A 57,671-nucleotide genomic window follows, 5' to 3' on the forward strand; every position below is an offset into this window, starting at 1 on the left:
CAGGCATCGTCAAGGCTGACGACCCGTGGGTTACCAGCGAGCAATTGATGCCAATGCTCCCCGTCGTAACGGTGAGCGATTTTGACAGTGCATTAACGTTGGCCCTGAAAGTTGAAGAGGGATTGCATCACACCGCCATTATGCATTCGCAAAATGTGTCACGTTTGAACCTTGCCGCACGCACGCTTCAGACCTCCATCTTTGTGAAAAATGGCCCCTCTTACGCCGGGATCGGCGTTGGTGGTGAAGGTTTTACAACCTTCACTATTGCGACGCCAACCGGTGAAGGAACAACATCTGCACGCACTTTCGCACGCTCTCGTCGTTGCGTGCTGACAAACGGTTTTTCTATTCGCTAATGGGGCCGTTATGAATAGCTTTTCACTGCAAACTCGATTGTACAGCGGCCAGGGAAGTCTGGATGTGCTCAAGCGTTTCACGAATAAGCATATCTGGATTATCTGCGATGGTTTTCTCGCGCGTTCTCCCCTGATTGAAAAGCTGCGCAACGCTCTGCCAGCGGATAACCGCATCAGCATTTTCAGCGATATCACCCCCGATCCCACCATCGGTACGGTAGTACAAGGGATTGCACAAATGCAGTCCCTGCGACCGGACGTCGTGATGGGTTTTGGTGGCGGCTCAGCACTGGACGCCGCAAAAGCCATCGTCTGGTTCAGCCGACAGTTCGGTATTGAAATTGAAACCTGTGTCGCAATTCCCACCACCAGCGGCACAGGCTCCGAGGTAACCAGTGCCTGCGTGATTAGCGATCCGGATAAAGGCATTAAATATCCATTGTTTAATAATGCACTTTACCCGGACATGGCCATCCTTGATCCAACGTTGGTTGTCAGCGTACCACCTGCCATCACCGCGAATACCGGCATGGACGTGTTAACGCATGCACTGGAGGCTTACGTGTCCACGAAGGCCAGCGACTTCACAGACGCACTGGCTGAAAAAGCGGCTCAAATTGTCTTCCAGTACCTGCCTGTCGCCGTCAGCAAAGGCGACTGTCTGGCAACCAGGGGGAAAATGCACAATGCATCAACGCTCGCGGGAATGGCATTTAGTCAGGCTGGACTGGGGATCAATCATGCGATTGCCCATCAATTGGGTGGTCAGTTTCATCTGCCGCATGGACTTGCCAATGCGCTGCTGCTGACCCATGTCATTTATTTTAATGCCCGCGATCCGCGAGCTGCGAAGCGCTATGCCCGTTTTGCTAAAGCCTGCCATTTATGCCCGGATAATGCGAACGATACGGCTGCGCTGAATGCGCTCATTCATCAAATTGAGCTTCTCAAAAAACAGTGTGCGTTACCTTCTTTCGTTGACGCGCTTAAAGACGGAAAGCAAGCCTGGTCACAACGTATCCCGTCGATGGTTCAGGCCGCGCTGGCTGACGTCACGCTGCAAACCAATCCTCGTGTTGCCGATGCCAGTGCCATGCAGGAACTGCTTGAGGAATTATTATGAAGACAGCCATGACGGCAGAGTCCACGCTTTATGATGCACAAACCATTCGCGAACGCGTTCGCGCAGCGGGTGTTGTCGGAGCCGGAGGCGCAGGCTTTCCTGCTCACGTAAAATTACAGGCGCAGGTCGATACCTTTCTGGTCAATGCGGCTGAATGTGAGCCAATGCTGAAAGTTGACCAGCAGTTGATGGCCGTCCAGGCTGAGCGACTTATCCGCGGCGTTCAATATGCCATGACGGCGACCGGAGCCAGTGCCGGAATTATTGCGCTCAAAGAGAAATACCAAAAGGCTATCAATGCATTAACGCCCCTTCTACCTGCCGGGATCCGCTTACATATTTTGCCTGATGTCTACCCGGCTGGTGACGAGGTTCTGACCATCTGGATGGCAACAGGTCGGAGAGTTCCGCCTGCCGCGCTGCCAGTCAGCGTCGGTGTAGTGGTCAATAACGTCCAGACCGTGCTCAACATCGCCAGAGCAGTTGAGCAGCAGTACCCCGTGACGCGTCGTACCCTGACTATTAACGGCGCAGTCGCCAGTCCCATCACACTCACTGTCCCTATCGGAATGTCTTTACGTGACGTTCTGGCGCTGGCCGGTGGTGCAACCGTTGACGATCCCGGTTTTATTAACGGTGGTCCGATGATGGGCGGCCTGATTACTTCACTGGATACCCCCGTAAGCAAGACCACCGGGGGCCTGCTGGTTTTGCCTAAGTCTCATGCGTTGATTCAGCGGCGGATGCAGGATGAACGCACCGTGCTTTCTGTAGCAAAAACCGTTTGCGAGCAGTGCCGTTTGTGTACGGATTTGTGCCCAAGGCATTTGATCGGCCATGAATTATCCCCGCACCTGTTGGTTCGTGCGGTTAATTATCAGCAGGCGGCCACACCGCAGCTGCTGCTCACGGCCCTGACCTGTTCAGAATGCAACGTGTGTGAAAGCGTAGCCTGCCCGGTTGGGATTTCACCGATGCGCATCAACCGTATGCTGAAACGCGAGCTGCGGGCGCTCAACCATCGTTATGAAGGGCCGCTAAATCCTGAGGATGAAATGGCGAAATACCGGTTGATCCCGGTTAAGCGCCTTATTACCAAACTGGGTCTTAGCGACTGGTATCACGATGCGCCACTGGCTGAGACTGATTATTCCACAGATAAAACGACGCTGTTGTTACGCCAGCATATTGGTGCCAGCGCCATCCCATGTGTAGAACAAGGCGAACGCGTTGTTCGCGGTCAATGCGTTGCCGATGTGCCGTCCGGTGCATTAGGCGCGCCTGTTCACGCCAGCATTGACGGTATTGTCAGCGAAATCACTGAGCAATCTATCACGGTAATTAGAGGTTAATCATGTCTCAGGCTATAGGGATTTTAGAACTCACCAGCATTGCCAAAGGGATGGAAGCTGGTGATGCCATGTTAAAAAGCGCGAATGTGAATTTACTGGTCAGCAAGACCATCTGCCCGGGAAAATTTCTACTCATGCTCGGTGGTGACGTAGGTGCCGTACAACAGGCGATTGCCACTGGAACATCTCTTGCTGGCGATATGCTCGTTGACAGTCTGGTACTCCCCAACATTCATGCCAGCGTACTCCCCGCAATCAGCGGACTAAACAGCGTGGATAAGCGTCAGGCTGTTGGTATTGTCGAAACATGGAGCGTTGCTGCCTGCATCTGCGCCGCCGACCGGGCGGTTAAAGCCTCCAACGTCACGCTGGTACGTGTCCATATGGCATTTGGTATTGGCGGCAAGTGCTACATGGTCGTTGCTGGCGATGTATCCGATGTGAATAACGCAGTGACGGTTGCCAGTGAAAGCGCGGGTGAAAAAGGCCTGCTGGTTTACCGCTCTGTCATACCCCGCCCGCATGAAAGCATGTGGCGACAAATGGTGGAGGGATAATGGAAAGACAACCCACCACGGATCGAATGATTCAGGAATATGTACCTGGCAAACAGGTCACGCTGGCGCATCTTATTGCTAATCCAGGTAAAGATTTGTTCAAGAAGCTGGGATTACCAGATGCGGTTTCCGCAATCGGTATTCTGACCATTACCCCCAGCGAAGCCTCAATCATCGCCTGTGATATCGCCACGAAATCAGGGGCGGTAGAGATTGGTTTTCTCGACCGGTTTACCGGTGCGGTGGTACTGACGGGTGATGTTTCCGCCGTTGAGTACGCGCTGAAACAGGTAACCCGAACGCTGGGCGAAATGATGCGTTTTACCGCGTGTCCCATCACCCGGACGTAATCTCATGAAACGTATCATGCTAATTGGCCCCAGCCAGTGCGGTAAAACATCGCTCACGCAGTGCATGCGGGGAGAAGCGCTTCACTATCAGAAGACCCAGGCCATAGTCTGGTCTCCTACGACAATAGACACACCGGGTGAATATCTTGAGAACCGCTGCCTGTACAGTGCGCTGCTGGCCAGCGCCTGTGAAGCAGACATTATTGCGCTGGTACTCAATGCTGACGCGCCGTGGTCACCATTTTCTCCCGGTTTTACCGGACCAATGAACCGACCCGTTATTGGCCTCGTTACCAAAGCCGATTTAGCCAATCCGCAGCGTATTTCTCTTGTGGAGAGTTGGTTAGTTCAGGCTGGTGCGCAAAAAGTATTTGTCACCAGCGCGCTGGAGAATACTGGGGTCGATGAGATGTTCATTTTTCTGAATGCAAAGGAACCTTCATGTCTCACAAAATAATGGCCATTAATGCAGGTAGTTCCTCGCTTAAATTTCAACTACTGGCGATGCCGCAGGGTGAAATGATCTGTCAGGGGTTGATTGAACGTATCGGTTTGTCTGATGCGCAGGTCACCCTAAAAACGCCAGCGCAGAAATGGCAGGAGGCTTTGCCCGTAGCCGATCATCGTGAAGCCGTAACGTTGCTCCTGGAAAAACTGCTCAACCACCACATTATCAACAGTCTGGAAGAGATCGACGGCGTGGGTCATCGCGTCGCGCACGGCGGAGAATCCTTTAAAGACTCCGCGCTGGTAACTGATGAAACGCTGGCAGAAATCGAGCGACTCGCGGAACTGGCCCCTCTGCATAACCCGGTAAATGCGTTGGGGATCGCGGTATTCCGCCAGCTATTGCCCAAAACACCAGCCGTTGCGGTGTTCGACACCGCCTTTCATCAAACGCTTGATGAGCCTTCTTTCATCTATCCCCTGCCCTGGCGTTACTATGCAGAGTTGGGTATTCGTCGCTATGGTTTTCATGGTACCAGCCACAAATACGTTAGCTCACAGCTTGCTGAAAAACTGGGTGTACCACTCAGCGCCCTGCGCGTTGTTTGTTGTCATCTGGGCAACGGCAGCAGCATCTGCGCCATCAAAGGCGGACAATCGGTGAATACGTCAATGGGCTTTACGCCGCAGTCTGGCGTGATGATGGGCACGCGAAGTGGCGATATCGATCCGTCCATTTTACCGTGGATTGCCCTGCGAGAAGGCAAAACACCGCAGCAGCTCAACCAATTGCTCAACAATGAGTCCGGATTGCTCGGTGTTTCTGGCATCTCACCTGACTACCGCGACGTTGAACATGCCGCAGATATGGGCAATCACCAGGCGGCGCTGGCGTTGACGCTTTTTGCTGAGCGCATTCGTGCCACCATTGGTAGCTATATTATGCAGATGGGCGGTCTGGATGCCCTGGTGTTTACCGGTGGTATTGGCGAAAACTCCGCACGGGCGCGCGCTGCGATTTGTCGTAATCTGAATTTCCTGGGGTTGGCCGTTGATGAGGAAAAAAATCAGCGTAATGCCACCTTCATTCAGACTGAAAATGCGATGGTCAAAGTGGCGGTGATTAATACCAATGAAGAGCTGATGATTGCGCAAGACGTTATGCGTTTAGCGATATCTGAAACTGTGACATTGGGCATTCCTGCATAATACTGCCGCACCGCAAATTGCGGCAAATCATGGTAATAGCGCGATCGCCATGACACTATGCGCCGAAGATTGCTGATCACATAGGTGAAGACGTGGCTGTTGCGCAATGTCCCGCATCGTGCGGAGAACTTATCCAGGGCTGGATTCTGGGCAGTGAGAAATTGGTCTCCTGCCCGGTTGAATGGTATAGCACCGTTGAGGTCACTTCAGGTTCACCGCTGACAGATGAACGTCCGCTTTCGCGGGCGATGGTTGAGAGGTTATTGCTGCACTGGCAATACCCGGCACAAATGAGTCAGGATATTCGAATTGATGTCCAATCAACCATTCCTGTCGCTAAAGGGATGGCCAGCAGCACAGCGGATATCGCCGCCACGGCAATCGCCACGGCGCAGTATCTGGGTCATCAGCTAGACGAATCTACTCTGGCGCAGCTTTGCGTTTCGCTGGAACCTACCGACAGCACCGTTTTCCGCCAGCTTACGCTGTTCGATCATAACGACGCCTCCACGCAAATTGCTTGTGAAGCCCAGCCTCAACTCGATCTGCTGGTTCTTGAAAGTCCGGAAACCTTGCTTACTGCTGATTATCACCGTACTCCACGCCAGTCAGGGTTACTGGCAGGCGCTCCAGCGCTGAAACGCGCATGGGAAAAGGTACAGGAAGCCTGTATCAGTCAAAATCCTTATCGGATGGGTGAAGCCGCCACGCTGAGCGCGATCGCCAGCCAGTTGCTGTTACCTAAACCAAATTTTGATTCACTTTTAGCGCTGGTAGAAGAATGTGATTTATACGGTGTCAACGTTGCGCACAGTGGCAGCGTAGTCGGTCTGATGCTCGACAGAAAGCGTCATGATGTGGACTACATTAAATGGATGCTGACGCAGAAAAAATTAACGGAACACTGGCCGGAACAGCATTTGTTGCGGATGGTAACTGGTGGAGTCGAACTGCAATAAGGGCCGCCGCTAAGCAGCGACCCAGACAAGCATAAAATCGTTACTCGGCTTTCGCTTCGCCGTTTTTCACTTCGCCCATCGCTTTCAGCTTTTTAGAGATGTCGCGGCGCTCTTTAGAGATCTCAGCGTTTTTGATGATGTAATCATCAACACGATCTTCATAATCGCTTTTCATGCTGGCGATAATGCCCTGAATCGCTTCCACGCTCATTCCAGGCTTGATGTAGTCGCTCAGGTTGTCCAGCAGCAGAACACGTTTCTGGTTGTCACGGATCTTTTTCTCAACGTCCTGGATTTCACGTTGCAGTTTGTTTTTACGACGGAACAGACGAACAAATTCCAGCACGTCCTGGAAAGAAGGCTTGGTAGTTTCCATTTTTACACCCCTGATAATGTGAGATTCGGATTCGTTAAAACAACGGCTAAAGTGGGTCAACATTACTTTCATGCCCGCCATACTTCAAGTTGCATCTACATCGACCATGCATGGTTGAAACCTGAATTATCGAGGGTAAAGCCATTGCAGTTACCAATGGTTTTAGCCTTTTTTAGTATCATACCTCTATTCGTTGCTGAATCGAAGCAGCAGTAGAACCAATCCCCTCATCTGCTCTTTATTTGCGCAGCGCGCGACAGATCAAATGAGAGAGCAACTCCAGCTGTCGCGCCATTTCCATATTTAGCCAAACGTAGCCGTGAATGGGCGTTTCAGCGACATTATCGCCCTTATGCTCAGCAATAAGCTGACGTAACTCCACCACGGTGTCATTGAGTTTTTCCGTATTGGCAAGCACCGGTTGTGGATTACCTTCATACAATGCGTGGGTTATCGTCAGTAGCGCCTGTTGTGTCCTGAGCTGTGTTTCACGCAAAGTATGCGCATTCAACATAACAAAGTGGCTTGTACGGCTGGCCCAGAGCGCATTGATTTGCAGCTCAAGCATGCAGACCAGGTTACGATTAACCGTCTGAATAGCTTCAAAGATTGATTTTTGAATGCGGGTTTCTTTGCTGGCAGGAACGATGAGCCCACGCATTTTGACAACATCACTTAAAAGCTGTTGTAAATGCTTCTCCAGTCGCGGTTGCTCCAGCAGGTTGGGAGATAGCGCAGCCTGATACACCCGATTGTACCCCGTTACGCAATGCGCCAACTGAATTCGCCAGTGTATAAATGCCCGCTGCGGCCAGATACCGGTAAACAGCATTGCCAGTAATGAACCCAGAATAACATCGCCGCCGCGCCATAACGCTGTGTTCATATCACCAGCGGGGGCGCCCACAACGACCGCAAGCGTTATACCAATCAGCAACGCCTGATACGGCTTTTTACCCAGTGCCAGCCAGCCGCAGAGAAACATCGCTACCGCGCACCATATCAGCATTAGCGGAAGTGAAAAGAGCTCCAGACGAAGAGCCACCAGCCCAAGTACCGAACCCAGAATTGTCCCGCCAATACGCTCAAACGCTCTGGGGACAACGTTCCCCCAAAAGGAAATAGGCCCCATAATTACCACCAACGTAATCAGAGGCCATGTACCTTCAGGAATGTTCAACAGGCGAACCAACAGAAAAGTAAAAAGAAACGCCAGCGCAATGCGAACACCATGCACCACACGATAATGACGATACAAACGAATTTCAAAAGGACTCAGTGACTTATCTGCACGCACTCATGCACTCCGTCAGGGAATTGCAAAGAACAGAATTGTACCTGTTTTTTGAGTGAAAACATCACCCTGATGACCAGGACATTCATCCTGATTTACACCAAAAACAGTTACTTCGACTGTACCGGCACGTACATTTCAATGTCCCAGTAGCCGTCCTCCATGCCATTGTTCATATAAACTTCAAAGCAAGGTTTAGCGGCTATCGCATACGTCGAATCCTGCAGCAGGCGCTCAAAGAACTGATACCACGGCGTCGCGAAGTCATGATTTTCAACGCGCGCAACGGCGATAGCATAGTCGCCCCCCGCCAGTTCGGTCTGGATCACCCCTTCGCTGTTTTCTGGGATCTCAAAACCTTCAGGCACAGACACCACGGTATCACAACGCAGTTTTTCCGCCGGAACAACGTCAGGATTGTCGTAATAAACGGCTATCCATTCCAGCGGTACGATCTGCTTACCGTCGACCCACATCATTAACTGCTCGAAACCCTGCTTTACCGTTTGTTCCCACGGTCCAACCATATGGAAACCGGCAATTATGCGTTTCTCAACCTGCTTTATCTCGTACTCCATATAACCTCCGTTATTACACTGTATTTATATACAGTGTAATTTTTAGGTATGACGGCCACAAGGAATCAGTGATTATTATGTGAGCAGATTCGCACTCTTGCCAGTCAGGCACATCAGGAAAAACTACGCTTTGTGGTGGAAGTAATCGCTCAAACGCGAGAAGACACCGCCTTCGTTGACAGACTCCAGCGTAACCAGAGGCCAGTGCGCCACCAGTTTATCCCGATCGTAGAGTTCAATTTCCCCCACACGTTGATGGGCAGCAATGGGGGCAACCAGTTCTTTCTTATCAAGAACATATTTTGCCTTGATATTAGCGACTTCGGCTTTAGGCAGGGCCATCCAGAAATCCTGCTCTGTGCCAAGGCTAATTTTTTCTTTATCGCCGTACCAGATCCGTTCAATACCAACCTGCTTACCGCTACGTAATACCTGCACGGTATCGAAGTTCTGTTGTCCCCATTGCAGCAGTTTTCGCGCCTGGTCTTCACGCCCTTTCGCACTCTCCGCCCCCATCACAACTGCAATCAGGCGGCGCTGCCCATCAACGGCAGAAGCAATCAGGTTGAATCCAGCGCCGGAGGTATGTCCTGTCTTCAGACCATCGACGTTCATAGTTTTATCCCACAACAAACCGTTACGGTTTTGCTGCGTGATTCCGTTCCAGGTAAGGCTTTTTTCACTGTACATATGGTAGAAATCCGGCTCTCCATGGATGATAGCTCTCGACAGCACGGCCAGATCGTAAGCTGAGCTATGCTGACCTGGCGCATCCAGACCATGTACCGTTTCAAAATGCGTGTCCCGCAGGTTCAGCTTTTGCACATAGTTGTTCATCATCGCGACAAACTGCGGCTGCCCTCCGGCGATGTAATCCGCCAGCGCCACGCAGGCATCATTACCGGAATCAACAATTAGCCCGCGACTCAGGTCACGCACAGAAACGCGATCCCCTTCTTTCAGGAACATTAAGGATGAACCGACGAATACCGGATTATCTTTCGCCCAGGCATCTCGTCCTACGGTGACAATATCTGTCGGACTAATACGCTTGCTGTCGATTGCGCGATCGACAACATAGCCGGTCATCAGCTTGGTCAGGCTGGCAGGGTTGCGCTGCTGGTGTTCATTTCCGGCTGTCAGGATTTGGCCCGTGGTGTAATCCATTAATACCCACGCACCGGCATTAATTGCCGGAGGCTGTGGAGCGAAACTGGCGACGTCGGTCGCGTACGCGGGCGAAAAACTCATCGCAAATAGTGAAGCGGCAATAAACAAACGGCGTTTCAACAGCATGTCCTCAGGAAATGGAGAAATAGCCGTTCTTTTTACGGAAGTTCTGGCGAACAAACATGGATAAATTGCAAGAAAATGTGACATAAGGCACATTTTCTTGCTGTAAGGAAAGGATTTCAGATATCGACCGCGTCTGGCGTTACCCTTTGCGCGGTGCCGTTTCTGCGTGATGGCTACGATGACGATGATAGCCATCTATCATACTGCGGAAAATTTGCCCCGGCGTGTCACCCAGCGTGCACAGGTAAATATGCGCACAGATGAACAGTAAGCCGACAATCGCCAACACCATATGCAGCACCAGCATCACAGGCCCAGCCCCTACCACCTGCGGGTAGAGGCATAACAACCCGGTGATGATTAGCAGCGGAATCAGCGCATACATGATGGCCAGATAAGCCAGCTGTTGTAGCGGGTTAAATTTACTCTCTGCCGTTGCGGCAAACGGGTGTGGTTCACCCTTCATGATGCCATACAGATAAAAGCGCGTTTGCAACAAGCAGCGTGATATCAACCCGTTAAACTTCACCCGGTAATGACAACCGTTGCCGCTGGTTGCGTTGATTAGCACAAAACCAACCCAGAAGGCCAACAAGGCGAAACCGCACCAGGTATGTACCTGCACCATCAATGCCACCGGTCCGACAGAGAAGTGACCAAACAGGCCACTCAGCAAAAGCAGGATAAAAAGCAGCGCATTACCCCAGTGCCAGCGGCGGACTGCCAGAGAATAAAGGTAATCCCGGTGCTCTTCTCCGGTTGCCGTCTTGGGTGCCAGCATCCGACGTAACAGCGCGTGCATAACCAGGCCCGCAATCATCAGCACAACAACAACTCCTGCATAAATGAGCCACAGCGGCCAGTAGTCCGGCGCATAGTTAAGCTCTGCTCCCCAGATAGAATTCATGCTTTACCCTCCTGATGGATCTCTTTACGCCGATAAACACTCACCGGACCGCTACGCGTATCCTGCTGGCGATAAACCTCTTTTTGATTTATCCAGTGCTGAATTTCCGGATCGTCACGACGACCAAATTTCAGCGCATCCGTCGGACAAACGGAAACGCAGGCGGGCGATTGACCGCTCTCGAGTCGGGTATCTGCGCAGAAGTTACATTTGTCGGCAATTCCCGTTTGCGGATTGAGATAACGGACATGGAACGGACAAGCGGCAACGCAGTAGTCACAGCCAATACAGCGAGACTTATCCACTTGCACAATGCCATTTTCGTCGCGAAATGATGCACCGGTCGGACAAACGCTGACACACGGCGCATCTTCACAATGCTGACAGGAAACGCGAACAAACTGGAAGTGGGACAGCACCTCGGGTTCATGTTCGGGTGAACGGATCTGCACCTGTAGACGGCTAAATCCCTCTGGCACATCATTCAGAACTTTGCAGGCAACCGTACATGCCTGACAGCCGATACAGCGTTTCTCGTCATGCAGCATGACATAAGGGTTCGTAGATTGATTCATGATGTTCTCCTTTCTCATGCCCGACGAAGCGTAACGCCAGCGGTGTGGACCACCGTACCGGAAACCGGACTGGTAACATGCGGAAGCAAATTACCGCAATGGATACCGTGCGTTGTCGCTGCGGTTTTGGCTCCCGCCTTGGCGCCAAATCCCATATAAACAAACAGCGTATCGGGCCGAATTCCGGCGGTGACCAGCGCTTTGCCTTTTTCCTTGCCGGTCGCATTTTCCAGCCAGATGTCATCACCGCTTTTGATGCCTTTTTCACGGGCCGTTTGCGGGTGGATCCACACCGCGTTATCCCACATCAACTCGCTAAGCAGTGGCACGTATTGCGTCGCACCGTTGGTATGAACCGCCACTTTTCCCTGGATAAAATAGAGTTCACTGTCGCCTTTAAGCGCAAAATTGCGCGCGCGCGGAATACCGTAGCCAGGCAGGAGCGTTTCCAGCTCTTCGGAATAGAGTTCGATTTTTCCTGACGGAGATTTAAAGCGCAGTTGCTCGCCATAGGTACCGTCGCTGTCAACCGCCACCGCGCCCGGATAGCGTTCCACAAACTGACGCACCGCTTCAGGTTCACGCAGCAGCAACGGAACACCCCACTCCCGATACCCTTTCTGACGCAATTCAGCAGATAGCGCATGATCGCCATTAAGCTGGTATAACTGACGCGTTTGCATATCCTGCCATGGGTAGAATTGGCCAAGGCCTAACTGCACGGCCAGCTCTTTCCAGATTTGCCAGCTCGGACGCGCATCACCAATAGGTTCTACTACCTGCTGACGCAGGGCATAGGCTGGATTCAGACCCGACATATCTGAAACTTCTTCATCGCGCTCAAGGTAAGTACATTCAGGCAAAAGGTAGTCGGCATACGCCGCGCTTTCGCTTAAATAGACATCACAACTGACCACAAGGTCGAGCTGTTCAACGGTTTTGACCAGATCAGGTCGACAGGTTACGGTTTGGAAAGGGTTGTGTCGGGACATAACCCATCCCTTCACCGGATAAGGCGTCTGATTTAACACAGCATCAATGATGCTTTGCACCACACCACCGCCCGCCGCGATGTACTTAAACTGCGGGGCTACCAGATCGATACGCTGCGCCGTTGGCTTGGGTAATTTGACATCGGGTTTTGCCAGCATCGGAGCGACCTTCTCTCCAGCCAGCTTATTGTAAGTTGCCGCCGCTTTTTTCTGATACAAACCGCCTTCACGCTCAATATTGCCAAGCAGCACATTGAGGGTAAAAATCATGCGCCGCATATCAATTTCTTCTTGCGAAAACGTCGCGCGATGGCCCGGACTGACGATGGCATGAGGCGCGCAGGCGGCCATTTCGCGGGTGACCCGAACAATGACATCAGCAGGCACATCCGCGAGCTGCTGCGCCCATTCCGGCGTGGTCTCTTGTACCGCTTCTGCCAGTTGCTCAAACCCCGTGGTGTAGCGCGCAACAAAGTCCGCGTCATACAGATTTTCATTGATCATGACGTGACACATGGCCATCAGCACCGGTAAATCGCCGCCCGGCTTGAGCGCATGCCATTCATCCGCCTTGCTGGAGAATACGGACAGACGGGGATCGAAGCTGACCATCTTCGCCCCCTTCTCCTGCGCGGTCATCAGCTCATGCGTATCAGCAACCTCGATCCCTTCATAGAGGTTATGGCCAAAAGAGACCATATAACGGGTATTGGCGATATCCATGGCTAAATCGCCACCCATCATAACTTTAGCGGCAATGGCTTTACCGGCAGGACACGTTGATGCGTGAGTAAAGGTATTCGGTGACCCGAAAGCCGTCGCGAGGTGAAATAAATGGCCAGACAGCGAGCCAGATTTAGACGAGAAGACGACTCCCTGGGGACCATATTGCGTTTTTATTGCCGTCATTTTTTCGGCGATTTCTTTATACGCCTGTTCCCAGCTAATAACCTGCCAGTCACCGCTCCCGCGAGGTCCTGTGCGTTTCATGGGTTTAACAATGCGATGAGGGTCGTTGACCAGGCTAACGCCGCTGCCGCCGCGAGCGCAGACACGTGTCCCCTGCTGTGGCGCATTAGGGTTTCCCTGAATAAAAACCGTTCTATTATTAATCACCTGAGCCTGAATTGGGCAGCGAAAAGAACACATCTCGCACAAACTTGGCGTCAGGGATGTTTTCCCTTTGATACTCTCTGGAGAATTTCGCGCCAGTGCCCCAGGCGGGAAACTGCCTATCGCACAGGCTGAACAGCCTATACCCACTCCTCGCAAAAAATTACGCCGACTAATGCTCATATAACCTCCTGTTATTAGATATATCCAATAATTATATGGCGTTTAGATTATTTATTTTTTACATCAATCACATTTCATTACAATGCATGACAGCGAATTGACATAAATAAAAAACCATTGTTTATAAAAGATTTTTAAAGTTTCCAGAACACAGTAAATAAAATGGAAATAACAATAATGGTTATCAGTTAGATAATTTACAAACCCGCAACCTCAAGATATTTTATTTCCGTAATTTATTTTAACAGTGCGGAATTTATTAATTAATTCCATTAATGTCCTGTTTATCTCAATTTTATTGCGTACACAATCCAGCTTCGATAATGCCATAGCTGATTATCTCGCTATTTTTTGGTATTCTTGAACCAGCGCTAAATTGATCCCGGACATAACTGAACAATGAATGACGGCAAGCAGCAACCTGGTTTTCTCTTCCACGATTACGAGACCTTTGGTACCCATCCGGCGCTGGACAGACCCGCGCAATTTGCGGCTATCCGCACAGATAATGATTTCAACATCATCGGTGAACCAGAAGTCTTTTATTGCAAACCCGCGGACGATTATCTGCCGCAGCCTGAGGCGGTGTTGATTACGGGTATCACACCGCAGGAAGCACGAGAAAAGGGAGAGAATGAAGCCGCATTTGCTGCACGCATCCACGCCCTGTTCACCGTGCCGAAAACCTGTATCCTGGGTTATAACAACGTGCGCTTCGATGATGAGGTGACGCGCAACATCCTGTATCGCAATTTCTACGATCCCTATGCCTGGAGCTGGCAGAACGATAATTCGCGCTGGGATCTGCTGGATGTGATGCGCGCCTGCTATGCCCTGCGCCCTGAAGGCATTAACTGGCCGGAAAACGACGACGGCTTACCCAGCTTCCGCCTGGAGCATTTGACCAAAGCCAACGGTATTGAGCATACCAATGCTCACGATGCTATGGCGGACGTATACGCCACAATCGCAATGGCGCAATTAGTGAAGTCGCGCCAGCCGCGTCTGTTTGATTATCTCTACAGCCATCGTAATAAGCACAAGCTGGCCGCGCTGATTGATGTCCCGCAAATGAAGCCGCTGGTCCATGTCTCTGGTATGTTCGGCGCATGGCGCGGAAACACCAGTTGGGTAGCGCCGTTGGCGTGGCATCCGGAGAATCGTAACGCGGTTATTATGGTCGACTTAGCCGGTGATATTTCGCCGCTGCTCGAACTCGACAGTGATGCCCTGCGCGAGCGGCTCTACACGTCTAAAGTGGATCTGGGTGATAACCCGGCCGTACCGGTTAAACTGGTGCACATCAACAAATGCCCGGTACTGGCACAGGCGAATACTCTGCGTCCGGAAGATGCCGACCGTCTTGGCATTAACCGCCAGCACTGTCTGGATAATCTCAAAGTTCTGCGCGAAAATCCGCAGATACGCGACAAAGTGGTCGCGATCTTTGCCGATGCGGAACCCTTTACACCGTCAGATAACGTGGATGCCCAACTTTATAACGGCTTTTTCAGCGATGCTGACCGTGCGGCGATGAAAATCGTTCTGGAAACCGAACCACGCAATTTACCGGCGCTGGATATCTCCTTTGTCGATAAGCGCATTGAAAAACTGTTGTTTAATTACCGTGCACGTAACTTCCCGGGAACGCTGGACGAAGCAGAACAGCAACGCTGGCTGGACCATCGCCGCCAGGTATTCACACCGGAGTTTTTGCAAAATTACGCCAATGAACTGCAGTTATTGAGCCAGCAGTATGCGGATAACAAAGAAAAGTTGATGCTGCTGAAATCACTCTGGCAGTATGCCGAAGAGATTGTATAAATCCCACACATAAAAAAACGGAGAACATGTCTCCGTTTTTTTTAGTTAAATGCTGTTATTACGCGACATCTTCGTCGTACTGCGGCACCGGGTTGCGGAAGCTTTTGGTCACACAAGCCAGGTAAATCAGACCGATACCGGCCCAGATCAGACCCAGAACCATTGAGCTCTCTTCCAGATTCACCCACAGCGCACCAACGGTCAGCGCACCGCACATCGGCAGGAACAGATACTGGAAGTGGTCTTTCAGCGTCTTGTTACGCTTCTCACGGATCCAGAACTGGGAGATCACCGACAGGTTAACGAAGGTAAACGCCACCAGCGCACCAAAGTTAATCAGCGCCGTCGCCATCACCAGGTCAAAGTTGATTGCCAGCAGAGCAATCGCACCAACCAGAATGATGTTCATAGACGGAGTACGCCATTTCGGGTGTACATAACCGAAGAAACTTTTCGGGAATACGCCGTCACGCCCCATCACGTACATCAGACGCGCTACGCCAGCATGCGCCGCCATACCGGACGCCAGTACGGTAATGGTAGAGAAAATCAGCGCGCCAACCTGGAAGAACTTACCGGCGACGTACAGCATGATTTCCGGCTGTGAAGCGTCTGGATCTTTGAAGCGCGAGATATCCGGGAAGTACAGCTGCAACAGATAGGTGGAGACGATAAAGATCAGGCCACCAATCAGCGCAGTCAGGAAAATTGCACGCGGGATCACGCGCTCAGCGTCTTTGGTTTCTTCTGACAGGTTGCTGATACCGTCAAAACCGGTGAACGAGAAGCACAGGATCGTAGCGCCCGTGATCATCGGGATCACGTGTGCATCACCTGACCAGAACGGACGGCTGCTCGCCAATGTACCAGCACCTTCCCCTTCGAACACGCCATAAACGACCATGCCGAGGATCACTGCAATCAGCACCACCTGCAACAACACGATTACGGTGTTGAAATTCGCAACGGATTTAAGGCTGCGCAGGTTGAAGGCGGTCATAAAGGCCACCAGCGCCACCACGAATATCCATGACGGTATCGACGGCACCAGGGCTTCAAAATAAATTTTTGCCAACAGAATGTTGATCATCGGAGCGAACAGGTAGTCCAGCAGTGATGACCAACCCACCATAAAGCCAACGGTCGGGCTAATGGATTTCTGGGCGTAAGTGTAGGCAGAGCCTGCAGACGGATAGCGACGCACCAGTTTACCGTAGCTCAGTGCGGTAAAGAGGATGGCGATCAGTGCAAAGGCGTAAGCTGTCGGGACGTGACCATCGGTCATTCCTGATACGATACCGAATGTATCGAACAGCGTCATCGGCTGCATATAGGCAAGGCCCATCATGACAACCGGAACCAGCGTAAGCGTTTTACGTAATTCCACGCGAGAGGTGTTTGGAGTAGCGTTATGCGACATGGTTATCCCCCATTACGGCGAAAACCGTCGCGTAAGCAAAAAATTGCCCCATTTTTTGTTAATCCTCAGCGACAACAACTGTCGATTTTTAAGTAAGTATCTATCCGGTACGAAGCCCGGCCTCTTTTATGAATGATTGGTTTGATGCAAAAAAATAACCGACGCGTATTAAAACGTCGGTTAATGTCATTTTTTGCAAGCGGCGTATTTTGCCCTAAATTGGGGAGAAATAACAAGAGATTGAAGCGACCACAAAAGAATATTTTTTCTTAACTGATTGATTTGTCAGCAGCCGTTTTAACATACACCCCCGCAATAGCACTATTTGCTAAAATTTCATCCCGCCACCAGGCACTGGCCAACCCGGCGGTCTGTTCATTCCAGCCTATCCACACGGGTTCAAAGACAATTTGCGCGACCACTTTTTTCTCAATCAGTGCGCCGCTCTCCAGAAATCGCTGCGCCAGGTAGCGCGGAATATAGCCACATCCCAGACCGCTGATTTGCAGTTCCAGCTTGGTTTTGAAGTCAAAAACGGTAATGGCTTCCTGATCGTCCAGCACCTGGGAACCTGAGACGTTGGCATGCTGCGCATTGTCGCCCACCACTATGGCGCGAAAACGGCGAATGGTACGACGATTTAACGGTTCCTGTTCCTGCGCCAGCGGGTGATGCGGCGCAACCACAAACACCTGTTCCAAAACCCCGAGCCGTGCAAAGCCAAATTCGCTCGCTGCAGGGGGTTCATGCATGGCGCCAACGATAATATCCGCCCGGCCCTGAGTGAGGGCATCCCAGGAGCCGCCCAGCACGCCATTGATAAATTTCAGGCGCGTCACGCTGTGGTGTTGATAGAAAGATTCGATGAGTGGGGCCAGCAGTGAAAAGGGAAACGTATCATCTACGCCAATAACCAGTTCATTCTCCCAGCCTTCGTGAAGTTTAATCGCCTGCTTTTCGAGTTCACGGACGGTGTGCAGCACCTCCCGCCCCTTTTCCAGCAGCATCTGCCCGGTGCGGGTGAACTTAGCCCGGTGTCCGCTGCGATCGAGTAGCTGAATATTAAGATCGCTTTCCAGCTTATGGACGGTGTAGCTAAGCGCAGACGGCGTCTTAAACAATTTTGCCGACGCCGCCGCGAAACTGCCCTCTTTTTCTAATGCATCGAGGATGATAAGAACGTCCAGCAGTGGTTTCATACTCGCCCCCTGGCGGTATACAGCGGCACTCTGCTGGATTGTCACTCCATCGGCATCACCAGCGGGTCAGGATACTGGTACTCAAACCCAAGCTCATTACAAATACGGTTGCCATCAATGACTTTACCTTTACCGTTATCCGTACCGCCGCGAAATTCCGGCGGCTCCATCCCCAACTGGCGGGCCATCTGCGGATAGAACACGTTACGCGCCGGATGCATAGGCGCACATATATTATAGATGTGTCCCCCTTTAGGCGCTTGCAGCAGTAACGTGATGGCAGAAACTACATCGTCCAGATGCACCAGATTGACGCCATGATGTCCGTCAGGTGCCGTCTTGCCAGCGAAGAAGCGACCAGGATGTCTTCCCGGACCGACCAACCCGGCCAGACGCAAAATATCCACCGATGTGCCTGGCAAATTGTGCAACCAGTCTTCAAGTTCTTTCAGGACACGACCGCTCGCCGTGACCGGATTACGCGCCGTCCCCTCTTTCACTGTGCCCTGAACGTCACCATAGACTGACGTCGAACTGGTAAAAATAATTCGTGGGATCCGATACGCCAGCGCGCTGTCGACCAGCTCCTGCATGGCCTGCAGGTAAAATGCTTCCCCAGGACCGCTACGACGCGCAGGTAGCGTAATAACCAGCGCATCGGCGTCCATCAGTGCATCGAGATCGTCAGCCTCACAGACCAGTTCAGGTTCCAGGCGCAGCGAATAACTCTCGATACCGCTCATGCGGGCCGCTTCCACCCCATCCAATGTGGTTTTGCTGCCGGTAACCTGCCAGCCTCTCGCCGCCAGCGACATGGCTAACGGCATGCCTAACCAACCTAACCCGACAATTGCGACCTTTTTCATGCCTTCTCTCCTGACTTTTGGCCTATAACGCAAGGCTACGCCAGCCCACGGTGGCTGACAATTCATAGTATCAATATGAAATGAATTAATGATCAAAAAAAGCCCTTGCTTTCCGTAGCTAAAGTGGTTTAGGTTAAAAGACATCAAATGAATAAACATTCATCGAGAAAATTTATGACACGCGCTCAATTCAAACACCATCATCACCATCATCCTGACTAGTCTTTCAGGCGATGTGTGCTGGGAGACGTTTAAATCTTCCAGCGGTGCATGAGCGTATGAGAAAGCCCCCGGAAGATTTCTTCCGGGGGCTTTTTTTTGTGCGTGACCCAAACTGATTCAGACAGGATAACGAGGAATAAAGAATGTTAGACAACACCCGTTTACGCATAGCTATGCAGAAATCAGGCCGCTTAAGCGATGATTCACGCGAATTACTGGCCCGTTGCGGCATTAAAATTAATCTTCACACCCAGCGCCTGATTGCGATGGCGGAGAACATGCCGATCGATATTCTGCGTGTGCGTGATGACGATATCCCGGGTCTGGTGATGGACGGTGTCGTTGACCTCGGCATCATCGGGGAAAACGTTCTGGAAGAGGAACTGCTCAACCGCCGGGCACAGGGTGAAGACCCTCGCTATTTTACTCTGCGCCGTCTGGACTTCGGCGGCTGCCGTCTCTCGCTGGCTACCCCGGTTGATGAAGCCTGGGATGGCCCGGCAGCGCTGAACGGTAAACGTATCGCGACCTCTTACCCACACCTGCTCAAACGTTATCTCGATCAGAAAGGAGTTTCGTTTAAATCTTGTCTGTTAAACGGCTCAGTAGAAGTCGCTCCCCGTGCGGGTCTGGCTGATGCGATTTGCGATCTGGTGTCCACCGGCGCAACGCTTGAAGCCAACGGTCTGCGCGAAGTAGAAGTGATCTACCGCTCTAAAGCCTGTCTGATTCAGCGCGACGGCGAAATGGCCGAAGCCAAGCAACAACTGATCGACAAACTGCTAACCCGTATCCAGGGGGTTATTCAGGCCCGTGAATCCAAATACATCATGATGCACGCGCCGAGCGAGCGTCTGGACGAGGTCATCGCCCTGCTGCCCGGCGCTGAGCGCCCTACCATTCTGCCTCTGGCGGGCGACCAGCAGCGTGTTGCCATGCACATGGTCAGCAGCGAAACCCTGTTCTGGGAAACAATGGAAAAACTGAAAGCGCTCGGTGCCAGCTCAATTCTGGTGTTGCCGATTGAGAAGATGATGGAGTGATCTGATGCCTGATGGCGCTTCGCTTATCAGGCCTACAAGAATTGTCACAATCATTGATATTACGGGTCTTGTAGGCCGGATAAGGCAGCGCCGCCATCCGGCAACACCCGATAATGGAGTAACGACCATGAGCTTCAATACCCTGATTGACTGGAATAGCTATAGCCCTGAGCAGCAGCGCGAACTGCTGATGCGCCCGGCGATTTCCGCCTCTGAAAGCATCAGCCGTACGGTGGCCGAGATCCTTGAGAACGTCAAAAATAACGGCGACCGGGCGCTGCGTGAATACAGTGCAAAGTTCGATAAAACCGAGGTTGGCGCGCTGCGCGTGACCGAGGAAGAAATCCAGCAAGCCAGCAGTCGCCTGAGCGACGAACTGAAACAAGCCATGCAGGCGGCGGTGCGTAATATTGATACTTTCCACACCGCGCAGATCCTGCCACCGGTGGATATCGAAACCCAGCCGGGTGTGCGTTGCCAGCAGGTTACCCGCCCTATCGCTTCCGTGGGCCTGTATATTCCTGGAGGTTCGGCGCCGCTGTTTTCCACCGTATTAATGCTGGCGACCCCGGCGCGCATCGCCGGTTGCAAAAAAGTGGTGCTGTGCTCACCGCCGCCAATTGCCGATGAAATCCTCTACGCCGCGCAGTTGTGTGGCGTAAAAGAGGTGTTTAATGTTGGCGGTGCGCAGGCCATTGCCGCACTGGCGCTGGGCACCGAATCTATTCCTAAGGTTGATAAAATCTTCGGGCCGGGCAATGCTTATGTGACCGAAGCCAAACGCCAGGTCAGCCAGCGTCTTGACGGTGCGGCCATCGACATGCCTGCTGGCCCGTCCGAAGTGCTGGTTATCGCCGACAGCGGCGCGACGCCGGACTTTGTTGCCTCTGACCTGCTTTCTCAGGCAGAACACGGCCCCGACTCGCAGGTTATTCTCCTGACGCCAGACGCTACGCTTGCCGAAGGCGTTGCCAAAGCCGTTGAACGCCAGCTCGCTGAGCTTTCCCGCGCTGAGACCGCACGTCAGGCGCTCTCCGCCAGCCGCTTAATCGTGGCGAAAGATCTGGCGCAGTGCGTTGAAATATCTAACGCCTACGGTCCGGAACACCTGATTATTCAGACCCGCAACGCGCGTGAACTGGTTGATGAGATCACCAGCGCCGGTTCGGTGTTCCTCGGTGACTGGTCGCCGGAATCCGCAGGCGACTATGCTTCTGGCACCAACCACGTTCTTCCGACCTACGGCTATACCGCGACCTGCTCAAGCCTTGGGCTGGCTGATTTCCAGAAACGGATGACCGTACAGGAATTAACCCCACAAGGTTTCTCTGCCCTGGCCTCAACCATTGAAACACTGGCCGCTGCTGAACGACTGACTGCCCACAAAAATGCCGTCACCCTGCGCGTTAACGCCCTGAAGGAGCAAGCATGAGCACTGACAACTTTCTCAGCGTCACTGATTTAGCCCGTAAGAATGTTCGCGAATTAACGCCCTATCAGTCTGCCCGTCGTCTCGGTGGTAACGGCGATGTCTGGCTCAACGCGAATGAGTACCCAACCGCCGTTGAGTTCCAGCTCAGTCAGCAAACGCTGAACCGCTACCCTGAATGCCAGCCGAAAGCGGTGATTGAGAATTACGCGCAGTATGCTGGCGTCAAACCGGAGCAGGTGCTGGTCAGCCGCGGCGCAGATGAAGGGATCGAACTGCTGGTGCGCGCTTTTTGCGAACCCGGTAAAGATGCGATTCTGTACTGCCCGCCGACTTACGGCATGTACAGCGTCAGCGCCGAAACGATTGGCGTTGAGTGCCGCACCGTTCCAACCCTTGATAGCTGGCAACTGGATTTACAAGGCATCGCGGACAAGCTTGATGGCGTGAAGGTAGTCTACGTATGCAGCCCTAATAACCCAACCGGCCAGCTGATTAACCCGCAGGATCTGCGTTCACTGCTCGACATGACGCAGGGTAAAGCTATTGTGGTCGCTGATGAGGCCTATATTGAGTTTTGTCCGCAGGCCACGCTGGCAGGCTGGCTTTCTGAGTATCCGCATCTGGTGATATTACGCACGTTGTCCAAAGCGTTTGCGCTCGCCGGTTTACGCTGCGGGTTTACGCTGGCGAATGAAGAGGTTATCAATCTGCTGTTAAAAGTGATTGCCCCTTACCCACTCTCTACGCCGGTGGCAGATATCGCCGCCCAGGCGCTGACGCCGCAAGGGGTTGCCGCCATGCGTCAACGCGTAGAGCAGACCCTGGAAGAGCGTCAGTATCTGGTAGATAACCTGAAAACAATTCGCTGTGTAGAGCAGGTATTCGATTCTGAAACCAACTATGTTCTGGCGCGCTTCACCGCATCAAGTAGCGTATTTAAATCTTTGTGGGTTCAGGGCATTATCTTACGAGATCAGAATAAACAACCTTCGTTAAGCGGCTGCCTGCGAATTACTGTCGGAACCCGTGAAGAGAGCCAGCGCGTCATTGACGCCTTACGTGCGGAGCAAGTATGAGCCAGAAGTATCTTTTTATTGACCGTGATGGAACCCTGATTTCCGAACCGCCAAGTGACTTTCAGGTCGATCGCTTTGACAAACTCGCCTTCGAGCCGGAAGTTGTTCCCGTTTTGCTGAAACTGCAAAAAGCAGGTTTTAAGCTGGTTATGATCACTAACCAGGATGGACTCGGAACCCAGAGTTTCCCGCAGGCTGATTTTGACGGTCCGCATAACCTGATGATGCAAATTTTCACCTCTCAGGGCGTGACGTTTGATGAGGTACTGATTTGCCCGCACCTGCCAGCGGACGATTGCGATTGCCGTAAGCCAAAAGTGAAGCTGGTTGAACAGTATCTGGTTGAACAGGCCATGGATATGGCGAACAGCTACGTCATTGGCGATCGGGCGACCGATATTCAGCTCGCTGAAAACATGGGCATTAGCGGATTGCGTTACCATCGCGATACCCTGAACTGGGCGATGATCGGCGAGCAGTTGACCAAACGTGACCGCTACGCACACGTTGAGCGTAATACTAAAGAAACGCAGATTGACGTCAAAGTCTGGCTGGACCGCGAAGGCCGCAGCAAAATCAATACCGGCGTTGGCTTCTTTGACCACATGCTGGATCAAATCGCCACCCACGGCGGTTTTCGCATGGAGATTGCCGTCAAGGGCGATCTGTATATAGACGATCACCACACCGTTGAAGATACCGGTCTGGCGCTGGGCGAAGCCTTAAAGCTGGCGTTAGGCGATAAACGCGGCATCAATCGTTTTGGTTTTGTACTGCCGATGGATGAGTGCCTGGCACGTTGCGCGCTGGATATCTCCGGGCGTCCGCACCTGGAATACCGCGCGGAGTTTACCTACCAGCGCGTTGGCGATCTGAGCACGGAGATGATCGAACACTTCTTCCGTTCACTCTCTTACACTATGGGCGTCACCCTGCACCTGAAAACCAAAGGCAAAAATGACCACCACCGTGTGGAGAGCCTGTTTAAAGCCTTTGGCCGTACGCTGCGTCAGGCGATTCGTGTAGAAGGCGACACGCTGCCCTCTTCAAAAGGAGTGCTGTGATGAACGTGGTGATTCTGGACACCGGCTGCGCCAACCTGCACTCGGTAAAATCTGCCGTCGCACGGCATGGATACGACCCGGTCGTCAGCCGTGACCCGGACGTAGTTCTGCGCGCCGATAAACTGTTTCTGCCGGGCGTCGGCACCGCGCAGGCGGCTATGGACCAGTTGCACGAGCGCGAACTGATTGAACTGATTAAAGCCTGCACGCAACCAGTACTGGGGATCTGTTTAGGTATGCAACTGCTGGGCCGTCGCAGCGAAGAGAGTAACGGTGTCTCCCTACTGGGCATTATTGAGCAGGACGTCCCGAAGATGACCGATTTCGGTCTGCCGCTGCCGCATATGGGCTGGAATCGCGTCTATCCGCAGGCAGGGAACCGTCTGTTCCAGGGTATTGAAGATGGTGCGTATTTCTACTTTGTACACAGTTACGCTATGCCGGTAAACCCGTGGACCATCGCCCAGTGCAATTACGGCGAACCGTTTACCGCGGCAGTACAAAAGGACAATTTCTTTGGCGTACAGTTTCACCCGGAACGTTCGGGCGCGGCTGGGGCACAGTTGCTGAAAAACTTTCTGGAGATGTAATGATTATTCCGGCATTAGATTTAATCGACGGCACGGTGGTGCGTCTTCATCAGGGCGATTACGCTAAGCAACGTGATTACGGTAACGATCCTCTCCCCCGTTTGCAGGATTATGCAGCCCAGGGTGCTGAAGTGCTGCACCTGGTTGATTTAACCGGCGCGAAAGACCCGGCACAGCGCCAGATCCCGCTGATCAAAACGCTGGTCGCTGGCGTCAATGTTCCGGTACAGGTTGGCGGCGGCGTGCGTACGGAAGCAGACGTGGCGGCGCTTCTTGACGCAGGTGTGGCGCGCGTGGTGGTGGGTTCGACGGCGGTAAAATCCCCCGAGATAGTCAAGAGCTGGTTTGCCCGTTTTGGTGCCGATGCGCTGGTACTGGCGCTGGACGTTCGTATTGACGAGCACGGGAATAAACAGGTTGCGGTCAGTGGCTGGCAGGAAGATTCAGGGGTTTCACTGGAAGAACTGGTTGAGACCTATTTACCCGTCGGCCTGAAGCACGTGCTGTGTACCGATATCTCCCGCGACGGTACGCTGGCAGGCTCAAACGTCGCGCTGTATGAAGAAGTGTGCGCCAAATACCCGCAGGTGGCATTTCAGTCATCTGGCGGCATTGGCGGAATCGAGGACGTAGCGGCCCTGCGCGGGACTGGTGTTCGTGGCGTGATCGTCGGACGCGCCCTGCTGGAAGGTAAGTTCACCGTTGAGGAGGCCATTCAATGCTGGCAAAACGCATAATTCCTTGTCTGGACGTCCGTGATGGGCAGGTGGTAAAAGGCGTCCAGTTCCGCAATCACGAGATTATTGGCGACATTGTCCCGCTGGCAAAACGCTATGCCGATGAAGGCGCAGATGAACTGGTGTTCTACGATATCACCGCTTCCAGCGATGGCCGCGTAGTGGATAAAAGCTGGGTATCACGCGTGGCGGAAGTGATCGATATTCCGTTCTGCGTAGCTGGCGGCATTAAATCCATCGACGATGCGGCGCGCATTCTCTCCTTCGGGGCGGACAAAATCTCCATCAACTCCCCGGCGCTGGCCGAACCGGAACTTATCACCCGTCTGGCGGATCGCTTTGGCGTGCAGTGCATCGTGGTGGGCATTGATACCTGGTATGACGCCGACACCGGCAAATATCATGTAAATCAGTATACCGGAGATGAAAGCCGTACCCGCGTCACGCACTGGGAAACACTGGACTGGGTGCAGGAGGTCCAAAAACGAGGCGCGGGCGAAATCGTCCTGAACATGATGAACCAGGACGGCGTACGTAACGGTTATGACCTGGAGCAACTGAAAAAAGTGCGTGATGTTTGCCACGTCCCGCTGATTGCCTCCGGCGGTGCGGGCACCATGGAACACTTCCTGGAAGCCTTCCGGGATGCCGACGTTGACGGCGCGCTTGCCGCCTCCGTCTTCCACAAGCAAATTATCAATATTGGTGAATTAAAAGCGTACCTGGCAACACAGGGCGTGGAGATCAGGATATGTTAACGAAGCAACAATGCCGCGAGCTGGACTGGGAAAAAACCGACGGACTGATGCCAGTCATCGTGCAGCATGCGGTTTCCGGTGAAGTATTGATGCTGGGGTATATGAACCCGGAGGCGCTGGATAAAACGCTCGAAAGCGGCAAAGTGACCTTTTTCTCACGGACCAAGCAGCGCCTGTGGACCAAAGGAGAAACCTCCGGTCACTTCCTTAATGTGGTGAGCATTGCGCCTGACTGCGACAACGACACTCTGCTCGTTCTGGTTAATCCGATTGGCCCAACCTGCCATAAAGGCACCTCAAGCTGCTTTGGTGACGCAAGCCACCAGTGGCTGTTTTTGTATCAGCTTGAGCAACTGCTGGCCGAACGTAAAACCGCTGACCCAGCCAGCTCCTACACCGCGAAACTGTATGCCAGCGGCACCAAACGCATCGCACAGAAAGTGGGTGAAGAAGGCGTAGAAACCGCGCTGGCCGCGACGGTGAACGACCGTTTTGAGCTGACAAATGAAGCTTCTGATCTGATGTATCACCTGCTGGTTTTGTTGCAGGATCAGGACCTCGATCTGACGACGGTGATTGAGAATTTACGTAAGCGTCATCAGTAAGTTGCAGACGTAAAAAAACCGGGCAGAGCCCGGTTTTTTGTTGTCAGGTTCAAACTTACTCAGCTTTGGCTTTGTAACCACGCAGAGCATTTCGCCCCAGCACCACGCCTGCACCAATCATCCCACCGAGCAGAACCGCCAGCACGAGGGTAATCGCTTTTTTCGGGCTGTCACGACGAATCGGTAACGTTGGTTTCATCACATAGCGGTAGGCGTGTAACTCAGCCCCTTCAAGCTTAAGACTTTCGATATCCAACAGCTTTTGCTTGGTCTGGAAGTAGTTATCAGACAATATCAAAGGACGTGTAGATTCGTGCTCAATCATGGACTTCAGGGCATCACTACCCAACAGGAACATACTGTCCTGTGTCACATCCTGCGTCTGCTGAATTTGCGGCTTAGTCACCCCGGCCTGCTCTGCATAACGCAGCGCTTCCTGAATTTGTTTAATTCGCAGATCTTTTTGCTCCTGCGCGACCACTTCCTGAGTTTTCAAAGAGTCCTGAATCGTGGTTGTTTGCAACTTGATATTATCAACCAGGTCAAGCTCCAGCTCTTTAGCAACCTTTTCATCTGTTTGTTGAATGTATTCAGCCAGTTGACGCTGAGCGTCTTCAGGTGAGCCACCCACATAAGAAATCGCCAACGGCAGTGGTTGACCTTTAACAGACTGATCAATTGTCAGTTTTTCTGGTTTTTCCTGATTATCTAGCATTTCAGCCAATGCGGATAAAGAGGTGCTGAATCGCCCGATCACATTTGCCTGAAGTTCAGTGACCTTAGGCGCACTGGCACCATACAACACATTGAGGGCGTTGTTATATGTGGCTATCTGACCCACATCCGGTTGGGTGATGATGGCTGTTGAGGTCCATTTCTCCTTGGCAACTGCCAAATAGCCCACAGCAAGTACTAAGGCAATAACAATCGCGATAACGATTGTTACTTTCCCACGCCATAACTGTACCAGTAAATCGATCAGATCAATCTGTTCCGGATCGTGACTGCGCCCGAACATGTTGTTATCACTTACAGACATAGAAACCCTAGATAAGGAAAGACTTAAACTGGGATTAGTTTAGCTATAAATTGAGGCAATGCCATAGGATTAATGATAAAAAAATCAAATTGTTTCTGGGATTTTGATTGGTATTTCAAACACTACTGAATAGCGATACGATTAAACAAAGTGTCAATACTCAAAGAACATCTTCATGCGCAAAAAACCATCAACAAACAGGTTTCATGCCCGCTAATCGTTATACTTTACAATTCATTTTTTGAATTCACAGCACGAATGCTTACCGTCTAACCAGTAAAAATGGTAGGCGTAAATAATATAACAATTAGCTTTTTTACCATCTAACGGTATCATTCCACTTTTTAGTAGCACCTGTTGGTGCCTGGCTATTATTTAGCCAAAAAGAGGAATAAACATGAAATACCTGGTTACGGGTGCCGCTGGTTTCATCGGCTTCCACGTTAGCAAACGCCTCCTTGAGGCTGGCCATCAAGTAGTCGGTATTGATAACCTGAACGATTACTACGACGTCAGCCTTAAACAAGCTCGTCTGGAATTACTGGCGCAGCCTGGTTTCCAGTTTCATAAAATTGATTTAGCCGACCGCGAAGGCATGACTAAACTTTTCGCATCCGGGCATTTTGAACGTGTGATTCATCTCGCCGCACAGGCTGGTGTACGATATTCACTCGAAAACCCGCATGCCTACGCAGACTCAAATCTCACAGGCTTTCTGAACATACTGGAAGGGTGTCGCCATAATAAAATTCAGCATTTACTCTACGCTTCATCCAGTTCAGTTTACGGCCTGAATCGCAAAATGCCTTTCTCTACGGATGATTCCGTAGATCATCCCGTGTCGCTGTATGCAGCAACCAAAAAAGCCAACGAACTGATGGCCCATACTTATTCCCATTTGTACGGATTGCCCACAACCGGGTTGCGTTTCTTTACCGTGTACGGTCCTTGGGGTCGTCCTGATATGGCGCTGTTCAAGTTCACCAAAGCGATGCTTGAAGGGAAAAGTATTGACGTCTATAACTATGGCAAAATGAAGCGTGACTTTACCTATATTGATGATATCGCAGAAGCAATCATTCGCCTGCAGGATGTCATTCCACACGCAGACACACAATGGACCGTTGAAACAGGCACGCCAGCAGCCAGCATTGCGCCCTATCGCGTTTACAATATCGGCAATAGTTCACCGGTTGAGCTAATGGACTATATCCAGGCTCTGGAAGATGCACTGAGTATTGAAGCAGAGAAAAATATGCTACCGCTACAGCCAGGTGATGTGCTGGAAACCAGCGCGGACACTAAAGCACTGTATGAGGTAATTGGTTTTAAACCTGAAACCACGGTAAAAGATGGGGTGAAGAACTTTGTTGACTGGTATCGTGATTTCTACAAAGTTTAATTACTGACCTGATTAAAATAAAAAAGGCCTTATATAAGGCCTTTTTTATGGAGACGAGATTAATCACTACCAAACAAATCGCGGGTATACACTTTATCGGCAACATCAGCTAATTCTGACGTCATGCGGTTAGAAATAATAATATCTGCTTCATTTTTGAACGTATTAAGATCACGCACAACTCGGGAATGGAAAAATTCATCCTCTTCCATGACCGGTTCATAGATAATAACGGGCACGCCCTTTGCCTTAATGCGCTTCATGATGCCCTGAATCGATGAAGCCCGGAAATTATCGGAACCACTTTTCATGATCAAACGGTACACGCCAACTACCTTAGGCTTACGCGCAAGAATAGAATCTGCGATGAAGTCTTTACGCGTACGGTTCGCATCAACGATCGCGCCAATAATGTTATTCGGTACAGACGCGTAGTTCGCCAGCAACTGCTTAGTATCTTTCGGCAGACAGTAGCCACCATAGCCGAATGACGGGTTGTTGTAGTGATTACCGATACGCGGATCCAGGCACACACCTTCAATAATCTGCCGTGAATTCAAGCCAAGACTTTCTGCATAGCTATCCAGCTCGTTAAAGTAAGCCACACGTAACGCCAGATAGGTGTTAGCAAACAACTTGATGGCTTCGGCTTCAGTCGAGTCGGTAAACAGCGTCGGAATGTCCTTTTTAACCGCTCCTTCCTGCAGCAGCGCGGCAAAACGCTCGGCACGTTCGGAACGTTCGCCAATAACGATACGGGACGGATGCAGGTTGTCGTACAGTGCACGACCTTCACGCAGGAATTCTGGCGAAAAGAATATATTGTCGATACCCAACTGTTCTTTAATGGAGTTCGTAAAGCCAACCGGAATCGTTGATTTAATTACCATCACCGCATTTGGGTTGATTTCGACTACATCGCGGATCACTGACTCGACGCTCGAGGTGTTAAAGTAGTTAGTTTTTGGATCGTAATCAGTCGGTGTCGCGATGATAACGTAGTCCGCGTCGCGGTATGCATCATACTTATCGGTCGTTGCACGGAAATTCAGCTGTTTTGTCGCCAGATACTCTTCGATCTCTCTATCAACGATCGGCGATTTTTTCTGATTCAGCATCTCGACCTTCGTCGGAACGATATCCAGAGCGACCACTTCATGGTGCTGGGCAATCAGAATACCGTTCGACAAACCAACATAACCTGTTCCTGAGATAGTTATCTTCATTCGCTGTGTAACTTCTTCCGGTTAAACATTTGAGGGTGAACACGCTGCCAACAACGTGGCGCATCGGCTCTGCATTGCACCAGTATATCGTGCTTTGCTACAACACCGGATATCGGACCTGACTGAATCCCATTTTTTGGCAATAAAAAAGCCCGGAGGAGCGCTCCGGGCCTGCATTTACAGTTAGACTAAATCAGATTAATCCAGCCATTCAGTGTGGAACACACCTTCTTTATCAGTGCGTTTATACGTGTGCGCACCGAAGTAGTCGCGCTGGGCCTGGATCAGGTTAGCCGGCAGTACCGCAGAACGGTAGCTATCGTAGTAGGCTACCGCAGCAGAGAAGGTCGGTACCGGGATACCATTCTGCACAGCATAAGCCACTACATCACGCAGCGCTTGCTGATATTCGTCAGCGATATTTTTGAAGTACGGGGCCAGCAGCAGGTTCGCGATGCCTTTGTTTTCAGCATACGCGTCAGTAATTTTCTGCAGGAACTGCGCACGAATGATGCAGCCCGCGCGGAAGATCTTCGCGATTTCACCGTAGTTCAGATCCCAGTTGTACTCGTCGGACGCGGCACGCAGCTGAGAGAAACCCTGTGCGTAGGAGACGATCTTGCCCAGGTACAGCGCGCGACGGACTTTCTCAATGAACTCGGCTTTATCGCCAGCCAGTTTAGCCTGCGGGCCAGACAGCACTTTAGATGCCGCAACGCGCTGGTCTTTCAGAGAAGAGATATAACGAGCAAATACGGACTCAGTGATTAAGGACAGCGGTTCCCCCAGATCCAGAGAGCTCTGGCTGGTCCATTTACCGGTGCCTTTGTTGGCCGCTTCGTCGAGGATCACATCAACCAGGTATTTACCTTCTTCATCTTTTTTGGTGAAGATATCTTTGGTGATGTCGATCAGGTAACTGCTCAGCTCGCCTTCGTTCCACTCGGTGAAAGTGGTTGCCAGATCTTCGTTTGACAGGTTCAGACCGCCTTTCAGCAGAGAATAGGCTTCAGCAATTAGTTGCATATCGCCGTATTCGATACCGTTGTGAACCATTTTCACGTAATGACCCGCACCGTCGGCACCGATGTAGGTTACGCACGGTTCGCCGTCTTCAGCTACAGCAGCAATCTTGGTCAGGATAGGCGCTACCAGCTCATACGCTTCTTTCTGGCCGCCAGGCATGATGGATGGGCCTTTCAGCGCGCCCTCTTCACCACCGGACACGCCGGTACCGATGAAGTTAAAGCCTTCAGCAGACAATTCGCGGTTACGACGAATGGTATCCTGGAAGAAGGTATTACCACCATCAATGATGATGTCGCCTTTATCCAGATACGGCTTCAGGGAATCGATGGCAGCATCGGTGCCAGCGCCCGCTTTCACCATTAACAGGATACGACGTGGGGTTTCAAGAGACTCGACGAACTCTTTCACCGTGTAATAGGGAACCAGTTTCTTACCTGGGTTCTCGGCAACAACTTCTTCAGTTTTTTCGCGGGAGCGGTTGAAGATGGAGACGGTATAACCACGGCTTTCGATGTTGAGCGCCAGGTTGCGCCCCATCACTGCCATACCTACGACGCCGATCTGTTGCTTGGACATTACATACTCCTGTCAGGTGTGGTCACCGCGCGATGTATGCACGGCTTGAAATGTGGACTAATGTTAACTCAGATTCAGGTGATATGAATAGCATTTGCTGATATAAATGTAGTAGTACTTATTTATAATGATGGATAGTTATCCCTTCCTCTCTAAAATATCAGATACTTAAAGATATAAAAAGATATAACATTTCCAACATTCACACTACTGTTTCCATTCATTGATATTTAAACCATTCCTTTTAAATAAATCATAATTATAAACTTCACTATAAATTATATATAGCTCTCACCCCCTAAATAATGTAATCATTAGACGTGAGACTCATTACTTATTTAAAACTGGCATTCACAATTACAAGAAATTTATAACTTACTGAAAAAAGAAGAAACCTTGCGTTATCTTTCGCATAATTTACTAAGACGAAGATTTGACATTTGAATTTCAGCAACCCAAAGCTGATTCCCTATCCATTTGCAAAAAAAATATTGAAAACGCACAGCTTTATTTTAAAGATCGCAGCAATGCGCTGATAGCATAATAACACCAATAATAGGAACTCTTCAAAAAACACATTTTGAGCTGTTTCCTATAAATATTCCACTGCCAACAAGCAGCTTTTAATTTATTAGCAGATAGTGAATTATCACCAACGCGATATCGGGCCAAGACTTGTTGTATACATACAGCACTACCAGAACGACGCAATAACTCTAACCACATTAAATAATCTTCATGACCGCACTCTTTCTGTAGACATTTCTCTAGTTTTTTCTGATTATATATACCGGTAAGATTGCCAATACAGTTACCGCGAAGCATTCGCGAGTAACTAATTTTTGATGGGCAGTATCGGGTTCCAACAATATTTTTTGGATCATGAATGAAAATTACATAGTTAGAGCAAACTACATCATATCCTTTTTCAAGTAACGGGACTTGCAAAGATAGTTTATTTGACTCCCAAAAATCATCACTATCTAAAAAAGCAATATACTGGCCTTTACAACTCTCAATACCTATATTCCGAGCTCTAGCCACTCCGCTATTAGTTTTTAAACGAATTAGCGTGATGCGAGAATCATTGAAGCTAGAAACAATTTGAACAGTATTATCAGTTGAAGCATCATCGATTACATACAAATGCCAATCTTGATAACTTTGCTGTAGCACGGAACTGATACTTTCATAAATATAAGGCGAAGCATTAAAAGCAGGCATGATAATAGATACAGACTCCCTCACGATATTAACTCCTGCCATTGCTGGCTAATTTTTTCGACTGTGTAGTGTTCTGCATTTTTAAGCGCTTCATGTTGCATACGTTTTCTTAAAGAATCATCTCTAATTAATGTTGTTAATAGCAATGAAAACGCAGTTTCATCACCATCAGCTACAAGTATTCCATCTTCGTTATCATTGATAATTTCACGTGGTCCAGTTTTACAATCAAACGCTATTGCTGGCAATCCATATGATTTAGCCTCAATCAACACTAATGGCAATCCTTCGTAACGAGATGTCATAGCAAGTATACTTGCATTTTTATATTCATCAGCGATAAAAGGTGTTGCTGAAATCAATGACACACTTTCCGAGATATCTAACTCAAATATAAGATTTTGCAATTCATTACGCTTCTCACCATCGCCCACAATATGCAACACCCATCCATCACGATCATCTAATGAGGCCCAAATCCGTAGTAACCTATCAAATGCTTTTTGATAAGTGAGACGACCTACAGCTAGCACTATCTTATTCTTATGCTCTAAAGTAGATTCATGCTGTAGCTCAAAATTACTTGCGTTAGGAATAATGCTAACACGTGAGCGAACTATTTTATTAAGTAATTTATAATCATGTTGTGTCAGTAATACAAGATCATCAGCAAATTGATAACTGAGCCATTTGAATATGCGGACTAACTTTGTTGACATCTCAAAAGCAACATGTTCACTAAGTATTAATCGACAGCCTAATCTCAGTAATTTATGCAAGCATGCAACCTTAAATGACAGACGCCCCATCGAAATAGTGATCATTACATCGCAAAAGTTTTTTCTCAGAAACATTACTAACTCATAGAGTGTTTGTTTTTTAAGCACTTTTAATTCAACCCGTTTATCCAACGGATAATAAGGCACCCCATTTTCCGCGGATACCGAAACCAGGAACACTGAATAACCAGCCAGAGACATCTGGTTAGCCAAAAATGATGCGACACGCTCCGTACCACCAGAGCGAGAGATATCATCAATCAAAATAAATATTGTTTTCATTTTTACCTAAAATAGAGAGAACAACAAAAGACTATGCAGAGCGGACACTAAGCTAACGCCCTATATCGAATGACAAAATCACTTTCACTAGATAAACGAAATCCTGCATCAACTACAAATAAACATGAGGAAGATAGTACTCTTTCTTTATAAGAATTAATTGTTATAAAATTAAACTCCCTTTATGAATAAAGGGAAGAACGCACAAAACACACCCGGCTTTCACATGTCACATCGTTCATAAAATCAGGATTAAAATAACTTTATGGCTATGAAAAACAGGAAACTGACCCTGGCCCAAAATCAATGCAGTGCTAAATCAGAGATCTTCGTCTTTTTGCAAGCTCCGGATAAATTCAGCCGGAGTCATGTCATTTAATGATGAATTCATCCTCTCATGATTATATTCCCTGCGCCACTTCTCGAGTTTATTCTACGCATCTTCCAGCAACAAAAACCAGTGAATATTCAAGCATTCATCTCGCAGGCTTCCGTTAAACGATTCAGTAAATGGGTTATCTGTCTGAATACGTACCGGCATACGCTTATCCAGTACCCGCAGCGCTTCCATTACCCGGACCACATCTTCATCCTTCAATGATTTTCCGGTATGGATCGCCAGGCATTCCCGACTAAAATTATCCACTACAGTCAGCGCCCGGAAGCGCCGACCATTAAACAGACTATCCGACAAGAAATCCATACTCCAGCACTGAACGATGTTCGTCAGGGTCGGACGCTGCTGACGGTGTGTCGCACGATATGCCTGCGGGGACGTTTCCTGCGCAAATTCAGGCCTTCAAGACAATAAATCCGGTGTGTTTTCTTATAGTTAATTAACCAGCCTTCTCGTAGTAGGACGTGAATACGCGGACAGCCGTAGCGTATTTGTGTTTCCGCAATTTCCCTGATGCGCATGTTATTGCCCGATCGTCACGACGACTCTGCCATTGATAGACAGTTTTGCTCTGCATCAGCAACCCACATCCCCGACGAACGCTGATACAATATGCCTCTCGCAGGAAATGTACCGCCTGGCGCTTCTGAGCCAGCCTCAGAACTTTTGCTTCAGTACCTCCTGCAGCATCGACTCAGATCAGCCACTAGTTTCTTCAGCCGCTGATTTTCATCCTCCAGTTGCCGCAGATGCCGCAGCTCGGTCACGCCCAGACCGGCAATTTTTTTCTTCCAGTGTAAAAAGTGGCCTCAGAAATACCCATCTTTCTGAAAACCTCCCCGACGCGGGTGCCGGTTTCGGCCTGTTTCAGTACAAACGCAATCTGTTCTTCGGTATAACGGGTCTTTATCATGGCAATGCGCCTCTCAGTGAGATGGAAGAAAGACCGGAGACTTCAGTTTAGCCTGATGCTGTTTTCAGGGAGAAGATCAGAACTAGCTCTAAAAATGTATTGTTATCTACATAATAATTTTTTAATGCAAAAAGCCATATATAATATGAAACCTACAGTAAAACCATTTGCAGCTATAAACATTTTCATTTTGGTCTTTAACTTGTCTTTATTTGGGTATGTGTTATTATTTATTGCTATTTCCGGATGGAAAGAACAGATTTTGTTTGATTTATAAATCTTACCGCCAGAGCGAATCAACTCACATGCAAAGATGTACTCTTCACCCGAAGGGTATTTAGTACCAAGACCAAATTCAGTGTTAAACCGAACATTTTTTAGCGCAGATATTTTAATAATCATATCAATAGAGCAAATTCCAGCAGCAGAAACAATGTTAACTTTTTTTATTTTTTCTTTTGTCTCTACCGCATCCTTTTTTAATGTATGAGAGACAATCAATAAAGGACTTTCATTATATTTAGTGATTAAACGGTATATGTAAGATAATGCTTCATCATATATATCAACATCATCATCCATGATCCAAAGATAATCTGATTTTGCATTTTCGATTGCCAAATTTCTACTTTTTGATAACCCAATCTCATTAGATTCTATATATCTAACATTAGATGGTAAGGATCTTACAAAATCTGAATAATTTTGACCATTGGTGATTTGATGGATCAAAAGATATCTGCAATCACTGCGAAATTTTATTTTATAAATTCCTGAGTTTAAAGCCGATAAACCGATTTCAATATCCAATTGAGATTCCTGTTTTCTATATAAGCTTGATTTCACTTTAGAAGCATATATGGTTCTAAATTAGCTAAAATAATATGAGGATAGTAGAACCAGGATACAACTATTAATTATCATACCTTGGTGTTAAATTGAGCGTAATTAGCAAGATATTGTTTTTATTGAAATGTTTTATAAACACATCTTAACAATACTATGTCGGCCATAACATAATAAAACTCTTCAAATGATGATACTCTCCTTACTGTCTATAAGGCAGTAATTGCATTTCTCATGCTGTTGCAATTTTTAGCTCTAATTAACTTCCATTTTAATTTTTATGTATATTAGATAAAAAGATAAGAACTTAATGGCTGAAGATAAATATTTCAAGTTATATTTACTATCTTGTATAAATGACTGAATAGTACTCTAAAAGATAAGAATTGATATTTTTACTTAGAACTTCAAAAAAACTAACATTGAAAGGGTGTTCAAACATATAAAAGGATACATCATCTCCTTTATATAAAATAATAAATAAAAACGAACAATTTATCAAAAGCAGAGTATACAAAGCAATAATTTTACTTGAGATATAAATTTTTGTGGATATTAACATTGGATATATAAAAAATGGCGAAAGAGCATAGATAAATAAAGAAATCCTAATACCAAAGTTTTGCGGTATATTATAACTCACTATCCCTAATAGTAAGAAAAATAATAGAAATAAAAACATTCTTCTGGTAATTAACTCTGCTCTGGCATTCGAATAAAATAGTATTGAAAAGCAAAGTAGATAATTAACTACTATAGTCAAAACCTGAACGTATCCCATAGAATTGCCATAGCTATTGAATAAATAATATTCAATACGTTCGCGTAATGTTATAAAGCACACAACCATAAGACAAATAGCGGTAATTAAGACAATGAATTTTATTTTCCTATTTCTTGCTTTTATAAATTCCCATACACCTATATATAACACTGATGACAAATGAGATGTTATGGCTAACAAATAATATAAGTATTTTTTCCTATTGCATAATAAAAATGCATTAAGTAGAAAAACTGCTGATAGCATACTACGCAGAAAATATGCATTAAAAGCATAAAAAGCGTAAGACAGGTTGAATATTAAAAAATAAAGACAAGAAAGTCGAGGGTTAATTCGAAAACAAAATAAAAACAAAAACAACTGAATTATAGTGAAACTTGAAAATAAAAAAACATATTCATTTCCATTGAATATAAAATATACCACCCGCATCATGAGCAATATAAATATTTCAATTCCCCCGCCAAATCTTCCGAAACTAAATATATTAGTTTCCATTATATTTCTATAAATTAAAACATACTCAGCAATATCAGAGAATGGAGTTATTGATGAGTAAAATAGTATAAAAAATACAATTGAAAGTAGTGAGAACACCCCCCTGAGTTTATTATTAACAAATGGACTGAGTAGACCTATAAGAGGTAATGATATTAAAGGGTAAATAAAAAACAATATAATAATAAAAAATATCAATATATAATAAGAACAAATGGACCGTCTTATTTTTTTGTTAAAGACGGCATCAGCTTCCACATCGTGATTTTTAAGAATCATTTTTGTATAGATACTCTACAGGACTTAAATTAGACATATGAATCGTTTTGATATAGGATAATCTTTTAACATGAATAAAACATGGCATACTAATTCTGCTCATTATCTTCTGTAAAAGTGTCCTTTTATTTTTTAACTTCAGCACCTCAAAAAAAACAGAATCACAGTATTCAAAACTATCCTTTCTAATTAAGTACGGCTCACAAGATAATATAGCACCAAAAACCTCAATCCCACGGAAAGAGATAACATCGGTGTAATTATATAATGAAATTAACTTAGACTGGATTTTATTTATTCCTGCTGGAGTATATATACAATGAGCATCACATTTCATCACAAAATCTGACGTAGCTAAAGAAAAAGCGTAATTATAATATGTTGCTAATGAGCGTGCTGGATACTTCTTGACCTCATCATAATATTTATCGCCAGCCAATGCTACTTGCTCTGTATAGTGAAATATTTTAATTTCGCATACATCTTTAAGTTCATTTTTCAGTTTTTCAACTATTAATAAAGTTGAGTCTGTTGAACCATTATCTACAATTATTATTTCCCGGCAAAGCGCTGCGACAGATAATATTGATAACTCAATAAAAGTTGCACCATTCTTCACTCGATAGACTGCTGTAATTGAAGGATGCTTATCTCTATTTGTTACAGTTTTCGATAAATATTTTACAGTTAGGCTATCTCTGTTGTCACGGGTTAAAAAACCTGACAACTCATTGAAATTAAGTCTTACATTAACAATTTTAGACTCAATTTTATAGAATAATTTACTGATTATCATATATAAAACTTTGAATCCTCTTAATGATATATATATCACCATTTCGTTCCAAGGAACAGAATTTCTCCGAAATATAAGAACGAAATTCAACCCAATCATCATTGCCGTCTAGCAACTTCTTCATTTCCGACATTAGTTCTTTTTGAGTAAATACTTTAGCTCCTGGAGTAACATCCTCATACTTTAAATACAGATCTCGTGCTGTCGTATACTCGTGCAAATCAAATGGATAAAATATTATAGGTCTATCAAGGTATAAATAGTCAAAATAAATTGACGAATAGTCTGTTATTAAATAATCAGAATCCAGCATATTATCTTCAACTGGCTCTTTACTATCAATAATAACTATATTCTTAAACTCCGTTATATTAACATCTAGCTTAGTATTCGGATGCAATCTTAAATATAGAAGGGAATTATTGCGTGATAGAAATGTATTCAGCTCATTAAAATCCATCCCAGATACTTTAATGAAATCTGAACGATCATCCCGCCACGTAGGAGCATACAGAAATATCTTGGTTCTTTTTCCCACTGAACTTTTATTAGCAGATATTTTTTTATTTGATCTTTCTATCAAATTAGAGATACGGGGTGGATCTGCTATAATAACGCATTTAGGATCAAATACTCTAAATGCTGATTTGAATGAATAATCGTACACAAAATCACTTGGTGAAAGGATTAGAGTACACTTTATATGTTTTTCTGGCATTAATATTTTAATAAACCAGTTAGCACCTTTAAAATAAGAGTACAATGGTAATTTTTTAATATCATACTCTATTTTTTTTAATGGAGTACCATGCCATAAATTTACCAATACAGCACCCGCTGATGTATAAAAATTTATAGTCGATACATAATTAGAATAAACATATACTTTAGCCTTAAAGCAATAATATAGACCTTTTATACTATTTTTAGTAAATGCCTCATATCCTTTTCCTCTAATAAAATCGACTATTTGCCTTTTATCAGAAATCCATATACATCTAATGCCCTCATATTTATTGGTTGTTTCAAACAGATAACGAGTATTATCAGTAAAACCACCATATCCACCAAAAACCCAAATATTCTCATCACGTTTAAATAAGAAACCTATAGGATAGATAACCCATAAAAAAACTTTACTTATGTACTTAATTATTTTTCTCATATGTGAAACCTGAATAAAATCGCTTGCTAATTAATATAGTTAATATTGACACTATTAAAACAGAGGCTATTGGCAATTCGAAATATTTCATTTGTAACTGAATGCCCAATAAAAAAAGAGATGGTGTAAGAACTGAATTAATAACTTGAGTTATGACAAATTTTTCAACTTTGAAACAGCGAGTAAAAACTTCACAACCTGATATTATGAATGTAAAAATAAAAAACACAGAGATATATATCATCTGGTTCATTGGTAATACTTTTTCAAACAAGAAAAAATTCGGTTTAAAAAAGTATAGAAGATAAAAAAACGCATACCCTATTAAAAGTAATGTCAGTGAAAGGAAAAAATACTTATCGAATATTTTCTTAGCTTCTTTGACAAAACCATTTGCTATATTATTAGCATACAAAGTCATTTGTGAATTTAATATTGACATAGCTATGTTCTGACCTGCACGCATTATTGATATTGAAATACCAATATAACCAGCAATTTCTGGACCTAAATATTTAAATGATATTATATTAAATCCATTCCAGTAGAAATAACCTAAAAACCAAACTACGCTTGTTTTTTTTAATAAAGGCCATAATTCAAAAAAAACACTTTTAAAAACAAACCCTTTCTTTTTAAGATCTATAAATAACCAACTACAGTTATTTAACAAATAAATTGATATTAAAAAGGATATTATCCCTGACAACTGGGATATTCCCATAGAATATAAACCAAAACCAGAATAGATTGCTATCCATAATGAGCCAGCAACCATTAACTGGCTAACTATGTTAGCCCTGATTAACAGATTTTGTTTTTGTGTACCATCTAACATAGCATTTAGAGGTAATAGCATTAAGCTTATACATGATATCAATAATAAGAAATACCATGGTTTGCACCATTGAATAATACCGTGATAATCCTTAAACATCACGTATGATACAACAGCACCCATAAAGAAAAAAATTATAGTTAAAGAAAAATACCAATAGAGGGAAAATATAAAGTATTTTGATATTTTATCACTATTACCTTTATTATCTGTGGAGTCATATGAATGACTATAGTACTGTTTAAGCACTCCCGTCATACCCACTTCTAATAATTGAGTCATTGCAGTGAGAGAAAAAAAAGCATAATAAAACCCCAACTCTTCGCTGGATAGTTTTTTAGCCAATACCAATAAAGTTACAGGGCCGACAAATACACGAATAGAAGAAAAGCATATAGACAATAATGATATTGTTTTATACTTTTTTTCCTTTTCACTTGTTACCATACAGATTTCGCTTTCTTATGTTCAATAAAATTGCATCATTATATAAACCAATAAAATTAATACTATATGTTTTATCTTGCTCTGCGTACAATTTCTATAATTTCAGTGGTTGATATCGAGGGGGTTCTAGGTAAATACAAAACCTCACACTCATTTTTAACCCAATCAAACCGTCCTTCCCAATCATTTCCCATCACGAGTAAATCAGCATTGTATTTTTTAATATAATTTAGTTTAAGCTCTAATGATTCTTCGATAAAAACATGATCTACAAATTTAAGAGATGATATTATTTCGACACGTTCTTCTTGACAATAGATTGGATATCTTTGTTTTTTAGAATAATTCAAAGCATCAGATGACACACCTACAATTAACTCTGTACCAAGACTACGAGCTCTTTTGAGTATATTGACATGACCAACATGAAAAACATCAAAAGTGCCAAATGTTATTACTCTTTTCATTTTATATTCACTCTGAAATAGGTTTACAAATACAATTGATATTGAGGTAATTATAAGAATATTATCAGCATAGCTTACTTTAAACTTATATGGCGAAATGCTATAGTAGCGCACCAAAAGGAATTATATAAAAATCATTAATATTTCACATTGATAATTTAGCTGGCTATTATAATACCAGCTGAAATTATATTCAACAGATACTATAAAACTGATTACACACGCTACCGCCCCTGGCTCAAAAGCTACCAGTGCACTAAGTATCCCATATTAGATTTAACATTGAAGATATCAAGGGTAACAATGACTAAACATTCCCTCGTAATAAATCACTCCTAATTAAAGTATGACAACTATTTGTTCCCTTAATCAATTATTATTTATGAGAAAGCCTGAAGAGGCAGTGACATAAATTTATTTCGTCGCAAAAATAATCACTGCCATGGTTTAGAGCAACACTATAAAGCGATCAGAACTCATTACTCTCCAAGTAATTTCTCAATATTCTTACGGAACTTCGCCCCTTCCTTCAAGTTCCGTAGCCCATACTTCACGAACGCCTGCATATAGCCCATTTTTTTACCGCAGTCGTAGCTGTCGCCCGTCATCAACATCGCATCGACAGATTGTTTTTTCGCCAGTTCTGCAATAGCATCCGTTAACTGAATTCGACCCCAGGCACCTGGTTGGGTATGCTCTAATTCTGCCCAAATATCAGCAGACAGCACATAGCGGCCTACGGCCATCAGATCGGAATCAAGAGTCTGTGGCTGGTCTGGTTTTTCAATGAACTCAACGATGCGGCTGACTTTACCTTCGTTGTCTAAAGGCTCTTTGGTCTGAATAACAGAGTACTCAGAAAGCTCGCCTTCCATACGCTTAGCCAGCACCTGACTACGCCCTGTTTCATTAAAGCGAGCAACCATGGCAGCTAAGTTGTAGCGCAGCGGGTCCGCACTCGCGGTATCCAGAACGACGTCCGGTAATACCACGACGAAAGGATTATCACCAATAATAGGGCGAGCACAAAGAATTGAATGACCCAGCCCCAGCAGCTGAGCCTGACGAACGTTCATGATAGTCACGCCAGGCGGACAGATCGACTGCACTTCGGCTAAGAGCTGGCGCTTAACACGCTGCTCAAGGAGTGATTCGAGTTCGTAAGAGGTGTCGAAGTGGTTCTCAACTGCGTTCTTCGACGCATGAGTCACCAGAACGATTTCTTTGATACCGGCAGCTACAATCTCGTCGACAATGTATTGAATCATCGGCTTGTCTACGATCGGCAGCATCTCTTTAGGGATTGCCTTCGTAGCAGGCAACATGTGCATCCCCAGGCCCGCTACCGGGATAACTGCTTTCAAATTAGTCATTCTCTCTCCTACCTCCAAACGGCTGATAAAGTATAGACTTTAGCCGTACGTTAGCCAGTATTGCTGGCTCCATCCTCAACACGAAATAGCTAGGTTAAGGTAAACCGAATGCAAACTCTACACTTCACCAGCACCGAGGTGAACTCGGATTCCTCGGAAACGAACTCATCTCGTCAGTTTTATAGCATTTCCGAAAAATCGAAGTTAACTAAGCCCCAGGCACTCTACAAACAACAATCACTCAGAGACAAACGTAATGTCATCTTTCTTATCGTGCAAAAATTCGTATTTTAAAGTGCGATCCAGCCCCTGAGACAATGTATAAGGTGCGACAAAACCGGATGAGTGGACTTTCGTTGCATCAAACTGTGTGGTGGCACAGAACTTCTTCACGCGCACAGAGCTGACAGCATATTTTTTGCCGGTCACTTTACCCAAAATATCAAAGCAATAGCCACCTAACATGCCTAGAGCGTAAGGTAAGTGTGCTGAGGGAATTTTTTTACTTAAGCTCTGTTCAACTTCGGTAACCAGTTGATTCATATTCAGATCAGGTTTATCAACGTAATTATAAACCTCATAACCAGCAGTCACATTCTTCAGTTTATACTTGATAAACTCAACAATATTACCCACATAAGCCATTGATTTATAATTCGTACCAGCCCCAACCATCATAAACTTACCGCCAGCGATCTGCTTCAGCAGATTATAAACGTTGCCGCGGTTGCGTTCGCCAAAGATAACAGTTGGACGAATGATAGTCAGCGAACGATCATCAGGCGCTTTAGCATGCCATTCACGAAGAACCTCTTCCGCTTGCCACTTGCTTTTACCGTAGTGGTTGAAGGGATCGTGAGGATGATTTTCATCAGGGTTGGTTTTGTTCAGGCCATAGACCGCAACAGAACTGGTGAAAATGATGTTCTTAACATCATTTTTCTCCATAGCGGCCAATACATTGCGCGTCCCCTGAACATTCACATCATAGTAGAGTGAAGTAGGACTGACATCATCACGGTGTTCAGCCGCTAGCAACACTACTGTGTCATAGCCTGACAGCGCCTGATCCAGAACTTGTTGGTCGCGAACATCACCGATTTGCGTGATTTGCGGATAGAAATGACTCTGCTGTTTATCCAGATTCTTGATATCAAAATCCGCAACAGCCGTCTCCAGGAGTCTGGTCCCCACGAATCCGGAGGCACCGATGAGCAAAACTTTATCGTTCATAAATCACTTTGTCTGTTCGTAACACAAGAAGCGTATGATAAAGATGAGCGTCTTCCCTGAGTAGTCAATGCTGCCCAGCCCCAGCTTTAACAGTAATTGGGTGATTATAATCTTTTAGCCAATGATATCCAGTAAGAATATAGTGGGGTTACCTCCCCTGCCCCGGCAGTCGAAAATTCACCGCTTCGACATTCACTACCTGATGGTTTACCCGGTCAATGTCAACTGAACTTTGCCCGCTTTCGTTTACCGCATGGATATTCGCCAGTGATAGCAAGGTGTCCTGCTTAGCCATAAACTTGCCGCGCACATCCTTACGAAGGTCGAAGTGCATCTTGAGCGCGGGTCCTGTTGCGGATTGCTGCATCACCCTGATGTTACGTAAAAAAAGATGCTGTGGTTGGTTGTGCAACTCAAGCGTGGCTCGCTTCATCTCCACGTTGGTGATGGCCACGAACGACGTTGCATTACCTGATGAGATCTGAATTCCACGTAATTTATATTCAAGTTTCGTGTTATCCAGATGGATATTATTTAACTTAAAGTTCTGCGGGATGGATAAATATCGTCCTTTAATAACACCGTAGCCAATGAGCATACCTGCGCTATTTTCCATATTGATATCATCAATCACGAAATTATCGCAGCCATAAATAGCAACCGTTGCATTATCAATGCCTGCTTTCTTACTAAAATCTGGGGTAATATTTCGTGCGGTGATATTACGAATGATAAACTGTTTGCCGTTCTCTACATGGACTAACTGTCGACAGTCGGTACCGGTGATATTCGCCACCACAAAGTTTTTTACCGCCAGTTCATCGGGATAGGTATTGTCATAGGTACTGCCCGCCAGCCCGATGCCGATGCCCCAGTTCACGTTGCCATTGGTACAGTTGATACGTTCAATGACATGGTCAGAAATGAGGATGTTGCTGTCGTTGATCGCCACATTCCACTCAATGGCATCTCCCTGTAGATCGCTAAAACGGCAGTTTGTAATCTTTACGCCATCCATCCGGTTATGAAAGCCCTGACGCAGGATCCCATAGTTGGCGCGCGTGACGGTAATATCATCGATAACCAGATTGCGCATCAGCCTTGGTGTTTTGCCGCCGATATAGACTTGTGTCACTGGCCCGAAACCACTCATGGCAATCCCTTTTATCACACAGTCTGAACCGCGCACATCGAGGGTAACATTCCTCAGGCTCCCCCCCTGCTCACCCACTACCTTACATCCATCCTGCAGAACAAAGCGACCACGGCCATTGCCGCTGATTCTGCCTTGCAGGTGTAGCGTTTTGCCAGTAGGAATAACGACAGCGGTATTGAGATCCTTACATTCCAGTCCATATGGTACGACTACCGTTTGTCCTTCTTTGAACGCCTGCCGGAAAGAAGCGACCCAATCCTTTGGGTTGTAATCCTGAATGTTAACACTGTCCGATGATTCAAGCGCCCGGACAACGGGAGAATGCAGTACGACAAGCGCAGAGCCTGCCGTCAGAAAAGTACGGCGTGAGAGTTTGTTCTCTGACATACAACCTCGATTTACATCGTTTGCAGCAGACTGGCTAACTGTTTATTGATCGCTAACTGATTAAATTCAGTTTCAATTTTTTCTCGCGCACACTGCACAATCGGCTGTACCTGCTCACTGTCGAGCAGGCTAAATGCCGCTAATCTCTCTGCCAGTGCCTGCGCATCGTTTTCCGGTGCCAGCCAGCCAGACTTGCCCGATTCGACCAGCTCCGGGATCCCGCTGTGAAAGGTAGAAATCACTGGAATACCCACCGCCATCGCCTCCATCAGCGCCACCGGGATCCCCTCCATATCGCCGTCTCTTCCGGTAATCGACGGCAGCAAAAATACATCCGCCTGCTCAAGCATCTCCTTTACCTGATGGCTGGGCTTAAAGCCGGGCATCTCAATCACGTCATCGAGTTGATATTGCTCGATCAGTGTGCGTAAACGTCGCTCCCAAGGGCCGATACCCAGAATGCGATAACGAAATGAAACGCCCTGCTCTTTTAACTGACGACAGGCTTCGATGGCGACGTGCAGTCCTTTTTTCTCGGTTAACCGGGCGACAGAGATAATTTCCAGCGGTGCAGCTGGTGCTTTCAGTTGGCGAGGGGTAAAACGCGTCATGTCAATACCCATACGCGAAACCGCGATTTTTTGCGGCGGGCATCCCATGTTTTTTAAACGTCCGGCCCAGAGATTGCTGATGGGTAACATCAAATCTCCACGTTGAAACAGCTGCTGATACTCAGGGGTATAGCGGGTAAGCACATCCCGATGCGAAACATCGACGCCGTGAAATACCGTAGCGATTTTTCCGCGGATCATCCCAAGCTCACGCAGCTTAGCAGCCGTTACGCCTGCTGGCCCAAAATGAGCAATAAAGACATCCGCTTCAAACGCCCGCGGATTCCCACCGCAAATGGCCGCCAAAATCAGATTGCGCGCCTCCTCGCCATAGAGTGGAACATTCAACGCTTTCCAGGTCGCTGCGCGGGTGAGACCGTGCAGAGCCGCCGCCGCCCTATATTTCAGCTTCGCCAGTTTGCTTTCCGGTTCATTCAGCAACCAGCGCGTTTTTTCCCCCAGACGGTAGGTATTAAATGAGGCATGCGTATTCTCAAGATCGCCCTTCTGCAAAGCGACAATCTCCACGTCGTAGCCCATATCAATAAATGCGGTTATCTGATTGAGTACAAAGGTCTCAGAAGAGAGCGGAAATTTAAGCAAGAAAAAGCCAATCTTCATTTTTCCCCCTCAATACGCGTTAAAACCGACTGCACCATGCGTACCCCGCGTTCGCGTTCGCGTGTCACAGCGTCCCCAAGTCGTATGTTCAAATCAGGTAACTGTCCGAGGGTATCGGCGACCTTTCCTTCCAGACTGCCATCGAGCAGATGACGAATATCGACAGCCATCTCCGGCAACCCCAACTGTTGCATGATCCCTGACGATTTATGCTCGTAGTTAATGGCGATGGCTGGCGTCATAAAATTCATCGAGATGATGGCCGAGTGCAAGCGAGTGCCCACCGTCAGATCGCATGCCCCCAGAATCTTCCCCATCTCCAGATCGTTAAGTTCATCCATCACCACGTGATATCGGGCCGGGTCGTTAACATACTGGCGAAGATTTAACGCCACCATGCGGTCATCTTTGTTGTAACTATCAATACCGGTGCATGTTGACAGTGCAATCACCTGGTAACCTTCATCGAGTATGCGGTTCACTACCCCGGCAAAAGCTTGCTCATAGGCCTGCTGCGTTGTCCCCAGACGCTTATCAAAAGGAGCCAGCTCGCGCAATGTAATGGCAACGGTCTTCTGTTTAGCCGCCATGTCTAACCAGTGCTGTACCGCATAACCTGGCTCAAAATCCTCATGATGATTGTCGACCAGCCAGGCCGTATCCACGCCTGTTTCAACTTTATCCGTGGTAATTGCGCTGCGCTTCATCAGATCCAGACTGACGGATTCACGTAAAATCAATGCATTACAGTGGCCAAACACGTAGTTCGCCAGTTGATTAAACTGCTCATCCTGGAATGGCCCCACGCTGTGACCAATCATGTACAGCGGTTTTTTCGCCATAAACGAACACAATGCATGTTCAAACTGCGGCACACCATACAGATCGACAAAGAACGATCCGCCGACCTGGATGATGGCGTCATAGCGCGACAGCAGACGGACAAAATCGGTAAAGCCCTGGGCGATAGCGATATTGCGCAGATTACCGGAGTCGGTAACACGCGAGAGCAGTACCTGGTGCTGATAGCGACGACGCAGCACTTTCTTCACGCGCCCCATAACACCCACTGCATTGTTGTGTTGTCTCATCTGCAAATACAGCGGATCGCCCATCACCGGGCGGTTCAGCAACCATGAGGAGCTCACCGGGTAACGGCTCATAACATCCACTTCAGTCTCAGGACGCAACGCGTTAATGGCATCCAGCAAACCGCGCAGGATCGCGCTATCCCCTCGGTTCCCGCAGGTATGGTTGCCCAAAATTAATAGTTTCATTATGACCTCTTAAAGCGTTGTTCTTATCCTGCACGGAGCAAGGTTTTCATTTTTTCACTGCGACAGAGCTGGCGTTTTATTTCCACCACCAGCGGATGGCGCGACAGCACTATCATTAACGCAAACGCCAGCGCCCCTGCCGCTATCTGGCTCCCCAACAACACGCCCAACGACAGCTGGCTATGCAGCATTACGCCCAACGCATAGCTCACCACAAGGGTTGGCAAGGAGAGATACAACGGCAGCCAAAGACTGAGCATGTACTGGCGGTAGCTGGGACCAAGAACAGGTTTAATCATCACGAAATAGCTGAGGACGGTGTTAATCACCTGGACCAGTAAAAAGCCCAGCGTCACGCCAATTGCCCCGGCCAGATGTCCACCGATGAAAATGGCGGGAATAAACAGAAAGGTTTTGAACACATTGAATTTAAAGCTGATATCGACCCGCGCTTTCGCCATCAGCAGTGAACCGATTGGATTCCCCACCGAGCGCAGCAGCCCAACAATGCACAGCAGTTGCAGGATGGGGATAATGCCGTTCCACTTCTCACCGAATACCAGCGGCACCACGTTATTCGACACCACCATCAGTCCCAGCAGCGCCGGGAAGTTGATAATCCCAACCACCGACAGCAGCTTGTAAAAATTCACTCGCAGCTTTTCACTGTCGTCCTGGATTTTGGCAAACGCCGGAAACAGCACGCGGGTGATAATCGGGTTCAGTTTGATCGGGGGGACAACCGCCACATTCCAGGCGAGATTGAATCCGCCCGCCACGCCAGCTCCCAACGTGCGGGCTAAAACCAGCGTGGAAAGGTTGGTATTGATGTAATTGATGATGCTGTCTGCCGTCAGCCACGCACCAAAACGCAGATTCGACGAAACGGATGCCAGCGAAAAATGCAGCCCCGGACGGTAAATCCGGCGACCAAAATAGCCGAACAGCAGCGTACGTAGCGTACTGTTTACCAGGTACCCGAGAATGGCCGTCAGTGCGAGCGGCCAGAAATGGGCGCTGACTACGGTAAAGGTAAATCCGGCCAGTACCGAACTGGTTTCAATCATGCCAATTTTGTTGAAGGCCAGCTCTTTTTGCATCAGCGCACGAAACTGCTGCCCGTGCGGTATCACCACAAACGCCAGCGATAACGTTTTGATGAGCGGTGCCAGTTCTGGGTTATTAAGTACGCTGGCAATCGTCTCGCTCAGCAGAAACATCGCCACGCATACCACGATACCCAACCCAACATTGAGCCAGTACAGCGTGGTCAGTTCAAGATAGCCAATCTCTTTGCGCTGAATAATTGAGTTGGCGATACCAAAGTCAGACAACGTATCTGCCAGCGCGATGATCACCAGCGCCACGGTTAACAACCCGAACTGGTGGTTATCAATAATCCGTGCCAGTACGGTCATCTGGATAAGCCCCAGACCAATGATGATCACTGTGGCAATCGCCGACCACTTTGCGCCGTTCAGCGTTTTTTCTCGTAAGCTCATGTTAATACGCCGCTTTGTTGACAAAGCCTTTGAATACCGTCAGAAAAACAATTTTGATATCGAACCACACGCTCCACTCGCGAATGTATTCGAGGTCAAACTCCACACGTTTTTCCATTTTTTCCAGCGTATCGGTTTCACCGCGCCAGCCGTTGATTTGCGCCCAGCCGGTAATACCCGGTTTCACCTTATGGCGTAACATGTACCCCTCGATCAGCTGGCGGTACTGTTCGTTATGCGCTACCGCATGCGGGCGTGGCCCAACAATAGACATGCCCCCGGTCAGCACGTTAATAAACTGCGGCAGTTCATCGAGTGACGTTCGGCGCAGGAAATTCCCCACAGGGGTAACGCGCGGATCGTTTTGCGTCGCCTGCGTCACCACCGCGTCGTTTTCCATCACTTTCATCGAACGAAACTTCCAGACTTTGATCGGTTTTCCGTCCATGCCATAGCGGGTCTGGCGGAAAATCACCGGTCCTTTGGAGGTCAGTTTTACCAGTAGCGCTATGCCACACAGCACCGGAGAAATAAGCAGCAGGATCAGCGAAGCCAGCACGATATCTTCCGCACGTTTCAACAGGCGATTAATCCCCGAGAGCGGCGTGTCATACAGCGGCACCACCGGAACGCCGTTCATCTCCTCAATCCGTGAATGCAGAATGTTGAAGGTAAAGACATCAGGAATAAGGATCACTGAGCAGGTGGTGTCGGCCAGCTCACGAACCAGTTTTTTGACGCTGGCGCCATCGCTCATCGACATGGCGATATAAACGTTATGAATACGTGAGGCTTTGGCGTCATCCACCAGTTGTTGCAGATTACCGGCCCAGTCGCGGGAGTTTTTTCCAGGGATAGGATCGTGATAGACACCCGCCACTTCAAATCCCAGCCACGGTTCATGGCGAAAGCTGTCCAATAGCATTTGTCCGGCGGGCAGGTCCCCTGCCACCGCCACCCGGCGCGTGTTATACCCGCGATTACGCAACCATCCCGCGCCGTAGCGAATAAACGAACGGCTCAACACCAGGCCAACGCTGGATAGCAGATACCACGCCAGCCAGACGGCGAGACGGTTATCAAAATCGTTATTAAAGGCGATCAGACCTGCGCAAAAAATCAGACTCAGCGTCCAGTTTTGCAGCAACAGCACCAGCTCAGTGGAAATTTTGACACCGCGCCAGGAGCGATAAAAATCCGTTATGCCACCGAGCATCTGAAAAACGACCAGCGTAATCAGCGCCACCAGCAGGTGCATGTACAGGAAAGGCAAACCGCTTAATTCGCAGATTACCCACAACCCGCCAAACATGATGGTGATATCTGAAAAGCGTTGCACCATCGAAATTAACGACGCATTGGTTTTGGCGCGTTCGCGCTTTTTTAGATGTGTCATCGTGGTTCCTGTTAGTCACCCTTTGCCCAGAATCGGGCAAAGGAAGCACCAGCATTACTGATTCAGTAACGCCAGAAGAGTGCGCGTTCGCGCTTCCATCAACGGAATATCTCCGCGCGATTCCACGTTCAGGCGCACCACCGGTTCGGTATTGGAAGAGCGTAAATTGAAGCGCCAGTCGACAAACGACATGCTGATACCGTCCGTTCTGTCCACCGACAGCGCCTCACGGGAAAAATGCTGCTCCACGCGCGCAATCGCTGCCGCCGGCTCTGCCAGCGTACTGTTTATTTCTCCGCTCGCCGGGTAGGCCACCATCCGGTCGCGGACCAGTTCGCCCAGCGACTGTCCTTTCAGACACAGCAGCTCCGCCACCAGCAGCCACGGGATCATTCCGCTGTCGCAATAGGCAAAATCGCGGAAATAGTGGTGCGCGCTCATTTCGCCACCATAAATGGCATCTTCGTGGCGCATCCGCTCTTTGATAAACGCGTGCCCGGTTTTTGACATCACCGGTTTACCGCCTGCCGCAGTCACCACATCCACGGTGTTCCAGGACAGGCGTGGGTCGTGGATAATTTTCGCCCCCGGATTCTTCTCCAGAAACGTTTCCGCCAGCAGGCCGACAATGTAGTAACCCTCAATGAACTGACCTTTTTCATCGAACAGGAAGCAGCGGTCAAAATCACCGTCGAAGGCAATCCCCATATCCGCGCCGTGTTCAATCACTGCATGGCGCGTGTCGGCCCGGCATTCCGGCAGCAGAGGATTGGGAATACCGTTGGGGAAGTTGCCATCCGGCGTGTTGTGAATTTTGATGAACTCGACCGGCACGCCCAGCGCCTTAAAACGGGCTTCAATGGCGTCAACCACCGGACCTGCCGCGCCGTTGCCGGAATTGAGTACCAGCTTCATCGGTTTCAGTTTGGCGGGATTGATGTAACCCAGCAGGTGGTCAATGTAGGCATCACGGGTAGTAATGCGCTGGTAGCGGCCACGTTTTGTCTCATCAACCATCGGGAAGTCATTGGCTTCCGCCAGGCGCTGCACGTCGCGCAGACCGGTATCACCGCTGATGGGCCGTGCCCCTTCCCGCACCAGCTTCATGCCGTTGTAATCCATCGGATTATGGCTGGCGGTGACTTCAATACCGCCGTCAATGCCCAGGTGGAAGGTGGCGAAGTAAATCTCTTCGGTGCCCGACATGCCAATATCCAGCACATCCACCCCCGCATCCTGTAGACCTTTCGCCAGCGCCAGCTTCAGCGTCTCACTGGTCAGGCGCACATCGCCGCCAAGGACAATCGTTTTTGGCTTCAGGAACTCACCGTAAGCGCGGCCAATACGCCACGCGATATCTTCATTCAGCTCTTCGCCCAGCCTGCCGCGAATATCGTAGGCTTTGAAACAGGTTAATTTCGTCATGATTTACCCTTCTTCAGGCAACAGGAGGCCCTGACTCTTAATGAGCCTTTTAATGAGTGTTAAATGCATTTCCTGGAGCGCTTCGCTTATCGGCCCTACGGTGTTGTAGGCTGGATAAGCGCAGCGCATCCGGCATCAGGTACGCCCGTATCTGTCCGCAAACCGCACAACATCATCCTCATCGAGATAAGATCCGGAGCGCACTTCAATCAGATCGAGCGGGATTTTCCCCGGGTTCTCCAGACAATGGGTCGCCCCCAGCGGAATATAGACAGACTCGTTTTCAGCGAGCAGTTTGATGTCGTCATTGATTGTCACCTTCGCGGTACCAGCCACCACAACCCAGTGTTCAGCCCGGTGATGATGCATCTGCACGGACAATCCCTCACCGGGTTTAACGGTAATCCGCTTCACCTGGTAACGGTCTCCGGCATCAATAGAGTCGTACTTGCCCCATGGACGGTAAACTTCACGGTGAATATGGTGCTCATGACGTCCGTCAGCTTTAATTTGCTCCACCACTTTTTTGACGTCCTGCACCGCGTTGCGATCGGCGATCAGCACCGCATCTTTGGTCTGCACCACCACCAGATCCTTCACCCCGACGGTCGTCACCAGGCCAGATTCGGCATACACGTAGCTGTTTTCCGTTTTATGGCTAATGACGTCACCATGATGCACATTACCTTCAGCAGTATGGGCGCTGATTTCCCACAATGATGACCAGGAGCCAACATCGCTCCAGCCTGCGTTCATGGGCATCACCACCGCATCGGCCGTACGCTCCATTACCGCATAGTCCACAGACTCTTCCGGGCAGGCGAGAAACGCCTGTTCATCAACGCGGATAAAATCGAGATCGGGGTCAACCGTACTCATGGCGTTTTCGCAGGCCTCAAGAATGTCGGGGCGATATTTTTTCAGTTCTTCCAGATAGCGCCCGGCCCGGAACAGAAACATGCCGCTGTTCCAGTAGTAGTCGCCGCTCGCCACGTAAGCCTGCGCGGTTTCCAGATTGGGCTTTTCAACAAACTGCGCCACCTCAAAAGCCACGGCGTCGGTATTGGTCGGCGAAACCTCGCCGCGACGGATATAGCCGTAGCCGGTCTCCGGCTGGTCCGGCACGATACCAAACGTCACCAGCTTACCCGCGCTGGCATACGGCATTGCATTGCGAACCGCCTCTCGAAATGCCTCTTCATCGGCAATCATGTGATCGGCCGCCAATACCAACAGCAGCGGATCTTCCCCCGGACTTTGACGTTTTGCCGCCAGCGCGGCCAGCGCTATCGCCGGTGCCGTGTTACGTCCGGCGGGTTCGAGAATAATATTCTCAGTCAGCTTGTGCAGTTGCCGTAGCTGTTCCGCCACAATGAAACGGTGTTGTTCATTACAGATAACTACCGGGCTTTCACACTCCACGCCGTTCAGACGACAGATCGTTGTCTGCAGCATGGTGAGATCGCCTTTCAGACACAGGAACTGCTTTGGATACAGCACACGGGACAGTGGCCATAAACGGCTACCCGAGCCACCGGCCATCACCACCGGAAAGAGTTTGTTATGACTCATCATGTACCCCGAATATCTGCAATAAATTGGCTCAGCACGTTTTCTTTATCCAACGTGCGTTCGGCATACTCACGTGCCACCGTGTTAACTTTTGGCATGGTTAGCGCCTGTTGAATCCCGCCAACCAGCGCATTCACTGATTCAGGCTCGACACACACCGCGATGCCTGGGTGAGCGTCACACAGCTGACCCAACTCGGTCTCAGGTTCGGCGGTAATCACCGCGTTACCGCCAACGGCGAGGATGTTGGTCAGTTTGGAGGGCAATACGGCATCCGCCGCACCGCGCTTTTGTACCACCAGATGGCAGTCCGCCATCTTGAGCAGCGCAGGCAGCGCGTCATAAGATTGCAGCGGAAAGAAGATCACATTGTTCAGGCCGCGTTCGCCAGACATACTCTCCAGCCGCGCTTTACCCCCGCCCTGCCCGACAATCACAAACAGCCAGGGCTGTTCGCTCAACAGGGCCGCTGCGTCGATCACACTCTCCAGCCCTTGCTTTTCACCGATATTGCCTGAGTAGAGAATGATTTTTTTATCATCAGGCAAGCCCAGTTGCTGACGCAACGCCAGAGCATCGGCATCGTTCACGTCACGAAAACGCGCTACTTCTGACCAGTTCGGAAAGAAAATGACCTTCTGTGCATCAACGCCCTTCTCCTGCGCTTTATTCATCATTGAGCGAGAAATGGTCGAAATATGGTCCATATTCAACAGCCCACTGCGCTCAAAGGCGCTGGCCAGTTTTGCCACCGCGCCACGCTTGCCTTTGCCCGCCATGCCAAGCCCCAGCATGGCATCGACTTCGTAATCCTGAATATGCAGCAGCGTGCGCGCCCCGGACAGCTTCGCCAGCAGGCGCATGCCCGGCGTACAAAACAGCGTCGGCACTACCCCAATGATGCGATCCGGCTTCCAGCGGCGCTGCGCCAGCAGCGGGAAGAAACTGCTCAGGGCGAAACTACCTAAATGCAGCAAGCGCTTGAGCGTAGAAGGCTGCTCAGGCACATACAGCGGACAACGCCAGACGATGGCATCGCCCTCTTCACGACGATAGCGCCAGGATGAATAGCGACCGTTGACCTTCCACTGCGGATAATAAGGCGGCGCAGTGATCACCCGTACGTCATGCCCCTGTTGCGCCATCCACTCCACCATTTCACCGGTGTATTTACCGATACCGGTCAACTCCGGCGAATAGTTGATGCCATACACAAGGATCTTCATAGCCCGGGTACTCCGGCCTGACTCTTCTCACAGAAGTAAGCCCGGCTGTTGTCGTGCACGTGGTCACTGGCCAGGATCTCTTCAATTGCCAGCCAGCGGTACGCGCCATGTTGAACGTCAGGCAGTTGCAGGTCGTTTTCCGACACCCGCAGACGAAATCCCAGCACGATGTAATGCGTTGAGAAATCTTCCCCGGAAAAGTTGTCGTCATAGAAGTGCTGCCAGACCCCGTAAAACTCTGCAGCGGACAGCGGTAAACGTAACCCCAGCTCAGCTTCAGTAAGCCGCTCAAAAGCCGCGCGCAGCGGTTCATCTTTTTGCACCCGACCGCCCGGCACGAACCAGTACCCCTGCGCCGGACGATTGAGGCGCTTGCCAAGCAGAAATTCGCCTTGGGCGTTTTCCACGATCAAATCGATGGAAATCAGCGGAGTTGAACGTACAACGGTGGCAAAATCCTCATGACGTAAAAACATGCTTACCCCCGGTAACGCTGCTGGTTTTCAAGGAACCACTGATATGTACTGGCAAGCCCCGCTTCCAGAGATATCTCGTGATACCAGCCCAACTGATGCAGACGCGTAACGTCGAGTAATTTGCGCGGCGTCCCATCCGGTTTGCTGGCGTCGAACACCACGCGCCCCTTGTAACCCACTACCTGCGCGAGGGTTTGGGCCAGTTCACGGATGGTGCAGTCCACACCGGTACCCACATTGATATGCGACAGCATTGGTTGGGTATATTCCTGCAACACTTCCTGAGCCAGCTCCATCACGTGGATACTGGCCGCCGCCATATCGTCGACATGCAGAAATTCACGCATTGGCGTCCCGCTTCCCCACACCACCACATCCGGCGCATTTTGCTCGCAGGCTTCGTGAAAGCGGCGCAGCAGCGCCGGGATCACATGCGAATTGCTCGGATGAAAGTTGTCATGCGGCCCGTACAGATTGGTCGGCATCACCGAGCGATAATCACGGCCATACTGTCGGTTATACGATTCGCACAGCTTGATACCGGCAATTTTGGCAATCGCATACGGCTCATTGGTCGGCTCCAGTTGCCCCTGCAAGAGTTCACTTTCGGCGATTGGCTGGGTAGCTTGCTTGGGATAAATACAGGATGACCCGAGGAACAACAGTTTATTCACGTTATGCAGATGCGCTGCATGAATAATGTTGCTCTCAATCATCATATTTTCATAAATAAAATCAGCAGGATAAGTATTGTTCGCCACAATCCCCCCCACTTTTGCCGCCGCCAGATAAACCTGGTCAATACGTTCAGCGGCAAAGAACGCCTGCACCGCACCGGCGTCCAGCAGATTAAGCTGGTCGCGGGTACGCAGCACCAGCTCTACGTTATTTCGTTGCGACAATTGTCTGACGATGGCGGCCCCCACCATCCCGCGATGGCCCGCCACAAAAATACGTTGTGTCTTCATCCTCAGTACTCCAGCGCGATGGCGACCTCGTAACCGTGCGACTTGAGCAGGGAATGTTTCTTCGCCGCATCAAGATCGTTGGCAACCATTTCCGAGATCATCTGGCGCAGCGTGATTTCCGGTTTCCAGCCCAGTTTTTCATGTGCTTTGGCCGGATCACCCAGCAGCGTTTCCACCTCAGCCGGACGGAAGTAGCGCGGGTCAACGGCAATCATGACATCCCCGGGTTTCACCCCCGGCGCATCGTGTCCGGTCACAGAAACCACGATGCCTTTCTCATTCACGCCCTCGCCTTCAAAGCGCAATTTAATCCCCAACTGAGCGGCCGCCATTTCCACGAACTGGCGCACGGAATACTGCACGCCGGTGGCAATGACGAAATCTTCCGGCTGATCCTGCTGCAGCATCATCCACTGCATCCTGACGTAATCTTTGGCATGCCCCCAGTCGCGCAGTGAATCCATGTTGCCCAGGTACAGGCAAGACTCCAGCCCCTGAGCGATGTTGGCGATCGCCCGGGTAATTTTGCGAGTGACAAAGGTTTCGCCGCGGCGCGGAGATTCGTGGTTGAACAGAATGCCGTTACAGGCATACATCCCGTAAGACTCGCGGTAGTTGACGGTGATCCAGTAGGCGTACAGCTTGGCAACAGCATACGGTGAACGCGGATAGAACGGCGTGCTCTCTTTCTGCGGGATATCCTGTACCAGACCGTACAACTCAGAGGTGGACGCCTGATAAAAACGGGTCTTTTTTTCCAGACCAAGGAAGCGGATCGCCTCCAGCAAACGCAAGGTGCCGATCGCATCAACGTCTGCGGTGTATTCCGGTGAATCAAACGACACCGCAACGTGGCTCATGGCGCCCAGGTTATAGACTTCATCCGGTTGGACTTCCTGTAAAATACGGGTCAGGTTGGAGGAGTCGGTCAAATCGCCATAGTGCAGATGAAATT

53 protein-coding genes, 2 pseudogenes and 1 other annotated feature (2 of these 56 only partly in view) are annotated in these 57,671 nt (G+C 48.6%); of the genes and pseudogenes, 19 read left to right on the forward strand and 36 right to left on the reverse strand.

All coding sequences use genetic code 11. The features are described from left to right. The 8 genes from pduP to OGY13_RS17730 all read left to right on the forward strand — a co-directional run. Window positions 1–359: the end of a CoA-acylating propionaldehyde dehydrogenase PduP gene (gene pduP, locus OGY13_RS17695; protein WP_186413222.1), read on the forward strand. 1,027 nt of this gene lie to the left of the window's left edge; the window shows 359 of its 1,386 coding nt (coding positions 1,028–1,386); its start codon lies off the left edge, out of view; the stop codon is at window positions 357–359. 10 nt (window positions 360–369) lie between these two features. Next, window positions 370–1,482: a 1-propanol dehydrogenase PduQ gene (locus OGY13_RS17700; protein WP_213752965.1), complete on the forward strand. Its 1,113-nt coding sequence runs from the start codon at window positions 370–372 to the stop codon at window positions 1,480–1,482. Beyond that, on the forward strand, window positions 1,479–2,834 hold the full coding sequence (gene pduS / locus OGY13_RS17705; protein WP_186413220.1) for a cobalamin reductase PduS: 1,356 nt from the start codon (window positions 1,479–1,481) through the stop codon (window positions 2,832–2,834). The genes OGY13_RS17700 and pduS overlap by 4 nt, the downstream gene beginning before the upstream one ends. Before the next feature lie 2 nt (window positions 2,835–2,836). Then, window positions 2,837–3,391 (forward strand): propanediol utilization microcompartment protein PduT, encoded by a 555-nt coding sequence (pduT, locus tag OGY13_RS17710; RefSeq protein WP_003030201.1) that lies wholly within the window; start codon window positions 2,837–2,839, stop codon window positions 3,389–3,391. Then, window positions 3,391–3,741, forward strand: coding sequence for a propanediol utilization microcompartment protein PduU (gene pduU, locus OGY13_RS17715; RefSeq protein ID WP_008785151.1), 351 nt, complete (start codon window positions 3,391–3,393; stop codon window positions 3,739–3,741). Before pduT ends, pduU begins: the two co-directional genes overlap by 1 nt. 4 nt (window positions 3,742–3,745) lie before the next feature. Then, on the forward strand, window positions 3,746–4,198 hold the full coding sequence (pduV, locus tag OGY13_RS17720) for a propanediol utilization protein PduV (protein WP_008785152.1): 453 nt from the start codon (window positions 3,746–3,748) through the stop codon (window positions 4,196–4,198). Further along, a complete protein-coding gene (locus OGY13_RS17725; RefSeq protein WP_213752966.1) occupies window positions 4,183–5,397 on the forward strand; it encodes an acetate/propionate family kinase in 1,215 nt (404 codons plus the stop codon). The genes pduV and OGY13_RS17725 overlap by 16 nt, the downstream gene beginning before the upstream one ends. Before the next feature lie 92 nt (window positions 5,398–5,489). Then, complete coding sequence (locus OGY13_RS17730; RefSeq protein ID WP_003834174.1) at window positions 5,490–6,356, forward strand: GHMP family kinase ATP-binding protein; 867 nt, start codon at window positions 5,490–5,492, stop codon at window positions 6,354–6,356. 40 nt (window positions 6,357–6,396) lie between these two features. Here the strand turns inward: OGY13_RS17730 and OGY13_RS17735 are convergent, their stop codons facing one another. From OGY13_RS17735 to phsA, 7 genes are all read right to left on the reverse strand, one after another. Further along, on the reverse strand, window positions 6,397–6,732 hold the full coding sequence (locus tag OGY13_RS17735; RefSeq protein ID WP_003834176.1) for a DUF496 family protein: 336 nt from the start codon (window positions 6,730–6,732) through the stop codon (window positions 6,397–6,399). A gap of 238 nt (window positions 6,733–6,970) precedes the next feature. After that, window positions 6,971–8,029 (reverse strand): FUSC family protein, encoded by a 1,059-nt coding sequence (locus OGY13_RS17740; RefSeq protein WP_008785155.1) that lies wholly within the window; start codon window positions 8,027–8,029, stop codon window positions 6,971–6,973. Window positions 8,030–8,136: 107 nt separating this feature from the next. Continuing rightward, the gene (gene sbmC, locus OGY13_RS17745; protein ID WP_008785156.1) at window positions 8,137–8,604 is read right to left on the reverse strand and encodes a DNA gyrase inhibitor SbmC; all 468 of its coding nucleotides are present in this window, start codon (window positions 8,602–8,604) and stop codon (window positions 8,137–8,139) included. A 123-nt stretch (window positions 8,605–8,727) separates the two neighbouring features. Further along, window positions 8,728–9,900, reverse strand: coding sequence for a serine-type D-Ala-D-Ala carboxypeptidase DacD (gene dacD, locus OGY13_RS17750; protein ID WP_032941959.1), 1,173 nt, complete (start codon window positions 9,898–9,900; stop codon window positions 8,728–8,730). A 139-nt stretch (window positions 9,901–10,039) separates the two neighbouring features. Next, window positions 10,040–10,807 (reverse strand): thiosulfate reductase cytochrome B subunit, encoded by a 768-nt coding sequence (phsC, locus tag OGY13_RS17755; protein ID WP_213752967.1) that lies wholly within the window; start codon window positions 10,805–10,807, stop codon window positions 10,040–10,042. Further along, complete coding sequence (phsB, locus tag OGY13_RS17760; protein WP_003834185.1) at window positions 10,804–11,382, reverse strand: thiosulfate reductase electron transport protein PhsB; 579 nt, start codon at window positions 11,380–11,382, stop codon at window positions 10,804–10,806. The genes phsC and phsB overlap by 4 nt, the downstream gene beginning before the upstream one ends. A 14-nt stretch (window positions 11,383–11,396) precedes the next feature. Further along, complete coding sequence (gene phsA / locus OGY13_RS17765) at window positions 11,397–13,670, reverse strand: thiosulfate reductase PhsA (RefSeq protein WP_213752968.1); 2,274 nt, start codon at window positions 13,668–13,670, stop codon at window positions 11,397–11,399. Between the two features lie 399 nt (window positions 13,671–14,069). Here phsA and sbcB point away from each other — a divergent pair, with 399 nt between their 5' ends. Beyond that, window positions 14,070–15,494: an exodeoxyribonuclease I gene (gene sbcB, locus OGY13_RS17770; RefSeq protein ID WP_071445381.1), complete on the forward strand. Its 1,425-nt coding sequence runs from the start codon at window positions 14,070–14,072 to the stop codon at window positions 15,492–15,494. A gap of 58 nt (window positions 15,495–15,552) precedes the next feature. Here sbcB and plaP read toward each other — a convergent pair whose 3' ends face one another. The 4 genes and pseudogenes from plaP to OGY13_RS17785 form a co-directional block, all read right to left on the reverse strand. Next, on the reverse strand, window positions 15,553–16,914 hold the full coding sequence (plaP, locus tag OGY13_RS17775) for a putrescine/proton symporter PlaP (protein ID WP_003834188.1): 1,362 nt from the start codon (window positions 16,912–16,914) through the stop codon (window positions 15,553–15,555). Further along, window positions 16,904–16,966 carry a membrane protein YoeI gene (gene yoeI, locus OGY13_RS25060; protein WP_099045591.1) on the reverse strand — a complete coding sequence of 21 codons (63 nt, stop codon included), beginning with the start codon at window positions 16,964–16,966 and terminating at the stop codon, window positions 16,904–16,906. Before yoeI ends, plaP begins: the two co-directional genes overlap by 11 nt. A 162-nt stretch (window positions 16,967–17,128) precedes the next feature. Then, window positions 17,129–18,113 (reverse strand): annotated as a pseudogene (locus OGY13_RS17780) (LysR family transcriptional regulator). A 41-nt stretch (window positions 18,114–18,154) separates the two neighbouring features. Further along, on the reverse strand, window positions 18,155–18,979 hold the full coding sequence (locus OGY13_RS17785; protein ID WP_003834190.1) for an SDR family oxidoreductase: 825 nt from the start codon (window positions 18,977–18,979) through the stop codon (window positions 18,155–18,157). A 174-nt stretch (window positions 18,980–19,153) separates the two neighbouring features. Between OGY13_RS17785 and hisL the strand changes: the two genes are divergently transcribed. The 9 genes from hisL (at window position 19,154) to hisIE (ending at window position 26,506) form a co-directional block, all read left to right on the forward strand. After that, window positions 19,154–19,201, forward strand: a complete 48-nt coding sequence (hisL, locus tag OGY13_RS17790) for a his operon leader peptide (RefSeq protein WP_100250077.1) — start codon at window positions 19,154–19,156, stop codon at window positions 19,199–19,201. Continuing rightward, window positions 19,177–19,299: a sequence feature (His leader region), on the forward strand. It overlaps the preceding gene by 25 nt. Window positions 19,300–19,344: 45 nt before the next feature. Further along, complete coding sequence (gene hisG, locus OGY13_RS17795) at window positions 19,345–20,244, forward strand: ATP phosphoribosyltransferase (RefSeq protein WP_003834191.1); 900 nt, start codon at window positions 19,345–19,347, stop codon at window positions 20,242–20,244. A gap of 127 nt (window positions 20,245–20,371) precedes the next feature. Continuing rightward, entirely contained in the window at window positions 20,372–21,676 is a 1,305-nt protein-coding gene (gene hisD, locus OGY13_RS17800; RefSeq protein ID WP_048235082.1) for a histidinol dehydrogenase, read from the forward strand. Then, window positions 21,673–22,752 carry a histidinol-phosphate transaminase gene (gene hisC, locus OGY13_RS17805; RefSeq protein WP_213752969.1) on the forward strand — a complete coding sequence of 360 codons (1,080 nt, stop codon included), beginning with the start codon at window positions 21,673–21,675 and terminating at the stop codon, window positions 22,750–22,752. Before hisD ends, hisC begins: the two co-directional genes overlap by 4 nt. Next, on the forward strand, window positions 22,749–23,816 hold the full coding sequence (gene hisB / locus OGY13_RS17810) for a bifunctional histidinol-phosphatase/imidazoleglycerol-phosphate dehydratase HisB (RefSeq protein WP_213752970.1): 1,068 nt from the start codon (window positions 22,749–22,751) through the stop codon (window positions 23,814–23,816). The genes hisC and hisB overlap by 4 nt, the downstream gene beginning before the upstream one ends. Continuing rightward, entirely contained in the window at window positions 23,816–24,406 is a 591-nt protein-coding gene (gene hisH / locus OGY13_RS17815; protein ID WP_001103544.1) for an imidazole glycerol phosphate synthase subunit HisH, read from the forward strand. The genes hisB and hisH overlap by 1 nt, the downstream gene beginning before the upstream one ends. Further along, the gene (gene hisA / locus OGY13_RS17820; protein ID WP_008785166.1) at window positions 24,406–25,143 is read left to right on the forward strand and encodes a 1-(5-phosphoribosyl)-5-[(5-phosphoribosylamino)methylideneamino]imidazole-4-carboxamide isomerase; all 738 of its coding nucleotides are present in this window, start codon (window positions 24,406–24,408) and stop codon (window positions 25,141–25,143) included. The genes hisH and hisA overlap by 1 nt, the downstream gene beginning before the upstream one ends. Beyond that, on the forward strand, window positions 25,125–25,901 hold the full coding sequence (gene hisF, locus OGY13_RS17825) for an imidazole glycerol phosphate synthase subunit HisF (protein WP_213752971.1): 777 nt from the start codon (window positions 25,125–25,127) through the stop codon (window positions 25,899–25,901). The genes hisA and hisF overlap by 19 nt, the downstream gene beginning before the upstream one ends. Beyond that, window positions 25,895–26,506: a bifunctional phosphoribosyl-AMP cyclohydrolase/phosphoribosyl-ATP diphosphatase HisIE gene (gene hisIE / locus OGY13_RS17830; protein WP_000956425.1), complete on the forward strand. Its 612-nt coding sequence runs from the start codon at window positions 25,895–25,897 to the stop codon at window positions 26,504–26,506. Before hisF ends, hisIE begins: the two co-directional genes overlap by 7 nt. Before the next feature lie 55 nt (window positions 26,507–26,561). Here hisIE and wzzB read toward each other — a convergent pair whose 3' ends face one another. Further along, window positions 26,562–27,545 carry an LPS O-antigen chain length determinant protein WzzB gene (gene wzzB, locus OGY13_RS17835; RefSeq protein ID WP_186413216.1) on the reverse strand — a complete coding sequence of 328 codons (984 nt, stop codon included), beginning with the start codon at window positions 27,543–27,545 and terminating at the stop codon, window positions 26,562–26,564. Window positions 27,546–27,942: 397 nt separating this feature from the next. Between wzzB and OGY13_RS17840 the strand changes: the two genes are divergently transcribed. Beyond that, on the forward strand, window positions 27,943–28,947 hold the full coding sequence (locus tag OGY13_RS17840) for an NAD-dependent epimerase (protein WP_186413215.1): 1,005 nt from the start codon (window positions 27,943–27,945) through the stop codon (window positions 28,945–28,947). Between the two features lie 59 nt (window positions 28,948–29,006). On the opposite strand, the gene ugd is transcribed toward OGY13_RS17840, so the two are convergent. The 24 genes and pseudogenes from ugd to gmd all read right to left on the reverse strand — a co-directional run. Next, window positions 29,007–30,173 carry a UDP-glucose 6-dehydrogenase gene (gene ugd, locus OGY13_RS17845; RefSeq protein WP_186413214.1) on the reverse strand — a complete coding sequence of 389 codons (1,167 nt, stop codon included), beginning with the start codon at window positions 30,171–30,173 and terminating at the stop codon, window positions 29,007–29,009. 198 nt (window positions 30,174–30,371) lie between these two features. After that, on the reverse strand, window positions 30,372–31,778 hold the full coding sequence (gene gnd, locus OGY13_RS17850; protein ID WP_213752972.1) for an NADP-dependent phosphogluconate dehydrogenase: 1,407 nt from the start codon (window positions 31,776–31,778) through the stop codon (window positions 30,372–30,374). A gap of 507 nt (window positions 31,779–32,285) precedes the next feature. Beyond that, the gene (locus OGY13_RS17855; RefSeq protein ID WP_258735399.1) at window positions 32,286–33,044 is read right to left on the reverse strand and encodes a glycosyltransferase family 2 protein; all 759 of its coding nucleotides are present in this window, start codon (window positions 33,042–33,044) and stop codon (window positions 32,286–32,288) included. Beyond that, the gene (locus OGY13_RS17860) at window positions 33,023–34,063 is read right to left on the reverse strand and encodes a glycosyltransferase family 4 protein (RefSeq protein ID WP_213753142.1); all 1,041 of its coding nucleotides are present in this window, start codon (window positions 34,061–34,063) and stop codon (window positions 33,023–33,025) included. The genes OGY13_RS17855 and OGY13_RS17860 overlap by 22 nt, the downstream gene beginning before the upstream one ends. 319 nt (window positions 34,064–34,382) lie before the next feature. Continuing rightward, window positions 34,383–35,373, reverse strand: a pseudogene (locus OGY13_RS17865) (IS3 family transposase). Window positions 35,374–35,475: 102 nt separating this feature from the next. Then, on the reverse strand, window positions 35,476–36,183 hold the full coding sequence (locus tag OGY13_RS17870) for a glycosyltransferase (RefSeq protein ID WP_186413211.1): 708 nt from the start codon (window positions 36,181–36,183) through the stop codon (window positions 35,476–35,478). A 379-nt stretch (window positions 36,184–36,562) separates the two neighbouring features. Beyond that, a complete protein-coding gene (locus OGY13_RS25065) occupies window positions 36,563–37,780 on the reverse strand; it encodes an EpsG family protein (protein ID WP_186413210.1) in 1,218 nt (405 codons plus the stop codon). Continuing rightward, the gene (locus OGY13_RS17875; protein WP_186413209.1) at window positions 37,770–38,576 is read right to left on the reverse strand and encodes a glycosyltransferase family 2 protein; all 807 of its coding nucleotides are present in this window, start codon (window positions 38,574–38,576) and stop codon (window positions 37,770–37,772) included. Before OGY13_RS17875 ends, OGY13_RS25065 begins: the two co-directional genes overlap by 11 nt. Continuing rightward, the gene (locus tag OGY13_RS17880) at window positions 38,563–39,741 is read right to left on the reverse strand and encodes a CDP-glycerol glycerophosphotransferase family protein (protein ID WP_186413208.1); all 1,179 of its coding nucleotides are present in this window, start codon (window positions 39,739–39,741) and stop codon (window positions 38,563–38,565) included. Before OGY13_RS17880 ends, OGY13_RS17875 begins: the two co-directional genes overlap by 14 nt. Then, a complete protein-coding gene (locus OGY13_RS17885; protein WP_186413207.1) occupies window positions 39,725–41,026 on the reverse strand; it encodes a polysaccharide biosynthesis protein in 1,302 nt (433 codons plus the stop codon). The genes OGY13_RS17880 and OGY13_RS17885 overlap by 17 nt, the downstream gene beginning before the upstream one ends. Before the next feature lie 71 nt (window positions 41,027–41,097). Further along, complete coding sequence (locus OGY13_RS17890; protein WP_186413206.1) at window positions 41,098–41,493, reverse strand: FAD synthase family protein; 396 nt, start codon at window positions 41,491–41,493, stop codon at window positions 41,098–41,100. A gap of 479 nt (window positions 41,494–41,972) precedes the next feature. Beyond that, window positions 41,973–42,866, reverse strand: a complete 894-nt coding sequence (gene galF, locus OGY13_RS17895; RefSeq protein ID WP_186413205.1) for a UTP--glucose-1-phosphate uridylyltransferase GalF — start codon at window positions 42,864–42,866, stop codon at window positions 41,973–41,975. A 237-nt stretch (window positions 42,867–43,103) separates the two neighbouring features. Continuing rightward, entirely contained in the window at window positions 43,104–44,099 is a 996-nt protein-coding gene (locus tag OGY13_RS17900; protein ID WP_048215967.1) for an SDR family oxidoreductase, read from the reverse strand. Between the two features lie 148 nt (window positions 44,100–44,247). Further along, window positions 44,248–45,642, reverse strand: a complete 1,395-nt coding sequence (gene wcaM / locus OGY13_RS17905) for a colanic acid biosynthesis protein WcaM (protein WP_128612034.1) — start codon at window positions 45,640–45,642, stop codon at window positions 44,248–44,250. An 11-nt stretch (window positions 45,643–45,653) separates the two neighbouring features. Then, a complete protein-coding gene (wcaL, locus tag OGY13_RS17910; protein ID WP_181641050.1) occupies window positions 45,654–46,874 on the reverse strand; it encodes a colanic acid biosynthesis glycosyltransferase WcaL in 1,221 nt (406 codons plus the stop codon). Continuing rightward, window positions 46,871–48,151 (reverse strand): colanic acid biosynthesis pyruvyl transferase WcaK, encoded by a 1,281-nt coding sequence (wcaK, locus tag OGY13_RS17915; protein ID WP_181641051.1) that lies wholly within the window; start codon window positions 48,149–48,151, stop codon window positions 46,871–46,873. The genes wcaL and wcaK overlap by 4 nt, the downstream gene beginning before the upstream one ends. A gap of 23 nt (window positions 48,152–48,174) precedes the next feature. Next, the gene (wzxC, locus tag OGY13_RS17920) at window positions 48,175–49,653 is read right to left on the reverse strand and encodes a colanic acid undecaprenyl disphosphate flippase WzxC (RefSeq protein WP_213752601.1); all 1,479 of its coding nucleotides are present in this window, start codon (window positions 49,651–49,653) and stop codon (window positions 48,175–48,177) included. A 1-nt stretch (window position 49,654) separates the two neighbouring features. Beyond that, window positions 49,655–51,049 (reverse strand): undecaprenyl-phosphate glucose phosphotransferase, encoded by a 1,395-nt coding sequence (gene wcaJ, locus OGY13_RS17925; protein WP_008785190.1) that lies wholly within the window; start codon window positions 51,047–51,049, stop codon window positions 49,655–49,657. Window positions 51,050–51,103: 54 nt separating this feature from the next. Continuing rightward, window positions 51,104–52,474, reverse strand: coding sequence for a colanic acid biosynthesis phosphomannomutase CpsG (cpsG, locus tag OGY13_RS17930; protein ID WP_213752600.1), 1,371 nt, complete (start codon window positions 52,472–52,474; stop codon window positions 51,104–51,106). 135 nt (window positions 52,475–52,609) lie between these two features. Then, entirely contained in the window at window positions 52,610–54,046 is a 1,437-nt protein-coding gene (gene cpsB, locus OGY13_RS17935; protein WP_213752599.1) for a mannose-1-phosphate guanyltransferase, read from the reverse strand. Continuing rightward, window positions 54,046–55,272, reverse strand: coding sequence for a colanic acid biosynthesis fucosyltransferase WcaI (gene wcaI / locus OGY13_RS17940; RefSeq protein WP_213752598.1), 1,227 nt, complete (start codon window positions 55,270–55,272; stop codon window positions 54,046–54,048). The genes cpsB and wcaI overlap by 1 nt, the downstream gene beginning before the upstream one ends. After that, window positions 55,269–55,748: a GDP-mannose mannosyl hydrolase gene (locus OGY13_RS17945; RefSeq protein WP_213752597.1), complete on the reverse strand. Its 480-nt coding sequence runs from the start codon at window positions 55,746–55,748 to the stop codon at window positions 55,269–55,271. The genes wcaI and OGY13_RS17945 overlap by 4 nt, the downstream gene beginning before the upstream one ends. A gap of 2 nt (window positions 55,749–55,750) precedes the next feature. Further along, a complete protein-coding gene (fcl, locus tag OGY13_RS17950; RefSeq protein ID WP_100272156.1) occupies window positions 55,751–56,716 on the reverse strand; it encodes a GDP-L-fucose synthase in 966 nt (321 codons plus the stop codon). A gap of 2 nt (window positions 56,717–56,718) precedes the next feature. Continuing rightward, a protein-coding gene (gene gmd / locus OGY13_RS17955; protein WP_213752596.1) for a GDP-mannose 4,6-dehydratase crosses the window boundary here: on the reverse strand, window positions 56,719–57,671 show its 3' portion. It continues 169 nt past the right edge of the window; only the last 953 of its 1,122 coding nucleotides appear in the window; the start codon falls outside the window, past its right edge; it ends in the stop codon at window positions 56,719–56,721.

The organism is Citrobacter sp. Cpo045 (assembly GCF_030332875.1).
Classification (GTDB): Bacteria; Pseudomonadota; Gammaproteobacteria; order Enterobacterales; family Enterobacteriaceae; genus Citrobacter; species Citrobacter portucalensis.

Bases quoted from the DNA above. Each gene is read 5' to 3' on its own strand.
- hisG (WP_003834191.1), top strand. From the start codon at position 19,345: ATGTTAGACAACACCCGTTTACGCATAGCTATGCAGAAATCAGGCCGC.
- OGY13_RS17735 (WP_003834176.1), bottom strand. From the start codon at position 6,732: ATGGAAACTACCAAGCCTTCTTTCCAGGACGTGCTGGAATTTGTTCGT.
- gnd (WP_213752972.1), bottom strand. From the start codon at position 31,778: ATGTCCAAGCAACAGATCGGCGTCGTAGGTATGGCAGTGATGGGGCGC.
- sbmC (WP_008785156.1), bottom strand. From the start codon at position 8,604: ATGGAGTACGAGATAAAGCAGGTTGAGAAACGCATAATTGCCGGTTTC.
- OGY13_RS17890 (WP_186413206.1), bottom strand. From the start codon at position 41,493: ATGAAAAGAGTAATAACATTTGGCACTTTTGATGTTTTTCATGTTGGT.
- phsB (WP_003834185.1), bottom strand. From the start codon at position 11,382: ATGAATCAATCTACGAACCCTTATGTCATGCTGCATGACGAGAAACGC.
- OGY13_RS17725 (WP_213752966.1), top strand. From the start codon at position 4,183: ATGTCTCACAAAATAATGGCCATTAATGCAGGTAGTTCCTCGCTTAAA.
- wcaK (WP_181641051.1), bottom strand. From the start codon at position 48,151: ATGAAACTATTAATTTTGGGCAACCATACCTGCGGGAACCGAGGGGAT.
- dacD (WP_032941959.1), bottom strand. From the start codon at position 9,900: ATGCTGTTGAAACGCCGTTTGTTTATTGCCGCTTCACTATTTGCGATG.
- wcaI (WP_213752598.1), bottom strand. From the start codon at position 55,272: ATGAAGATCCTTGTGTATGGCATCAACTATTCGCCGGAGTTGACCGGT.
- cpsB (WP_213752599.1), bottom strand. From the start codon at position 54,046: ATGAGTCATAACAAACTCTTTCCGGTGGTGATGGCCGGTGGCTCGGGT.
- OGY13_RS17700 (WP_213752965.1), top strand. From the start codon at position 370: ATGAATAGCTTTTCACTGCAAACTCGATTGTACAGCGGCCAGGGAAGT.
- OGY13_RS17885 (WP_186413207.1), bottom strand. From the start codon at position 41,026: ATGGTAACAAGTGAAAAGGAAAAAAAGTATAAAACAATATCATTATTG.
- OGY13_RS17945 (WP_213752597.1), bottom strand. From the start codon at position 55,748: ATGTTTTTACGTCATGAGGATTTTGCCACCGTTGTACGTTCAACTCCG.
- wcaM (WP_128612034.1), bottom strand. From the start codon at position 45,642: ATGTCAGAGAACAAACTCTCACGCCGTACTTTTCTGACGGCAGGCTCT.
- sbcB (WP_071445381.1), top strand. From the start codon at position 14,070: ATGAATGACGGCAAGCAGCAACCTGGTTTTCTCTTCCACGATTACGAG.
- wcaJ (WP_008785190.1), bottom strand. From the start codon at position 51,049: ATGACACATCTAAAAAAGCGCGAACGCGCCAAAACCAATGCGTCGTTA.
- OGY13_RS17840 (WP_186413215.1), top strand. From the start codon at position 27,943: ATGAAATACCTGGTTACGGGTGCCGCTGGTTTCATCGGCTTCCACGTT.
- OGY13_RS17860 (WP_213753142.1), bottom strand. From the start codon at position 34,063: ATGAAAACAATATTTATTTTGATTGATGATATCTCTCGCTCTGGTGGT.
- wcaL (WP_181641050.1), bottom strand. From the start codon at position 46,874: ATGAAGATTGGCTTTTTCTTGCTTAAATTTCCGCTCTCTTCTGAGACC.
- OGY13_RS17900 (WP_048215967.1), bottom strand. From the start codon at position 44,099: ATGAACGATAAAGTTTTGCTCATCGGTGCCTCCGGATTCGTGGGGACC.
- pduT (WP_003030201.1), top strand. From the start codon at position 2,837: ATGTCTCAGGCTATAGGGATTTTAGAACTCACCAGCATTGCCAAAGGG.
- fcl (WP_100272156.1), bottom strand. From the start codon at position 56,716: ATGAAGACACAACGTATTTTTGTGGCGGGCCATCGCGGGATGGTGGGG.
- wzzB (WP_186413216.1), bottom strand. From the start codon at position 27,545: ATGTCTGTAAGTGATAACAACATGTTCGGGCGCAGTCACGATCCGGAA.
- hisIE (WP_000956425.1), top strand. From the start codon at position 25,895: ATGTTAACGAAGCAACAATGCCGCGAGCTGGACTGGGAAAAAACCGAC.
- phsA (WP_213752968.1), bottom strand. From the start codon at position 13,670: ATGAGCATTAGTCGGCGTAATTTTTTGCGAGGAGTGGGTATAGGCTGT.
- pduV (WP_008785152.1), top strand. From the start codon at position 3,746: ATGAAACGTATCATGCTAATTGGCCCCAGCCAGTGCGGTAAAACATCG.
- ugd (WP_186413214.1), bottom strand. From the start codon at position 30,173: ATGAAGATAACTATCTCAGGAACAGGTTATGTTGGTTTGTCGAACGGT.
- wzxC (WP_213752601.1), bottom strand. From the start codon at position 49,653: ATGAGCTTACGAGAAAAAACGCTGAACGGCGCAAAGTGGTCGGCGATT.
- hisA (WP_008785166.1), top strand. From the start codon at position 24,406: ATGATTATTCCGGCATTAGATTTAATCGACGGCACGGTGGTGCGTCTT.
- plaP (WP_003834188.1), bottom strand. From the start codon at position 16,914: ATGTCGCATAACGCTACTCCAAACACCTCTCGCGTGGAATTACGTAAA.
- cpsG (WP_213752600.1), bottom strand. From the start codon at position 52,474: ATGACGAAATTAACCTGTTTCAAAGCCTACGATATTCGCGGCAGGCTG.
- OGY13_RS17875 (WP_186413209.1), bottom strand. From the start codon at position 38,576: ATGATAATCAGTAAATTATTCTATAAAATTGAGTCTAAAATTGTTAAT.
- pduS (WP_186413220.1), top strand. From the start codon at position 1,479: ATGAAGACAGCCATGACGGCAGAGTCCACGCTTTATGATGCACAAACC.
- OGY13_RS17855 (WP_258735399.1), bottom strand. From the start codon at position 33,044: ATGGCAGGAGTTAATATCGTGAGGGAGTCTGTATCTATTATCATGCCT.
- OGY13_RS17880 (WP_186413208.1), bottom strand. From the start codon at position 39,741: ATGAGAAAAATAATTAAGTACATAAGTAAAGTTTTTTTATGGGTTATC.
- hisF (WP_213752971.1), top strand. From the start codon at position 25,125: ATGCTGGCAAAACGCATAATTCCTTGTCTGGACGTCCGTGATGGGCAG.
- pduU (WP_008785151.1), top strand. From the start codon at position 3,391: ATGGAAAGACAACCCACCACGGATCGAATGATTCAGGAATATGTACCT.
- OGY13_RS25065 (WP_186413210.1), bottom strand. From the start codon at position 37,780: ATGATTCTTAAAAATCACGATGTGGAAGCTGATGCCGTCTTTAACAAA.
- galF (WP_186413205.1), bottom strand. From the start codon at position 42,866: ATGACTAATTTGAAAGCAGTTATCCCGGTAGCGGGCCTGGGGATGCAC.
- OGY13_RS17785 (WP_003834190.1), bottom strand. From the start codon at position 18,979: ATGAAAAAGGTCGCAATTGTCGGGTTAGGTTGGTTAGGCATGCCGTTA.
- phsC (WP_213752967.1), bottom strand. From the start codon at position 10,807: ATGAATTCTATCTGGGGAGCAGAGCTTAACTATGCGCCGGACTACTGG.
- hisC (WP_213752969.1), top strand. From the start codon at position 21,673: ATGAGCACTGACAACTTTCTCAGCGTCACTGATTTAGCCCGTAAGAAT.
- hisH (WP_001103544.1), top strand. From the start codon at position 23,816: ATGAACGTGGTGATTCTGGACACCGGCTGCGCCAACCTGCACTCGGTA.
- hisB (WP_213752970.1), top strand. From the start codon at position 22,749: ATGAGCCAGAAGTATCTTTTTATTGACCGTGATGGAACCCTGATTTCC.
- hisD (WP_048235082.1), top strand. From the start codon at position 20,372: ATGAGCTTCAATACCCTGATTGACTGGAATAGCTATAGCCCTGAGCAG.